This is a genomic window from Gulosibacter sp. 10, assembly GCF_900163695.1.
Classification (GTDB): Bacteria; Actinomycetota; Actinomycetes; order Actinomycetales; family Microbacteriaceae; genus Gulosibacter.
Genome location: NZ_FUIC01000054.1, coordinates 1 through 56177, shown reverse-complemented (window position 1 = coordinate 56177; position 56177 = coordinate 1). Strand labels below are relative to the sequence as shown.

Annotated in this window: 53 protein-coding genes and 2 tRNA genes; 27 read left to right on the top strand and 28 right to left on the bottom strand. The window is 71.2% G+C overall.

From position 1 onward, the window contains the following. Positions 1-79 precede the first annotated feature (79 nt). Positions 80-487: a large conductance mechanosensitive channel protein MscL gene (gene mscL, locus FM112_RS16565; RefSeq protein ID WP_087009561.1), complete on the top strand. Its 408-nt coding sequence runs from the start codon at positions 80-82 to the stop codon at positions 485-487. Between the two features lie 139 nt (positions 488-626). Here mscL and FM112_RS16560 read toward each other — a convergent pair whose 3' ends face one another. Genes FM112_RS16560 through FM112_RS16550 form a run of 3 tightly spaced genes read right to left on the bottom strand, consistent with a single transcriptional unit; the run spans position 627 to position 6526 of the window. Further along, a complete protein-coding gene (locus FM112_RS16560) occupies positions 627-1964 on the bottom strand; it encodes an MFS transporter (RefSeq protein ID WP_254910554.1) in 1338 nt (445 codons plus the stop codon). Next, the gene (locus FM112_RS16555) at positions 1961-2188 is read right to left on the bottom strand and encodes a hypothetical protein (protein ID WP_140400741.1); all 228 of its coding nucleotides are present in this window, start codon (positions 2186-2188) and stop codon (positions 1961-1963) included. The genes FM112_RS16560 and FM112_RS16555 overlap by 4 nt, the downstream gene beginning before the upstream one ends. A 60-nt stretch (positions 2189-2248) precedes the next feature. Continuing rightward, positions 2249-6526, bottom strand: coding sequence for an ATP-binding protein (locus FM112_RS16550; protein WP_087009559.1), 4278 nt, complete (start codon positions 6524-6526; stop codon positions 2249-2251). Positions 6527-6633: 107 nt separating this feature from the next. Between FM112_RS16550 and FM112_RS16545 the strand changes: the two genes are divergently transcribed. After that, positions 6634-6708: transfer RNA gene (locus FM112_RS16545), tRNA-Arg, on the top strand. 169 nt (positions 6709-6877) lie between these two features. Here FM112_RS16545 and FM112_RS16540 read toward each other — a convergent pair. Then, on the bottom strand, positions 6878-8296 hold the full coding sequence (locus FM112_RS16540) for an aldehyde dehydrogenase family protein (protein ID WP_087009558.1): 1419 nt from the start codon (positions 8294-8296) through the stop codon (positions 6878-6880). A 204-nt stretch (positions 8297-8500) separates the two neighbouring features. On the opposite strand from FM112_RS16540, the gene FM112_RS16535 reads away from it, so the two are divergent. Further along, positions 8501-9016 carry an SRPBCC family protein gene (locus FM112_RS16535; RefSeq protein ID WP_087009557.1) on the top strand — a complete coding sequence of 172 codons (516 nt, stop codon included), beginning with the start codon at positions 8501-8503 and terminating at the stop codon, positions 9014-9016. 100 nt (positions 9017-9116) lie between these two features. On the opposite strand, the gene FM112_RS16530 is transcribed toward FM112_RS16535, so the two are convergent. The 3 genes from FM112_RS16530 to FM112_RS16520 all read right to left on the bottom strand — a co-directional run bounded on the left by FM112_RS16530 (position 9117) and on the right by FM112_RS16520 (position 12146). After that, the gene (locus tag FM112_RS16530) at positions 9117-9620 is read right to left on the bottom strand and encodes an HNH endonuclease (protein WP_087009556.1); all 504 of its coding nucleotides are present in this window, start codon (positions 9618-9620) and stop codon (positions 9117-9119) included. Positions 9621-10040: 420 nt separating this feature from the next. Further along, on the bottom strand, positions 10041-11072 hold the full coding sequence (locus FM112_RS16525) for a C40 family peptidase (RefSeq protein ID WP_087009555.1): 1032 nt from the start codon (positions 11070-11072) through the stop codon (positions 10041-10043). 390 nt (positions 11073-11462) lie between these two features. Continuing rightward, a complete protein-coding gene (locus tag FM112_RS16520) occupies positions 11463-12146 on the bottom strand; it encodes a metal-dependent transcriptional regulator (protein ID WP_087009554.1) in 684 nt (227 codons plus the stop codon). A gap of 105 nt (positions 12147-12251) precedes the next feature. Between FM112_RS16520 and serC the strand changes: the two genes are divergently transcribed. After that, positions 12252-13361, top strand: coding sequence for a phosphoserine transaminase (gene serC / locus FM112_RS16515; RefSeq protein WP_087009553.1), 1110 nt, complete (start codon positions 12252-12254; stop codon positions 13359-13361). A 97-nt stretch (positions 13362-13458) separates the two neighbouring features. On the opposite strand, the gene FM112_RS16510 is transcribed toward serC, so the two are convergent. After that, the gene (locus FM112_RS16510; RefSeq protein WP_254910553.1) at positions 13459-14025 is read right to left on the bottom strand and encodes a DUF3027 domain-containing protein; all 567 of its coding nucleotides are present in this window, start codon (positions 14023-14025) and stop codon (positions 13459-13461) included. Beyond that, positions 14009-14392, bottom strand: a complete 384-nt coding sequence (locus FM112_RS16505; protein WP_087009552.1) for a cold-shock protein — start codon at positions 14390-14392, stop codon at positions 14009-14011. The genes FM112_RS16510 and FM112_RS16505 overlap by 17 nt, the downstream gene beginning before the upstream one ends. Positions 14393-14603: 211 nt before the next feature. Between FM112_RS16505 and FM112_RS16500 the strand changes: the two genes are divergently transcribed. From FM112_RS16500 to FM112_RS16475, 6 genes are all read left to right on the top strand, one after another. Next, positions 14604-14876, top strand: coding sequence for a hypothetical protein (locus tag FM112_RS16500; RefSeq protein ID WP_087009551.1), 273 nt, complete (start codon positions 14604-14606; stop codon positions 14874-14876). A 4-nt stretch (positions 14877-14880) separates the two neighbouring features. Further along, complete coding sequence (locus tag FM112_RS16495) at positions 14881-16587, top strand: helicase-associated domain-containing protein (RefSeq protein WP_087009550.1); 1707 nt, start codon at positions 14881-14883, stop codon at positions 16585-16587. Between the two features lie 101 nt (positions 16588-16688). Beyond that, positions 16689-18368, top strand: a complete 1680-nt coding sequence (locus FM112_RS16490; protein ID WP_087009549.1) for a DNA repair helicase XPB — start codon at positions 16689-16691, stop codon at positions 18366-18368. Further along, on the top strand, positions 18361-19062 hold the full coding sequence (locus FM112_RS16485) for a response regulator transcription factor (RefSeq protein ID WP_087009548.1): 702 nt from the start codon (positions 18361-18363) through the stop codon (positions 19060-19062). The genes FM112_RS16490 and FM112_RS16485 overlap by 8 nt, the downstream gene beginning before the upstream one ends. Before the next feature lie 6 nt (positions 19063-19068). Continuing rightward, positions 19069-20874 (top strand): cell wall metabolism sensor histidine kinase WalK, encoded by a 1806-nt coding sequence (locus tag FM112_RS16480; protein WP_087009547.1) that lies wholly within the window; start codon positions 19069-19071, stop codon positions 20872-20874. 91 nt (positions 20875-20965) lie between these two features. Then, the gene (locus FM112_RS16475) at positions 20966-21256 is read left to right on the top strand and encodes a WXG100 family type VII secretion target (RefSeq protein WP_087009546.1); all 291 of its coding nucleotides are present in this window, start codon (positions 20966-20968) and stop codon (positions 21254-21256) included. A gap of 96 nt (positions 21257-21352) precedes the next feature. Here FM112_RS16475 and groL read toward each other — a convergent pair whose 3' ends face one another. From groL to FM112_RS16460, 3 genes are all read right to left on the bottom strand, one after another. Continuing rightward, entirely contained in the window at positions 21353-22972 is a 1620-nt protein-coding gene (gene groL / locus FM112_RS16470) for a chaperonin GroEL (RefSeq protein ID WP_087009545.1), read from the bottom strand. Between the two features lie 190 nt (positions 22973-23162). After that, positions 23163-23741: a LytR C-terminal domain-containing protein gene (locus FM112_RS16465; RefSeq protein WP_087009544.1), complete on the bottom strand. Its 579-nt coding sequence runs from the start codon at positions 23739-23741 to the stop codon at positions 23163-23165. Between the two features lie 42 nt (positions 23742-23783). Beyond that, positions 23784-24146, bottom strand: coding sequence for a DUF3263 domain-containing protein (locus FM112_RS16460; RefSeq protein ID WP_087009543.1), 363 nt, complete (start codon positions 24144-24146; stop codon positions 23784-23786). Between the two features lie 129 nt (positions 24147-24275). On the opposite strand from FM112_RS16460, the gene msrB reads away from it, so the two are divergent. After that, positions 24276-24680, top strand: a complete 405-nt coding sequence (msrB, locus tag FM112_RS16455; protein WP_087009542.1) for a peptide-methionine (R)-S-oxide reductase MsrB — start codon at positions 24276-24278, stop codon at positions 24678-24680. 47 nt (positions 24681-24727) lie between these two features. Here msrB and FM112_RS16450 read toward each other — a convergent pair whose 3' ends face one another. Continuing rightward, complete coding sequence (locus FM112_RS16450; RefSeq protein WP_087009541.1) at positions 24728-25066, bottom strand: cupin; 339 nt, start codon at positions 25064-25066, stop codon at positions 24728-24730. A gap of 110 nt (positions 25067-25176) precedes the next feature. Further along, positions 25177-25749, bottom strand: a complete 573-nt coding sequence (locus FM112_RS16445; RefSeq protein ID WP_087009540.1) for a hypothetical protein — start codon at positions 25747-25749, stop codon at positions 25177-25179. A 117-nt stretch (positions 25750-25866) separates the two neighbouring features. Between FM112_RS16445 and FM112_RS16440 the strand changes: the two genes are divergently transcribed. Continuing rightward, positions 25867-26070 (top strand): hypothetical protein, encoded by a 204-nt coding sequence (locus FM112_RS16440; protein ID WP_087009539.1) that lies wholly within the window; start codon positions 25867-25869, stop codon positions 26068-26070. Here the strand turns inward: FM112_RS16440 and FM112_RS16435 are convergent. Further along, entirely contained in the window at positions 26057-26254 is a 198-nt protein-coding gene (locus tag FM112_RS16435; RefSeq protein WP_087009538.1) for a hypothetical protein, read from the bottom strand. The genes FM112_RS16440 and FM112_RS16435 overlap by 14 nt on opposite strands. A 191-nt stretch (positions 26255-26445) precedes the next feature. Here FM112_RS16435 and FM112_RS16430 point away from each other — a divergent pair, with 191 nt between their 5' ends. After that, positions 26446-27177: an endonuclease/exonuclease/phosphatase family protein gene (locus tag FM112_RS16430; protein WP_087009537.1), complete on the top strand. Its 732-nt coding sequence runs from the start codon at positions 26446-26448 to the stop codon at positions 27175-27177. Positions 27178-27228: 51 nt separating this feature from the next. Here FM112_RS16430 and panD read toward each other — a convergent pair whose 3' ends face one another. From panD to FM112_RS16395, 7 genes are all read right to left on the bottom strand, one after another. Further along, positions 27229-27642, bottom strand: coding sequence for an aspartate 1-decarboxylase (gene panD / locus FM112_RS16425; protein ID WP_087009536.1), 414 nt, complete (start codon positions 27640-27642; stop codon positions 27229-27231). A 75-nt stretch (positions 27643-27717) separates the two neighbouring features. After that, a tRNA-Thr gene (locus tag FM112_RS16420) sits at positions 27718-27793 on the bottom strand. A gap of 76 nt (positions 27794-27869) precedes the next feature. Further along, positions 27870-31277, bottom strand: coding sequence for an AAA family ATPase (locus FM112_RS16415; RefSeq protein WP_087009535.1), 3408 nt, complete (start codon positions 31275-31277; stop codon positions 27870-27872). A 90-nt stretch (positions 31278-31367) separates the two neighbouring features. Next, positions 31368-32330 (bottom strand): 23S rRNA (guanosine(2251)-2'-O)-methyltransferase RlmB, encoded by a 963-nt coding sequence (rlmB, locus tag FM112_RS16410; protein WP_087009534.1) that lies wholly within the window; start codon positions 32328-32330, stop codon positions 31368-31370. Further along, positions 32327-33727 carry a cysteine--tRNA ligase gene (gene cysS / locus FM112_RS16405; protein WP_087009533.1) on the bottom strand — a complete coding sequence of 467 codons (1401 nt, stop codon included), beginning with the start codon at positions 33725-33727 and terminating at the stop codon, positions 32327-32329. The genes rlmB and cysS overlap by 4 nt, the downstream gene beginning before the upstream one ends. Before the next feature lie 9 nt (positions 33728-33736). Then, the gene (gene ispD, locus FM112_RS16400) at positions 33737-35005 is read right to left on the bottom strand and encodes a 2-C-methyl-D-erythritol 4-phosphate cytidylyltransferase (protein WP_087009532.1); all 1269 of its coding nucleotides are present in this window, start codon (positions 35003-35005) and stop codon (positions 33737-33739) included. Positions 35006-35071: 66 nt separating this feature from the next. Further along, the gene (locus tag FM112_RS16395) at positions 35072-35554 is read right to left on the bottom strand and encodes a CarD family transcriptional regulator (RefSeq protein ID WP_087009531.1); all 483 of its coding nucleotides are present in this window, start codon (positions 35552-35554) and stop codon (positions 35072-35074) included. 263 nt (positions 35555-35817) lie between these two features. On the opposite strand from FM112_RS16395, the gene FM112_RS16390 reads away from it, so the two are divergent. Next, positions 35818-36462: a hypothetical protein gene (locus FM112_RS16390; RefSeq protein ID WP_140400740.1), complete on the top strand. Its 645-nt coding sequence runs from the start codon at positions 35818-35820 to the stop codon at positions 36460-36462. Positions 36463-36527: 65 nt separating this feature from the next. Here FM112_RS16390 and FM112_RS16385 read toward each other — a convergent pair whose 3' ends face one another. Together FM112_RS16385 and FM112_RS16380 are read right to left on the bottom strand one after the other, a co-directional pair. Beyond that, positions 36528-37211, bottom strand: a complete 684-nt coding sequence (locus FM112_RS16385) for a response regulator transcription factor (RefSeq protein WP_087009529.1) — start codon at positions 37209-37211, stop codon at positions 36528-36530. 58 nt (positions 37212-37269) lie between these two features. Continuing rightward, complete coding sequence (locus FM112_RS16380) at positions 37270-38454, bottom strand: cell wall metabolism sensor histidine kinase WalK (protein WP_087009528.1); 1185 nt, start codon at positions 38452-38454, stop codon at positions 37270-37272. Positions 38455-38623: 169 nt separating this feature from the next. Between FM112_RS16380 and phoU the strand changes: the two genes are divergently transcribed. Continuing rightward, positions 38624-39280 carry a phosphate signaling complex protein PhoU gene (gene phoU, locus FM112_RS16375; RefSeq protein ID WP_087009527.1) on the top strand — a complete coding sequence of 219 codons (657 nt, stop codon included), beginning with the start codon at positions 38624-38626 and terminating at the stop codon, positions 39278-39280. Between the two features lie 78 nt (positions 39281-39358). Here the strand turns inward: phoU and FM112_RS16370 are convergent, their stop codons facing one another. Next, positions 39359-40108 carry a phosphoglyceromutase gene (locus FM112_RS16370; protein ID WP_087009526.1) on the bottom strand — a complete coding sequence of 250 codons (750 nt, stop codon included), beginning with the start codon at positions 40106-40108 and terminating at the stop codon, positions 39359-39361. Between the two features lie 143 nt (positions 40109-40251). On the opposite strand from FM112_RS16370, the gene FM112_RS16365 reads away from it, so the two are divergent. Genes FM112_RS16365 through FM112_RS16350 form a run of 4 tightly spaced genes read left to right on the top strand, consistent with a single transcriptional unit; the run spans position 40252 to position 43816 of the window. Then, positions 40252-41214, top strand: a complete 963-nt coding sequence (locus FM112_RS16365) for an ABC transporter ATP-binding protein (protein WP_087009582.1) — start codon at positions 40252-40254, stop codon at positions 41212-41214. Continuing rightward, positions 41211-42035 (top strand): ABC transporter permease, encoded by an 825-nt coding sequence (locus tag FM112_RS16360; RefSeq protein ID WP_087009525.1) that lies wholly within the window; start codon positions 41211-41213, stop codon positions 42033-42035. Before FM112_RS16365 ends, FM112_RS16360 begins: the two co-directional genes overlap by 4 nt. A 36-nt stretch (positions 42036-42071) precedes the next feature. Further along, positions 42072-43199 (top strand): sensor histidine kinase, encoded by a 1128-nt coding sequence (locus FM112_RS16355; protein ID WP_087009524.1) that lies wholly within the window; start codon positions 42072-42074, stop codon positions 43197-43199. Next, complete coding sequence (locus FM112_RS16350) at positions 43196-43816, top strand: response regulator transcription factor (protein ID WP_087009523.1); 621 nt, start codon at positions 43196-43198, stop codon at positions 43814-43816. The genes FM112_RS16355 and FM112_RS16350 overlap by 4 nt, the downstream gene beginning before the upstream one ends. 7 nt (positions 43817-43823) lie before the next feature. Here the strand turns inward: FM112_RS16350 and FM112_RS16345 are convergent, their stop codons facing one another. The 3 genes from FM112_RS16345 to FM112_RS16335 all read right to left on the bottom strand — a co-directional run bounded on the left by FM112_RS16345 (position 43824) and on the right by FM112_RS16335 (position 46114). Then, the gene (locus tag FM112_RS16345) at positions 43824-44990 is read right to left on the bottom strand and encodes a folate-binding protein YgfZ (protein WP_087009522.1); all 1167 of its coding nucleotides are present in this window, start codon (positions 44988-44990) and stop codon (positions 43824-43826) included. Next, positions 44987-45625 (bottom strand): FABP family protein, encoded by a 639-nt coding sequence (locus FM112_RS16340; RefSeq protein WP_087009521.1) that lies wholly within the window; start codon positions 45623-45625, stop codon positions 44987-44989. The genes FM112_RS16345 and FM112_RS16340 overlap by 4 nt, the downstream gene beginning before the upstream one ends. A gap of 210 nt (positions 45626-45835) precedes the next feature. Beyond that, positions 45836-46114, bottom strand: a complete 279-nt coding sequence (locus FM112_RS16335) for a hypothetical protein (protein ID WP_140400739.1) — start codon at positions 46112-46114, stop codon at positions 45836-45838. 87 nt (positions 46115-46201) lie between these two features. Here FM112_RS16335 and mshD point away from each other — a divergent pair, with 87 nt between their 5' ends. The 8 genes from mshD to FM112_RS17025 all read left to right on the top strand — a co-directional run bounded on the left by mshD (position 46202) and on the right by FM112_RS17025 (position 55808). After that, positions 46202-47074, top strand: a complete 873-nt coding sequence (mshD, locus tag FM112_RS16330) for a mycothiol synthase (RefSeq protein WP_176386892.1) — start codon at positions 46202-46204, stop codon at positions 47072-47074. Positions 47075-47136: 62 nt separating this feature from the next. Then, complete coding sequence (locus FM112_RS16325) at positions 47137-49251, top strand: RNA degradosome polyphosphate kinase (protein ID WP_087009518.1); 2115 nt, start codon at positions 47137-47139, stop codon at positions 49249-49251. Between the two features lie 42 nt (positions 49252-49293). Next, positions 49294-50241, top strand: a complete 948-nt coding sequence (locus FM112_RS16320) for an NUDIX domain-containing protein (protein ID WP_087009517.1) — start codon at positions 49294-49296, stop codon at positions 50239-50241. Positions 50242-50447: 206 nt separating this feature from the next. Beyond that, positions 50448-51515 (top strand): phosphate ABC transporter substrate-binding protein PstS, encoded by a 1068-nt coding sequence (gene pstS / locus FM112_RS16315; RefSeq protein WP_369678182.1) that lies wholly within the window; start codon positions 50448-50450, stop codon positions 51513-51515. Positions 51516-51672: 157 nt separating this feature from the next. Continuing rightward, positions 51673-52641, top strand: coding sequence for a phosphate ABC transporter permease subunit PstC (gene pstC, locus FM112_RS16310; protein WP_087009515.1), 969 nt, complete (start codon positions 51673-51675; stop codon positions 52639-52641). A 12-nt stretch (positions 52642-52653) separates the two neighbouring features. After that, entirely contained in the window at positions 52654-53808 is a 1155-nt protein-coding gene (gene pstA / locus FM112_RS16305; RefSeq protein ID WP_087009514.1) for a phosphate ABC transporter permease PstA, read from the top strand. A gap of 33 nt (positions 53809-53841) precedes the next feature. Further along, positions 53842-54621: a phosphate ABC transporter ATP-binding protein PstB gene (gene pstB / locus FM112_RS16300; protein WP_087009513.1), complete on the top strand. Its 780-nt coding sequence runs from the start codon at positions 53842-53844 to the stop codon at positions 54619-54621. Positions 54622-55229: 608 nt separating this feature from the next. Then, on the top strand, positions 55230-55808 hold the full coding sequence (locus tag FM112_RS17025; protein WP_140400738.1) for a hypothetical protein: 579 nt from the start codon (positions 55230-55232) through the stop codon (positions 55806-55808). Positions 55809-56177 lie beyond the last annotated feature (369 nt).

Below are 56177 nucleotides of genomic sequence, written 5' to 3'. Positions count from 1 at the left end.
CGTGCACCATCACGAACTATGCTGTGGCACGGCATTCCGCGCATCCGCGGTGCCGCCCCGCCAGAACGAAGGAGAGGCCGTGAAGGGCTTTAAGGAATTCATCGCACGCGGCAACGTGATCGAGCTCGCGGTCGCCGTGATCATCGGCGCAGCGTTCACCGCGATCGTGAACGCGCTGGTCGACGGCATCTTCAACCCGATCATCGCGGCGATCTTCAACGCCGACGAGATCGCGGCCGCCACCTGGCAGATCGGCAGCGTCTCGCTCGGCATCGGCTCGGTCATCGCCGCCGCGATCAACTTCATCCTCATCGCGGCCGTCGTGTACTTCTGCATCGTGCTGCCGATGAACAAGCTCAACGAGCAGCTGTACGTGCGCAAGCACGGCCACAAGCCGGACGAGGAGGAGGCCACCGCCAGCGAGACCGACCTGCTCACCGAGATCCGGGATCTGCTCGCCGCCCAGCAGAAGGACGCGAGCAGGTAGCGTCCCGCGCTCGGAGCACCGGGCCCCGCATCCCCGTCGCCGCATCGGCCGGCGCGGCGGTGCGGGGCCCGACTCGTCCGCCCCGGCACCCGCAGCCGTCCGGGACGGGCCCGGGCGAGGCGCCGCCCCGGGGCCGGCGCTATTCCGCGCCGCGGTCGAGCGTGTCCGGCGCCCGCAGCCACGCGATCGCGGGGATGAGCAGCATCGCGCCGCCCACGACGAAGGCCCACTGGAACCCGGCGAGGTCGATGATCGCGCCGGCCACGACCGGGCCGAAGATCGAGCCGAGGTCCTGCGACATCTGGAAGGTCGCGAGCGCCCGGCCGCCGGAGCGCTCGCGCCCGATGATGTCGGCCATCGCCGCCTGCTGGGTGGGCGCGCAGAGCCCCGAGCCGGCACCGGCGATGATGCTCACGAGCAGGACGTACCAGAGCTCGGCGCCGAAGGCCATCGCGAACATCGCGGCCGAGGCGACGACGAGCCCCAGCAGGATGAGCGGCTTGCGGCCGAGGCGGTCGCTCGCGCGGCCGGACCACTGCAGCGCGATCACGTTGCCGATCGCGTTGACCGCGACGACCACGCCCGCGGCCCACGGCTCGCCATTCACGAGCTGGCCCACGAACAGCGGCACCACCGCCGCGCGCATGCCCATGTTCGACCAGCCGTTCGCGAAGCCGAACGCCAGCGACGCCCGGTAGGCGGGCAGACCGATCGCGTCCCGCACGAGCAGCGGCGGGAGCTTGCGCTTGAGCGCCTGCGCGTTCCCGCGGCCGCGGCCCCGGATGCCGAACATGATCGCGACGATCAGCGCCGCGACGACGAGCGCCGCCCCGTAGGCGATGAAGGGCACCTGATAGCCGGCCTGCCCGAGGAGGCCGCCGAACACCGGGCCGGAGATGTTGCCGATGAGGAACATCGCGCCCCACATCGACGAGACCCTCCCGCGCATCGAGGGCGGCGCGAACCGCACGACCATCGAGGACGAGGCGATCGTGAACATCGCCGAGCCGATGCCGCCGAGGCCGCGGAAGATCAGCAGCTGCAGGTAGTCGCCGGCGAACGCGGTCGCGAAGCTCGAGGCGGCGACCACCAGCAGGCCCAGCACGTACATGCTCCGCTCGCCGATGCGCTCCACCAGCGGGCCGGCGAAGGGCGCCGTGACGAGGCGCAGGAAGGCGAAGGCACTGACGACGATGCTGACGAGCGTGGCCCCGACGCCGAAGGACTCCGCGTACTGCGGCAGCACCGGCACGACGAGGCCGAACCCGACCGCCACGAAGAACGTGGCGCCCATGAGCATCCAGATCTCGGCCGGGATGCGCTCGGGCTCCCGCGCGGCCGGGGGCGCCGGCTCCGGCTGCACCGGCAGGGCGATCTGCCCGGTCTCGAGGCTCTCGAACTCGCGGCGCGTGCGCTCCCGGTCCGCCTGCTCGGACGGCTCCGCGGCATCCTCCGGCTCGCGGTCCTCGCGGCTCACCGCAGTCCCGCCGAGTGGGGCGGGATGTCGTCGCGCAGGCGCGCGTCGTTCGAGTCGCCGCGGGCGGCATCGGCGGCGCCGTCGCCCCACGCCCGGGGGTCGTCCTCGGCGGCGAGCGTGGGCTGCGCCGACGCCGGCCTCCCCGACGTCGCGGGGAACTGCTGCGGGGCGGGATCGACGCCCGGCTTGGGCTCGGTGCGCACACGACGCGGGTGACGTGCCATGACTTCTTCTACTCCTCCGAGGAGGGCCGGCTGCTGGTGTTCGGGGCGGATCGGCCGCCGCTAGGCGGAGGGCCGGTCCCGGGGCTCACCGGGGTCGTGCCGCTCGACGGCTCCGGCGTCGTCCTCGAACGAGTCCGAGACGTCGATCGACTCCGGGTCGGCCCGGTGCTCCGCGGCCGCCGGATCCGAGAACTCCTCGAATCCCGCCGGGCGATGCGGCACCGAGCTGGGGCCGGCCTCGAGCTCTCCGCGTGCCTGCACCGTATCAGCTCCGGACTCGATCTCGCCCGCCGCGGGCGCGGCCTCGGGCATCGGCACCTCGAGTGCGACGGCGATGCGCCGCGCGACGGATTCGGGGTTCGCGAAGAGCTCGAACGCGTGCACGCGCAGGTAGTACCAGCCGAGCCGCTTGAGCAGCTCGGGGCGCAGCCGGAGCGATTCGCGCAGCGTCGTGCCGTGCCCCTGCGGGCTCGGCCGGCCCTCGAGGTCGATCGCGATGGCGCGGTTGCCGTAGGAGGCGGCGAGCGGGATGCGTCCGCGGTAGTCGAGCGCCACCTGCATGCCGAACGCGCCGAGGCGCCGGGCGAGGTCGACGAGCATGGGCGTGCGCATCTCGTCGAGCGGGGCGGCGCCGCCGGGGCGCTCCGTGCGCTCGGCCAGCTCGGTGAGGATCTGCGCGAGGCCGATGGCCCCCGCCGACATCCGCCGGAGGTCGAGCTGATCGGCGCGCACGCACGTGACGATCACGAGCGAGCGGCGGGCGCGGGTCATCGCGATCGCGAGCGCCTTCTCCCCCAGCGGGGTGCCGAGGACGCCGAAGTCGGAGAGCACCCGGCCGTGCGGGGTGATGCCGAAGCCCAGCGAGAACACGACCCGGTCGCGCGACTGCGCGGCGGCGCCCTCGATCGTGGTCGAGACGAAGGGCTCGTTGCGCGGGCGGGTGAAGAACTCGGCGACGTCGGGGCGCTTCGAGACCGCCGACCACACCGCCTGCTCCACGCGCTGCGCGTGGGCGGCCGAGGCGCTGATCACCATGAGCGACTCGCGGGGGCGGCGCAGGGCGTGGTCGATGACGAGCTCGACCACGCGGGTGACCTCGGCGTCGGTGGCCTCGACGGATCCCGAGTTCGGGTCGGGCAGGCCGCTGCCGCCGACCACGTAGGAGTAGGTGAGCGAGGAGTGCCCGAGGAAGGCGCCGGCCCACGGCATGGACTCGAGGCGGCCGCCGTAGAAGCGCTCATTCACGAGCTCGGCGAGGTCCTCGCCGCCGGCGCGGTAGGAGCGCGTGAGCGCGACCCTGGGCAGGAAGCTCGCGAGCTGCGCGAAGGCGGAGTCGGCGTCGCGCCGCCGCAGCTCCTCCGGGTCGATGCCCTCGTACTGGTACTTCTGCTCGAGCATCGGCTGCACCGCCACCGCGAACGGCGAGGGGAACTGCGTGACCGGGTCGCCGAACGCGACCACCTGGTTCGCGCGCCGGATGGCGCCGATCGCCTCGGCCGTGGAGATGGCGGCGGCGTCGACGAGCAGCACGACGTCGAAGCGGATGCGGTCGTCGATGCGGGGCACGTCGTAGGGCGTCGCCACCCAGACCTGCGCGAGCGTGCGGGACAGCTGCTCGGCGCGGGTCATGAGCCGTGCCGAGGAGACGCCGGAGTTGCGCAGCAGCCCGCGGAGCGCCTCGGCCTCGTCGGGCTCGTCGACGAGCGCCACCTTCCAGGCCTGCGCGATCTGCCACGCGAGCTGGTCGGCGCTCGACCGGTTGTGCGCCTCGTCCACGACCCGGAAATCGCCCTCGAGGCGCGTGAGCACGCGGGTGTTCGCGTTGAGCAGGGCCTTCTCGCCCGCCAGCAGCTCCTCGAGCACCGACTGCCACCAGGCGAGCTCGAGCTCATCGGCCACGGCCTCGGCCTCGAGGTGCCGCTGCGCGAGGTCGTCGAGCAGCCCGCCGAGCCCCTCCGAGTAGAGCTGCTCGCTCAGCGCGAGGCGCTCCACCGCGTTGTCGAGCACCTCCGACTCGGCGGCGAACCCGTCGAGGCGCTCGTCGAGCTCGTCGAGCGGGGTCTCGGCGAGCGCGAGCTCCCCCACCTCGGTGAGGGCGTCGTCGACGGTGCGCATGAGCGCCGAGATCTCGCGCCACTGCGCGCGGGCCTGCTCGATGCCGATCGGCACGTTCGGCTGCGCCGAGTCCTGCACGTAGCGGTGCCAGAGGATGCGCTGGCGCTGGATGTGCTTGAAGGCCTCGTGCAGCTCCCCCACCTGCGCGCCCGGGCGCACGTACTCGCGGGCGAGGCTGCGCAGCTCGCGCCTGCGCGAGTGAGGCATGTCGCCGCCGTCGCGGCGGGGGCCGGTGGCCTCGATGAGGCTCGAGAGCTCGGCGTCGAAGACCTCGGGGGTGAAGCGGTCGAGGGTCTCGCGGATGTCGGCGAGCAGGCGCAGGTAGACGCCGAGCTCCGAGAAGGTCTCGGGCTCGCGGAGGTTCGTCTGCGCGACGATCGCGAGGCCCGCGTCCACCGCCTCGCGGGTGCGCCCGTCGGCGAGCCGCATCGCGATGCCGTGGATCTCGGCGACCTCCTCGGTGGAGGCGAACTGCACGGCGTACCACGGCGAGTCCTCGGGCCCGTAGCGGAACTGCCCGAGCTCGCCGAGCTCGCGCAGGCGGCCGGCCACCGCCTCCCGCTCGCGCCTGTCGGAGAGCTTGAGCAGCACCTCCCGGGGCAGCCGCGCGGTGGTCGAGGGCGGCACGTCGAGCAGCTCGAGCCGGCTCAGCGTCTCGAGCGCGTCGAGCGGCGAGACGCCGAACTCGGGGTTGGACCGGACGAGGGCGCTGCGGTAGTCGGCGAGCACGTGGCGCAGGCGCACGAGGGCGTCGTCGAGCTCGGCCGTGCTGGGGCGCTCGGCGCGCTCGTTGCGGTTGATGCCCGCGATGAGGTCCCGGCGGAGGGTGCGGGGCGTGACGGCGAGACCCTCGAGGCCGGCCTGCTTGAGCCGCGAGCGGATGGCCCGGCTCGAGGCCGCCCGGGGCGTGACCACGAGGACGCGGCGGTCGCGGTCGACGAGCTGGCCGATCGCGTTCACGACCGTCTGGGTGACGCCGGTGCCCGGCAGCGCCTCGACGACGAAGTTGGAGCCGCCGAGGATCGTGTCGACCACCCGCTCCTGCTCGGTGTCGGCGTCGAGCAGGAGGCGGTCGCTCGCGGGGTCGCGGCGGTCGGGGTTCGTGCTCGACTCGGTGTGCATCGAGGCGCCGAGCTGGTCGCGCGCCCCCGGGTTGCCGGCGAGGGCGTCGAGCACGGGATGCGAGAGGTGCTCGGCGTCGGCCACGAGCGCGCCGGAGAGGTCCGCGAAGGGCGCCACCGCGGCGCGCGCGGTGATCTCGAAGCCCGGCAGGACGGTGCCGAGCTCGCGGAGCCGGTCGAAGGCGTCCTCGGGGAAGAGCGTCGCGTCGGGCCCCGCGAGCGCCATGAGCTCGCTGGCCCGCAGCGTCACGCCGTCCTCGTAGAGGGCCCGCAGCAGGGTGCCGTTCGGCTGCAGGGCGCCGACGAGGCGGAGCTCGTAGTCGCGGCCCATGCGCCGGAGCGCGGCGGCGCGCAGGAAGATGGGCGCGTTGATGGCGCCGCGCTTCGAGCCCCAGGAGGCGAAGCCGATCGCGAGCTGGATGGCGTTGAGGCCTCGGCCCGCCTCGAGCTCGACCCCCTTCTGGGAGACGAGCAGCGCGGCGTCGAGCGCGTTTCGGAAGGCGAGCGGCTCGCGCAGCAGGCTCGAGAGCATGACCGGGCGGCGCGCGAGCAGCGGCGCGATGCCCGAGGGGTGGGCCGTGGAGAGGTCGATGTAGGTGCCGCGGCGCGCCCGGAAATCGCGCATCGGGGCGACCCCGCCGATCTCGGCGAGTTCGCGGCGCCAGCGCTCGTGCGCGGCCTCGATGGATTCGTGCAGCGTCGCGCGCGGAGGCTCGCCGACGACGGGCTGCGGGAGCTGGGCCGGCTCGGGGGCCGGGGCGGCGGGCTCGGGGCGGGAGCGCCGCGCCGACCGCGCGGCGTCGGGCCGCTGCGGCTTGGGGGCGGGCTCGCGGGCGGATGCGGGCTCGGGGGCGCGCTCCGCGGCCGCCTCGTCGCGAGGGGCGAAGGGCGAGGGCTCCGCCTCGGGGCGCACGGCGGCGCGCGCCGCCTTGACCTCGTTCAGCCAGCGCGAGGGATCCTCGCCGACGCCGACGCCGTCCTCGAGGTCGAGATCGGCGTCGCGGGCGATCTCCTCCGTGTCCTGCGTGCGGGCAGCGCTGGCGTCCCGACCTCGCTCGGCATCGGCCCGGTCATCGTTACGCCTACGGAAGAAGCCCCACACGCTATTCAACATAAGCGACGAGGAGCGCTGAGGCTCGCAGTCCGCAGGGAGTTTCATGCATCCCGGCGTGCATCTCGGGTTCCGATCAGCGGTAGTATGGCGTTTCCGCCTCCGTAGCTCAGTGGATAGAGCATCCCTCTCCTAAAGGGTGCGCGTGGGTTCGATTCCCGCCGGGGGCACCACTCCGAGGCCGCGCGGCGCGCCGTCGCGCGGCTCAGGCGCTCGGCAGCGCCAGCAGCACGGTCGTGCCGCGGCCCGGCGGCAAGCAGATGGACGCCGATCCGCCACCGCCCCCGGGCACGGAGAAGGGGCCTCCCGATCCGCGTCGGAAGGCCCCTCTCGTCGTCGCCGCTACTTGGTGATCGTGATCACGTGCGGCTGCGCGACGGCCTTGAGGCCCGCGTCGCCGAACTCGAGGCCGTAGCCCGAGGACTTCGCGCCGCCGAAGGGGATGCGCGGGTCGATGGCGCCGTGCTGGTTGATCCACGTGGTGCCGGCCTGGAGGCGCTTGGCCACCTCCACCGCGGCCTCGGGGTCGTTGCTCCAGACCGAGGAGCCGAGGCCCTCGTCGATGCCGTTCGCCCACTCGATGGCCTGGTCGAGGTCGCTGTACTTGACGATCGGCAGCACCGGGCCGAACTGCTCCTCGGCCACGAGCGGGTTGTCGTTGTCGATGTCGGTGACGATGGTCGTCGGGTAGAAGTAGCCGGGCTGGTCGGCCGCGGGGTCGCCGCCGAGGCGGATGTTCGCGCCGCCCTCCCTGGCCGCGTTCACCAGGCGCTCGACGACCTCGTACTGGCTCTTGTTCTGGAGGGGCCCGAGGAGGTTGTTCTCGTCGAGGCCGACGCCCATCGGCGTGCCCTTGGCGACCTCGAGGACGGCCTGCACGACCTCCTCGTACTGGTCCTCGTGCACGTAGAGGCGCTTGAGCGCGGCGCAGGTCTGGCCGGTGTTGATGAACGCGCCCCAGAAGATGTCGCCCGCGAGCTTCGAGACGTCGGTGCCCGGCAGCACGATGCCGGCGTCGTTGCCGCCGAGCTCGAGGGTCAGGCGGGCGACCGTGTCGGCCGCGTCGCGCGCGATGATCTTGCCCACCTCGGTCGAGCCGGTGAACATGATCTTGCCGATCTTGGGGCTGCGCGAGAGCTCCGCGCCGACCTTGCTGTTGGCCGGCACGACGATGAGGAGGTCCTCGGGGAGCGCCTCGTTCATGACCGCGGCGAGCGCGAGCACCGAGAGCGTGGTCGAGGAGGCGGGCTTGGAGACCACGGTGTTGCCCATGCGCAGCGAGGGGCCCCACTGCCAGATCGAGATGAGCATCGGCCAGTTCCAGGGGCTGATCGCGCCGACGACGCCGATCGGGTCGTAGTGCATCTCCGAGCGGACGTTCTCGTCGTCGACGATGACCTCGGGCTCGATCGGGAACGCGGCGTTCGCGCGCAGCCAGGCGGCGCAGCCGCCGACCTCGAAGCGGGCGTTCGGGCCGTTCAGCGGCTTGCCCTGCTCGCGCGAGAGCAGCTCGGCGAGGGGCTCGGCCGCGGCCTCGATGGCGTCGGCGGCCTTGTTGAGGAACTCGCTGCGCTCGGCGTGCGAGCGCTTGGCCCACCCGACCTGGGCGGCCTCGGCGCGGTCGATGGCGCCCTGCAGGTCCTCGGGGGTGGCGATCGGCGCGCGGCCGACGAGCTCACCGGTCGCGGGGTCGAAAATCTCGCGACCGCCGGATTCGGGCTGGATGGCGGCGAGCAGTTCGTCGACGGAGTTGAACGACATGGCAGTTGGCCCTTCTCTTCGTTGAGTGCGGTCGAGCGCAGGCGCGCAGCACCGCGGTATTCCAGTTCACCGTAGGCGGTGCCGAGGACCCCGGGCAAGCGATCCCGGCGCCGCGGCACCCACAGACAACCGCACGACATCCTGGGACAATTCGCGCTCCGCGGCGGGCCGTCTCCCCGCGGCGCGGCTCGTAGACTGGCTGGCATGTCGCAATCCCTCGAAGCCACCGCCACCGTCGCCCTGACCCCGCAGGAGGCCTTCGCGCTCGCGCACACGCTCGGCGCGGATCGCATCGCCTGGGACGGACACGTCGAGAAGCGGATGCTGCTGCGCGACGCCCGCCGGATCGAGCGGGGCGTGCAGGTGTTCGAGCGGGTCAGGGACGGGCGGCGCATGATCCTGGAGTACGACGTCTGGTACCCGGGCCAGGTGTCGAGCAACCGCATGGTGAAAGGGCCGTGGTGGCTCGCGGACTACGGCGAGGGTTGGCACTTCACCCCCGTGGACGGCGGCACGAGGGTCACCTGGAAGATCGCCTACCGGCACCGCTCCCCCGTGCTCGCCGAGCAGATGGCGGCGGCGATGCGCGTGCTGTTCCGGCACGAGCTCGACGCGCGGATGGCCGACTTCGCCGCCGCGGCCCTCGACTCGGGGCTGGTCCGCGACGCCCTCGCCGGCGAGCTCCCGCGCTTCGCGCGCCACCGGGACCGGGAGCGCTAGGCCGGGACCGCGCCGGCGCGCCCTGCCCCGGGGTCGCGTCCTGCCCGGGCCCGCGTCCCAGTCCCGCGTCCCGTGCCCGCGGGCCTCGCCGAGGGGCGGTTCAGGCCGCGACGGGCACGAGGTAGGGCGCCCACTCCTCCGCGTCGGTCCGCTCGGACCCGCGCATGATCCACCGGTGCGGCAGCGGCGGCAGGGGCCGTCGGCGCAGCGTCCAGCCCATCTCCTCGGGGGTGCGGTCGCCCTTGACGTTGTTGCAGCGGAGGCAGCACGCCACCAGGTTCTCCCACGAGTCGCGGCCGCCGCGGGAGCGCGGCTGGACGTGATCGATGGTGTTGGCGAACGCGTCGCAGTAGGCGCAGCGGTGGCTGTCGCGCCGCAGCACGCCCTTCCGCGAGACCGGCGCCTGCCGGGTCATGGGGATGCGCACGTACCGGTTGAGGAGGATCACCTGGGGTCGGGCGAAGTCCTCGCACATCGAGCGCAGCGGGCGGGTCTCGTCCGCTTCGAGCACCGATGCCTTGCCGCCCAGCACGAGCACGAGCGCCCGGCGGTCGGAGACGATCGAGATTGGTTCATAGCCGGCGTTCAGCACGAGCGTGCGCATACCGTTCCTTCCGTGTGGCCCCGTGGCTCGAGGCTTCGTGGGAATGCCCGGGGTCCGCCCCGGGTACGAAAAACGGCACCGCCGAGAGGCGGTGCCGTGAGCACGCACGCGAGGACGCAGCCATGTCCGCCGCGGATATCGCTATCGCATGGCGGAAATGGTGCTCGAACCCGCTGGAGCCGTCCGGGCAGGAGCGAACCACCCTGGCGGGGGTGTTCGCGGCTGCGCACATGATGGCTCCATCGATTCGCGCCGACCCGGCGGGCCGGACTCGCGTGCTGTCAGTGATAGTACAGGCCGTGGGACCCGTGGGAACAGGGCGGGGCGCGCCGGTCACGAGAAGTTCACGCGCCCGACACGTCCCGGAAAGCGCAGAACGCCCCGCGGTGGCGGGGCGTTCTACGTGTGCGCATCCTGGGATCAGATGCGGACGAAGTAGTAGCTCGAGCCGGCGTCGAGGCCGCCGATCTCGATGGAACGACCCCAGTTGGGCGAGTCGATCATCTGGCCGTTGCCGACGTAGATGCCGACGTGGTAGCCGCCGAAGATCACGAGGTCGCCGGGCTGCGGGTCGGACACCTGGGTGCCCGCTGCCGCCTGGCCGGTGACGCTGTGGGGAAGGCTCACGCCGTGCTGGGCGAAGACCCACTGCACGAAGCCGGAGCAGTCCCAGCCGGCCGGGGTGTTGCCGCCGAGCTGGTAGGTGCCGACGCCGATGTTCGCCCGCGCGGTCTCGACGACGTTCGCGCCGACCGAGGAGGCGGGGGCCGAGCTCGACGAGGACGAGCTGCTGCTCGAGCTCTCGCTGCTGCTGGAGGAGGTCTCCTCCGTCGTGGGCTCGGGCTCGGGCTCCGGCTCGGGCGTCTCGACGACGACCTCGGTGGCCGCGGTCTGCACGAGGCTCGAGTCGAAGGTCTCGACCGAGGTGCTCTCCGAGTCGACCTGGATCTCCTGCGGGGGCGCGGCGACGGCCGCCTCTTCCTCCGCGACCTCCTGCTCGGGGAGCTCGGTCTCGTCCTGAGTGGTCGCGTTGAGCAGGTTCGCCTGGTGATCGGCGGCCGCGATGTCGGCGTTCTGCCCGCCGACCGCAGTGAGACCGGCGGCGGCGATCGCGGTCACCGAGGCGGCGGCGGCGAAGCCGCCCGCGGCACGACGACGGCGCTGCGCGACGAGCGCGGCGGGACGCGCCGCCCGCACGGTGAGCGGACGCGCGTCGAAGGCTTCGGGAATCGCAACCGGCTGCTCTTCGGCGATCGGAGCGGTGATGCGCTCGACGATCTCGGTGGGCAGCACCGACACGAGCGCGTCCATGTCGTTCCGGGCGATCTCGCCCGTGTCGCGCGGCGAGACCGCGGTCTGGGCCGCGAGCGGGCGGACGCCGGTGCGGCGCTCGATCTCGCGAGCCTCACGACGGGTAAGCGGCGCGGTGCCGTTCAGCGTGGTTGTTTCCAAAATTCGACCCTCCCCATTGCCCGGCTCTCGCCGCCCGCCCCACGAAGTGCGTGGATGCACCTTGCCGAGGGGCGGGATTGCAATGCCCCGGCAAGACCTGAACACGGTTGTGTTCGCTGATACACACGAGCGTAACGAAAGATCTCGGAAATGTCACGTTCAGGTGACGAATTTCTCACGAATTGGTAACAGCGCCGATATTCAGCTGGATTCGTGCGGATCGCCCGGTGTTCCCGCCCCTGCGGAGCACGCCCTCGACGATGAGTGCGGCCGTTCTGCGGGGCCGTGAAGCAACCCGGTCAACTTTACACCACGCCGGGCGGCGACGGGAACGCCGCCGGGCGGGCGCACGGGCGGCATCCCCGCGGGCATCGCCCGGTCCGCGCCGCCCTAGCTCGCGACGTAGATGTGGCGGGCCGCGTCGGCGGGGATGATGACCCCCGCGTCGTTGCCCGCGAGCGAGACGATCAGCCGGGCGCCGCTGCGCTCGACCGTGACGCTCGCGCCCGGGAACACGCCGCCGCCGCGCAGCATCGAGAGCATCTCCCGATCCGCCTGCACCGGCTCGCCGAGCCGGCGCACCTCGAACGGCCCCGCCTCGTCCAGGACCTCGCTCAGCGGGCGCACGCCCTCCAGAAAGGGTTCGCTCGCATCCGCGAGCGCCACCTCCGAACTCGGGATGGGCGTTCCGTAGGGCGATGCGTCGGGGCGTCCGAGCAGCGCGAAGATGCGCTCCTCCGCCTCGTCGCTCATCACGTGCTCCCAGCGGCAGGCCTCTTCGTGCACGCTCGTGAGGTCGAGCCCGATGACGTCGGCGAGCAGCGCCTCCGCAATCCGGTGCTTGCGCATGACCCGCACCGCCTTCTCGCGTCCGATCTCGCTCAGCACGAGCCGGCGGTCCGACGCGACCTCGACGAGGCCATCGCGCTCCATTCTGGCGATGGTCTGCGACACGGTCGGGCCGGAATGGCCGAGGCGTTCGGAGATCCTGGCGCGCAGCGGAGTGATGCCCTCTTCCTCGAGGTCGAGAATGGTGCGCAGATACATCTCCGTCGTATCGATGAGATCGGTCACAACATCCCCTCCCCTGCTCCTTCTTCAACAAAACTCGTCATCGTGCTTGGACACACAGTGCAAGCCTACCGATGCTCAGCACCACAATCGCTCTAGGCTGGGCACATGACCGATATTCGCATCCCGGCAGACCTGCTTCCACTGGATGGAAGATTCGGGTCGGGCCCCTCTCGAGTCCGCCTGCAGCAGTTCGACGATCTCACGGATCGCGCCGTGACCGTAATCGGGACGTCCCACCGCCAGCCCGCCGTGAAGCGCCTCGTCGGCGCCATCCGCGAGGGCATCGCCGACCTCTACCGGCTGCCGGAGGGCTACGAGGTGCTGCTCGCCAACGGCGGCGCGAGCGCGTTCTGGGATGCGGCGGTCTTCGGCCTCGTGGAGCGGCGGGCCCAGACCGCCGTCTTCGGCGAGTTCGGCGGCAAGTTCGCGAAGGCCGCGCGCGCGCCGTGGCTCGAGGCCCCGGACGTGCGCGAGGCCGAGGCCGGGTCGGCGGCGCTGCTCGAGCCGGCGGAGGGCGTGGACGTCTACGCGACCCCGCACAACGAGACCTCGACCGGCGCGATGGTCCCCATCCGCCGCGTGGCCGACGACGGTGCGCTCACCGTGGTGGATGCGACCAGCGCCGCGGGCGGCGTGTCGGCGGACATCGCCGAGACCGACGTCTACTACTTCTCGCCGCAGAAGAACTTCGGCTCCGACGGCGGGCTCTGGCTCGCGATCGTCTCGCCGCGCGCCCTCGAGCGCATCGGGCGCATCGCGGCCTCAGACCGGTACATCCCCGAGTTCCTGAGCCTCGCGAACGCGGTCGACAACTCCCGCAAGGATCAGACCCTCAACACGCCGGCCGTGGCCTCGCTCTCGCTCCTCGAGTCGCAGGTGCGGTGGATGAACGAGCAGGGCGGGCTCGACTGGGTGGACGCGCGCACGGCGGAGTCCTCCCGCGGCCTGTACGAGTGGATCGACCGCCACGACTGGGCGGCGCCATTCGTCCGCGAGCCCGAGTACCGCTCGCAGGTGGTCGTCACGATCGACCTCGACGACGCGATCGACGGCGGCCGCATCACCGCCGTCCTGCGCGAGCACGGCATCGTGGACATCGAGCCCTACCGCAAGCTCGGCCGCAACCAGCTGCGCGTGGGCACGTTCGCATCGGTGGACCCGGCCGACGTGGCGAGCCTCGCGGACTGCATCGCCTACGTGGCGGAGCGCCTGTAGCCGCGGAACGCCGCGACGGCACGGGAAAGGCCGCCTCGACGCCCCCGCATGGGAGCGCCGAGGCGGCCTTCGTCGTCGCCTCGGCCGCGCGCGGAGGCTACTCCGCCTTGCCGCCCCGCCGCCGCGTGCGGGTCCGGGTGCGCTTGCGCGTCCGGATGCGCGGAGCCTCGGGCTCCGGGGCCTCGGCGCCGGCCTCCTCCTCGGAGACCGGGTTGCCCTGCTCGTCGTGCGTGGCGCGATAGGTCGCGAGGCGCTCGGCCCACGGCACCCAGCCCGGGGCCAGCAGCGCGCCCTCGGCGGGCAGCAGGCCGCACTCGAGCACGGTGGCCTGCTCGCCGTCGACGTTCGTCAGCGACACCGTCCACCACCAGTCGGGGTAGCCCGGCGCCTTCGACTCGAAGCGCAGCGAGTACACGCCGCCGCCCTCGTCGACGACCTCGTGGAAGGGCCCGACCTGCTCGAACTCGGCGATCTCGAACAGCGCGTTCCGGGCGAGCGCGATCGCGACCTCGAGCTCGGCCTCGTCCAGCTCGAGCGCGGCGTGCTCGGACTCGGCGCCTTCCCCGGCAGCCGCGGCATCCCCCGCGGCGGCTCCGGCCTCCTCCGGTCGCGACTCCGGGGCGTCCTGCTCCGGCTCGCGCTCCTCGTCACGCATCGAGCTCATCCGCCACTCGGCGGAGCATCGCCGCGATCTTCGCGCCGCTCGCGGACGGCGGGTACTGGCCGCGGCGCAGCTGGCCGCCCGCGCGGTCGAGCACCTTCACGAGGTCCTCGACGATCACGGCCATGTCCTCCGCCGGCTTGCGCTTCATCCGCACGACCGAGGACGGCGCGTCGACGACGCGCACGGAGAGCGCCTGCGCTCCCCTGCGGCCGTCGGCGATGCCGTACTCGAGCCGCGTGCCGGCGCGCAGCTGCGTCACCTCGGGCGGCAGCGCGGTGGCGTGGAGGAAGACCTCCTGCCCGTCGTCGCCCTGGATGAACCCGAATCCCTTATCGGTGTCATAGAACTTCACCTTGCCAGTAGGCATGGCACTACTCCTTGTGCGCTCCCGTCCGGGCGAGCGCGTCGTCTCTTGTCTTGCTTCGGAAGATCGTGCGGCGCCGCGGCGCCTCCAGGCACGGGGCGCCCGGCCGGGCTCCTCCCGTCCGCGGCCCCCTGCGTGCCTGCGCGCCGCCGCGCGCGATGCGTTCATCCTACCGCGCCGCCCATTCGCGCAACGGGTCGACTAAACTGGCCGGGTGAACACCGAAGCCAAGGCCGAACCCGCATACCCGCTCGTCGAGCGCATCCTCGCGTATCTCGCCACCGGCATCGCGATCCTCGCGTTCATCGGGCTGCTCACGGTGCTCCTCGCCCCGCTCTTCGGCGTCGACTACGCGACCAGCCACCTGTGGGTATGGAACGCCTCCATGTTCGTCGCCTACTGGGGCTTCCCGGTGGCCCTCATCCTCGTCGTCGCGCTGCTGCTGATCCGCGTCATCTCGAACCGTCGGGCCGGCCGCGAGCAGTAGCACCGTGCCGCCCGTTCCCGATTCCCTGCGCATCCTCGCGTCGCTCCGCTCGCTCGACGAGGACGGCTTCGCCCGGTTGCTCCGCGCGAGGCGGGTGCAGGCCCGGGGCATGGAGGACCTGCTCGACCTCGCGGAATGGCTCGAGTCGCCCGCCAACATCGCGAGCGCGCTCGAGCGCCTCGACTGGCCGACGCTCCGGGGGCTGCGCACCGGCGCGCCCGAGGCGCTCGCGCACGCGGCGGCCCTGCAGCTCGCCGTGGTCGAGGATCCCGAGGCGGGCACGGTCGCGCTGCTGCCCGAGGCCTCGCGGCAGCTGGACGCGCTGCTGCCCGAGCCGCCCGCCTGGGACGACGCGGAGCTCGCCGCCGAGGCGGCCGGGACGGAGGCCGCGCACGCCGCCACGCAGCTCGCCAACGACGCGCTCTGGCTCATCGCGGCCGAGTCGCGGGCCGTGCACCACGCCCGCGAGCGGCTGCGCCTCAGCGGCGTCGAGCTCCGCCGCATCGCCGCCGAGCTCGACCGCGATCCGCACATCGTGGACTCGACCTACCGCTGGCTCTTCGAGGCCGGGCTCATCGCGCCCTCGCAGGAGGTGTGGCGACTCACCGAGCGCGGCCACGGTTTCCTGATCCGCCCCGTCGCCGAGCGCTGGCGCGCGCTCGTCGAGACCTGGCTCGGGGAGCTGCGCCTCGACGGCGTGCGCGCCCTCGCGGAGTCCGCGGGCGTGCGGCTCGCGGCCGGCGCGCTCCCGGAGGCGGAGGGCGAGTCCGTGCTCGCGGATGCGGAGGCGCTCGGGATGCTCGACCGCGGCGCGCTCACGCCCCTCGGCGCACGGGCGCTGGACGACGATCTCGACGGCGCGGTCGGCATCCTCGCCGCCCACCTGCCCGCGCCGGTGGAGCAGGTCTACGTGCAGCCCGACCAGAGCATCCTGGCGCCGGGCCCCCTCGAGGGGGAGCTCGACCTGCGGCTGCGCCGCGTCGCCCGGCTCGAGAACCGCGCGATGGCCAGCGAGTACCGGCTGACCCCCGCCTCCGTCACCCGCGCGCTCAACGCCGGCATGACCGAGGACGAGATCCGCGCGCTGCTCGCCGAGGTCTCGCTCACCGGCATCCCCCAGCCCGTCGACTACCTGATCGGCAGCACCGCGGCGCAGCACGGCCGCGTGCGCGTCCGCGCGCACGACACCGGCTCGGGCATCTCGACCCGCGTCCGCGCCGAGAGCGAGGAGCTCCGCGACGCGATCGAGGTCGACACCGCGCTCGGCACGCTCGGGCTGCAGCGCGCGGGCGAGGAGCTCTCCACGCGGCTCCCGCCCCGGGTGGCGCTGGCCGCATTGCTCGACGCGCGCTACCCCGCGGTGCTCGAGGACGCCGAGCACCGCCTCGTGCCGGAGCCCTTCGAGGAGACCGCCGAGCCGCACGTCCCGCTGGCCACGCCCACGGCGATGCGCGCCGCGGCGGAGCTCGCCGGGCAGGCCGCCGAGGGCGACCACGCCGACGACCGCATCACGTGGCTGCAGCGGCGGCTCGAGCTCGCGCGCCGCAACAAGGCCGAGGTGCGGGTGCGCATCGACGTGCCCGGCAAGGAGGCCGTGACCCTCGCGCTGGTGCCCGTGGCCGTGAACACGCAGCGGCTGCGCGCCATCGACCTCGATGCCGATGTCGAGCGCACCGTCCCCACCCGCGCCATCCTCAGCATCGAGGAATAGCTCCCGCCCCATCCCACCCCGCCGAATCGTGGCCACGGCTGGTCGTTCTGCGGAGTCGTACCGACCAGCCGCGACCATAATCCGGAGTAGAATTGCCCCTTATGGCTGGCGGACCCCTCATCGTGCAAAGCGACCGAACCGTACTGCTCGAAGTCGCGCATCCCGACGCCGAGCAGGCCCGCCACGCGCTGGCCGTCTTCGCGGAGCTCGAGCGCGCGCCGGAGCACGTGCACACCTACCGCATCACGCGGCTGGGGCTGTGGAACGCGCGCGCGGCGGGGCACACCGCCGACGAGATGCTCGAGACCCTCGACGAGTACGCGAAGTTCCCCGTGCCGGACTCCGTGGCGATCGACCTCCGCGAGACCGTGAACCGCTACGGCCGGCTCGCGATCGAACGCGACGAGGAGGGCCTCGTGCTGCGCTCGGCCGACGAGGCCGTGATGCGCCAGGTCGCGAACCACAAGCAGATCAAGCCCATGCTCGCCTCCCCGACCGTCGACGGCTGGCGCATCGAGGACTGGGCGCGCGGCTCGCTGAAGCAGCAGCTTGTGAAGCTCGGCTGGCCCGCCGAGGACCTCGCGGGCTACACGCCGGGCACGCCGCACGAGATCGAGCTCGACGAGCGCGACTGGTCGCTGCGCGACTACCAGCGGGACGCGGTGGACAACTTCTTCGAGGGCGGCTCCGGCGTCGTGGTGCTCCCCTGCGGCGCGGGCAAGACGCTCGTGGGCGCCGGCGCGATGGCCGCGGCGGGGACGAGCACGCTCATCCTCGTCACGAACACCGTCTCGGCGCGCCAGTGGCGCTCCGAGCTGCTGCGGCGCACCTCCCTCACGGAGGAGGAGATCGGCGAGTACTCCGGGGAGTCCAAGGAGATCAAGCCGGTCACGATCGCGACCTACCAGATCCTCACCGCCCGCCGGAAGGGCAAGTACGCCCACCTCTCGCTGCTCAACGCGCTCGACTGGGGACTCATCGTCTACGACGAGGTGCACCTGCTCCCCGCGCCGGTGTTCAAGCTCACCGCCGACCTGCAGGCGCGCCGCCGCCTGGGGCTCACCGCGACGCTCGTGCGCGAGGACGGCCGCGAGGGCGATGTCTTCTCGCTCATCGGCCCCAAGCGATTCGACGCCCCCTGGAAGGAGATCGAGGCGCAGGGCTTCATCTCCCCCGCCGAGTGCTTCGAGATCCGCGTGGACCTGCCCTACGAGACGCGCATGGGCTACGCCTCCGCGAGCGACGAGGACCGCTACCGCATCGCCGCCACGGCCCCGATCAAGCTCGACGTGGTGCGCCGCCTCGTGGAGCGGCACGAGGGCGAGCGCATCCTCGTCATCGGCCAGTACCTCGACCAGATCGATGAGATCGCGGACCGGCTCGACGTGCCCAGGCTCACCGGCCAGACGCCCACCTCCGAGCGCGAGGAGCTCTACGAGGCCTTCCGCAACGGGGACGACCCGGTGCTCGTGGTCTCGAAGGTCGCGAACTTCTCGGTGGACCTCCCCGACGCCTCGGTCGCGATCCAGATCTCGGGCTCCTACGGCTCCCGCCAGGAGGAGGCGCAGCGCCTCGGCCGGCTCCTGCGCCCGTCCTCGAGCGGGGTCTCGGCCTCCTTCTACACGATCGTCTCGCGCGACACCGTGGACCAGGACTTCGCGCAGAACCGCCAGCGGTTCCTCGCGGAGCAGGGCTACGCCTACTCCATCCTCGACGCCGATTCCCTCGACACAACCAGAAATTCCTCAGCAGAGCAGGACGATACTGATTTCCATGACTGATGGTGGACCCAAGATCCTTGTTGTTGACGACGAGCCGAACATCCGCGAGCTGCTCTCCACGAGCCTGCGCTTCGCCGGGTTCATGGTTCGCACCGTCGGGAACGGCGCCGGCGCGATCGCCGCGGTGATCGACGAGGAGCCCGACCTGATCGTGCTGGACGTCATGCTTCCCGATATGTCCGGCTTCGGCGTGACCAAGCGCCTGCGCGCCTCCGGCTACGCCTCGCCCATCCTCTTCCTCACCGCGAAGGACACGACAGACGACAAGATCGAGGGTCTCAACGCGGGCGGCGACGACTACGTCACGAAGCCGTTCAGCCTCGACGAGATCGTCGCGCGCATCAAGGCCATCCTGCGCCGCACGATGCACAGCGAGGAGGAGGCCGTGATCCGCGTGGGCGAGCTCACGATGGATCAGGACACGCACGAGGTGTTCATCAACGACGAGCCCATCGACCTCAGCCCCACCGAGTTCAAGCTGCTGCGCTACCTCATGCTCAACCCCAACCGGGTGCTCTCGAAGGCGCAGATCCTCGACCACGTGTGGGAGTACGACTTCAACGGCGACGCCGGCATCGTCGAGTCCTACATCTCCTATCTGCGCCGCAAGCTGGACGCGCACACGAGCGAGTCGCTCATCCAGACCAAGCGCGGGTTCGGGTACATGCTCAAGCTTCCGGGTTCCAAGGCCTGACCCTTCGTGTCCAAGCGCCGGCTGCGCTGGAACCAGTTCTCGCTTCGGAACCAGCTGACGATCGTCAACGTGGTGCTGCTCGCCTTCTCGCTCATCGTGGCGGGCACCGGCACCACGCTGCTGTTGCGCCCCACGCTCGTGGGGCAGCTCGACGCCAACCTGCGCTCCATCGCCGCCGACCCGTCGCTCGTGATCGGCAGCGAGGCGAACAGCGGCCAGTTCACCTACGAGTACATCCGCACCGCGCCGCAGCCCTACTACGTCGCGGTACTCGACGACCAGGGCCGGCTGCTCGTCGACAACTGGATCGGGCGCCCGCGCTCGATCGCCCCGAACACGGATGAGCTCGGGCTCGGCCAGTCGGTGGACCCGGACGCCCCCACCTACCCGATCGAGGAGATCCGGGACGGGCTGGGCGCCCCGTGGCGCGTGGTGACGGTGCGCGAGGACCAGTACGCCGCCGATACCGTGTCGGGCACCCTCGTGGTGGCGATGCCGCTCTCGAGCGTGAACGCCACGATGGCGAGCTTCCTCGCGATCTTCTTCGGGTTCGGGCTCTCGGTGCTCATCTTCGCCGCGGCGCTCACCCGCCTGCTCGTCTCGGCGACGCTGCAGCCGCTGCGCAAGGTGGAGTCGACGGCCATGGCCTTCGCCGCCGGCGACTACGATCAGCGCCTGCCCGAGGCCACGCCCAACACCGAGGTCGGGCGCCTCTCGCGGGCGCTGAACACGATGCTGGGGCGCATCGACTCGGCCCTCGACGAGCGCGATCGGACCATCACCCAGATGCGCCGGTTCGTCGGCGACGCCTCGCACGAGCTGCGCACGCCGCTCGTGACCGTGCGCGGCTACGCGGAGCTCTACCGGATGGGGGCGCTCGACGACTCCGAGAAGGTGGACGGGGCGATGGATCGCATCGAGGGCGAGGCGAAGCGGATGGGCGGCCTCGTGGAGGACCTCCTGCAGCTCGCGCGCCTCGACGAGGACCGCGAGATGCCCAAGGACGTGATCGACCTCGAGCCCCTCGCCGAGGACTCAGCGATGGACACGAACGCGCAGGCGCCGAACCGGCGCGTGCGCGTGCTGCCGGTGCGCGTGGTGGAGACGGAGGACGACGAGTACGATCCCCGCGGCAGCGCCTTCGGGCGCCCCGGGGACTTCGACGTCGAGGAGGAGCCCGAGCTCCCGCCCGAGGATTCCGCTTCCGCCGAGGACGAGCCTGCGGCTGAGGAGCCCCGCAACCGCTTCCGCCTGGTGCGGGCGCTGGCACCGAAGTTCCCGCGCCTGCGCCGCGGCGGCAGGAACGGGGCCGCGGAGCCCGAGTCCGCCGCCGAGACGGAGATCGTGCCGCCCGCGGCCCCCGCACCGGTCGACGCCCCGGAGCCGCCCATCGAGGAGGACGAGGGCGAGATCCCCGCGATGATCTACGGCAACAGCGACAAGGTGCGCCAGGCCGTCCAGAACATCGTGGGCAATGCCCTGCGCTACACGCCGGACGGCACGCCGCTCGAGCTCGGCGTGGTCGTGGACGTGCCGCGCAAGCTCGCGACGATCGAGGTCATCGACCACGGCGACGGGGTCACCGAGGAGGAGCGGCAGAAGATCTTCCAGCGCTTCTGGCGCGCCGACAGCTCCCGCAACCGCGACACGGGCGGCACGGGCCTCGGGCTCGCGATCGTGTCGGCCATCATGCAGGCCCACGAGGGCTCGGTGGACGTCGTCGATACGCCGGGCGGCGGCGCGACGTTCCGGCTGCAGTTCCCGCTGCTCACCAGTCCGCCTGTGGATGAGCAGGGCTCCACAGCGCAGTAGCCCTCCGCCGCCCGCCGGCCTCCTTCCTGCCTAGGTTGGTGGCGTCGCCCGCGCTCAGGACGCGCGGGGGCTACCGGACAGGGAGAAGGACATGGCGCGTTTTACCGTCGATTCAGACCAGCTCAACGCCACGATGGCGGCCGCATACACCGAGATCCAGGCCGTGGAGACGCATACGAGCCAGCTCACGACCCAGCTGACCAGCATGGAGTCGGCCTGGCAGGGTCAGGCCTCGGTGCAGTTCCAGCACTGCGTGGAGAAGTGGCGCGGCACGCAGGCGCAGGTGGAGGCCGCGATCAGCGAGCTCAACAACGCGCTCGGCGCGGCGGCGAGCCACTACGGCACGACCGAGAACGACGTCATCCGGCTGTTCACGCTCTGAGCGGGGCCGGAGGCCGGGCGCCGGTGCGCGGCGCGGCGGGAATGCGAAAGCGGGCGGTACCCGGAGGTACCGCCCGCTTGTCGTTCGAGGTTCGGACTAGAAGTCCATGCCGCCCGTCGGGTCGGCTGCCGGTGCGGCGTTGGCCGGGGCCGGCTTGTCGGCGACGACCGCCTCGGTGGTGAGGAAGAGGCCGGCGATGGACGCGGCGTTCTGCAGCGCCGAGCGGGTGACCTTGACCGGGTCGAGGATGCCCGAGGTGACCATGTCGACGTACTCGCCGGTCGCGGCGTTGAGGCCGTGGCCGACCTCGAGGTTGCGGACGCGCTCGGCGACCACGCCCGCCTCGAGACCCGCGTTGAGCGCGATCTGCTTGAGCGGGGCGTCGAGGGCCCACTTCACGATCTTCGCGCCGGTCTGCTCGTCGCCCAGGAGCTCGAGCTTCGAGACGGCCTCGCCGGCCTGGGCGAGCGCGACGCCGCCACCGGCGACGATGCCCTCTTCCACGGCGGCCTTCGCGTTGCGCACGGCGTCCTCGATGCGGTGCTTGCGCTCCTTGAGCTCGACCTCGGTGGCCGCGCCCGCCTTGATGACGGCCACGCCGCCGGCGAGCTTGGCGAGGCGCTCCTGGAGCTTCTCGCGGTCGTAGTCCGAGTCGGTGTTCTGGATCTCGGCCTTGATCTGGGCGACGCGGCCCTCGATGACGTCGGCCTCGCCGGCGCCCTCGACGATGGTGGTCTCGTCCTTGGTGATGATGACCTTGCGCGCACGGCCGAGCATGTCGATGGTCGTGTTCTCGAGCTTGAGGCCGACCTCCTCCGAGATGACCTGGCCGCCGGTGAGGATCGCGATGTCCTGCAGCATGGCCTTGCGGCGGTCGCCGAAGCCGGGGGCCTTCACGGCGGCCGACTTGAAGATGCCGCGGATCTTGTTCACGACGAGGGTCGCGAGCGCTTCGCCGTCGACGTCCTCGGCGATGATGAGCAGCTGCTTGCCGGCCTGCATCACCTTGTCCACGACCGGAAGGAGGTCCTTCACGTTCGAGATCTTGCTGTTGACGATGAGGATGTAGGCGTCCTCGAAGACCGCCTCCTGGCGGTCCGCGTCGGTCACGAAGTACTGCGAGAGGTAGCCCTTGTCGAAGCGCATGCCCTCGGTGAGCTCGAGCGTGGTGCCGAACGTGTTCGACTCCTCGACGGTAACGACGCCCTCGCGGCCGACCTTGTCGATGGCCTCGGCGATGATCTCGCCGATCTGGGGGTCGGCTGCCGAGATCGAGGCGGTGGCGGCGATGTGCTCCTTGGTCTCGACCTCCTTGGCGGTGGCGAAGAGGTGCTCGGTGACAGCCTCCACGGCCTTGTCGATGCCGCGGCGGACCGAGATCGGGTCGGCGCCCGCGGCGACGTTGCGGAGGCCTTCCTTGACGAGGGCCTGCGCGAGGACGGTCGCGGTGGTCGTGCCGTCGCCGGCGACGTCGTCGGTCTTCTTGGCGACCTCCTTGACGAGCTCGGCGCCGATCTTCTCGTAGGCGTCCTCGAGCTCGATCTCCTTGGCGATGGAGACGCCGTCGTTGGTGATCGTGGGTGCGCCCCACTTCTTCTCGAGCACGACGTTACGGCCGCGCGGTCCAAGGGTGACCTTGACGGTGTCGGCAAGCGTGTTGAGACCACGCTCGAGACCGCGACGGGCCTCTTCATCAAAGGCGATCATCTTCGACATATATTCGTCGTCCTTTCGGGACGTAAGTGGTGGTTCAGCGGTTTAGCACTCGAGCGAATCGAGTGCCAAGGACCATGTTGGCACTCTCACCCCGAGAGTGCAAGCAAGCGCCCCGCGGTCCGCTGGTGGCGAACTCCCGTCCCGCTCGGGAGGGCGCATCGCCGCGACGCTCCCGGGCCGACGGCGCCGCCTATTCCACGAGACCCGAGCCGTCCTGGCCCACCACGACGACGATCTCGCCGGGCTGCGCGAGTTCGGGGTCGACGACGGCCTCGCCGAAGCCGAAGTCCTCCGCCAGCGCCATCGCCGCCGGCAGCTCGTCCTCGCTGCCCGCCGCGATCGTGGTCGTGGCGTTATCCGAGGAATCGGCGTCGGTCACGAGCACGACGTTCCACTCGTTGGCGTAGAGCACGTCGGATGCGGCGCCGGCCAGCCCGCCGATGCCCGCGCCGTTCAGCACCGTCACCGGCACCTCCGGGTCGTGCTCGGCGACGACCTCCTCCTCGGTGGGCGTCGGCTCGGGCTCGCCCGTGGCGGGCGGGGTGGTCTCGGTCTGCTCCTGCTGGTCCTCCATCGCCTGCGAGGTGAACTGCACCTGGCGGTCGATCATCCACATCACGCCGACGCCGATGCCGACCAGCAGCACGAAGGACACCGCGGCGATGAGCCACGAGGACAGCTTCGATGCACGGGTGCGCGGGGCCCGGTGCGCCCCGCGCCGCTTCAGGCTGGAGGGGAAGTCGTCGAAGCGATCTTTGGGGTACTTCACGAGGCAGATTCTTTCGTCGGACGTGGGGTGGGCTGGTGAATTCTAGGATGCACGGTATCGCCGATCCCTCTTCCGGTCACGGATGCGTCGCAGCCGCCCGATGAGGAGCGGGTTCTCGACCAGCGCGACCGGCGATTCTATGAGCGTACCGAGTATTTGGTAGTACCGGGTCGGCGAATAGCCGAAGTCGGCGCGGATCGCGTCCTCCTTCGCCCGCGAGTGGCGGGGATGGGCCTCCTCGAACTCGAGGATGCCCCGCTCGAGATCCGTGAGGGCGTCCGACTCCGTCGCGGCGCCGGCCCGCTCGGATTCGAGCGGGCCGTCCTCGGGTCGCGGGTCGGGCGGGGCACCCGCGCCCTCGGGTTCATGCGGGGCGTCGTCGGCGGCATGCGTCTGCTCGGCCATCCGTCTCCCCCAATCGTCCGCCGATGGAATTCCCCAGAATCTTAGGCGTTGTCTCTTGGGACAACGCAGACAGGGCCCCGGTCGGCGCGCATCCGGCGCGTAGACTTTCCGGGATCGAGAGGAGTCGTCATGACCTACGAAGTCGAGCGAACCGAGGACCAGTGGCGGCAGGCGCTCAATCCCGAGGAGTTCCAGGTGCTGCGCCGGGCCGGCACCGAGCGCCCTTTCACGGGCGCGCTGCTCGAAGAGGCGCGGCCGGGCATGTACTCCTGCCGGGCGTGCGGCAACGAGCTGTTCGCCGCCCAGACGAAGTTCGACGCGGGCTGCGGCTGGCCGAGCTTCTGGGAGCCGCTACGGCCGGAGGCGGTCGAGCACCGCGAGGACCGCTCGCTGGGGATGCGCCGCGTCGAGGTCCTGTGCGCGAAGTGCGGCTCGCACCTCGGGCATGTGTTCCCCGACGGCTACGGCACGCCCACGGGCGACCGCTACTGCATGAACTCCCTCAGCCTCGAGTTCACGCCCAACGCCGCCTGATCGCGGGGCGCCCGGCCCCGGGCGGGCTCGGCCCGGGCCGACTCGTCTCAGTCGGACTCGCGGTCGACGCCGGTGACGGTCGTCAGCAGGAAGGCCGCGTCCTCGAGCGCGAGTACCGAATGCCGCTGCGGCGTCAGCACCCGCAGCTCGTTCTCCCCGATCTCCTGCAGCTCGCCGTCCTCGGTCTCGACCCGGAGGCGCCCCACGAGCACCTGGATGCTGCCCGCCGGCGGCGAGTTGTGCTCGGGCAGGCGCCCGCCCTCGGGCAGCGCGAGGATCGTCTGCCGCAGCTCGTGATCGTGCGCGACGAGTTCGGCGCTGCGGCCGTGCTCGCTCTCGCGCGCGGCCTGCAGGTGCGAGTACGCGAGCTCGTTGAGATCCACCATGTCGTCCTCCCCCTTCGGAGTCTTCCCGCACCATCCTCGGCCATCCGCGTGGGCCCCGCCTGAACCGCGCAGCCCCGGGCGCCCCGGCCGCCGGCGGCAGCGGCGCCCGATCAGGCCGGGGCGTCGTGCGCCGAGTACAGGGGCTCGGCGGCGGCCGCGGGCAGCGCGATGACCGGCAGCGGCTCGCCGCGGTGCTTGTCGACCGCGAGGGTCACGTAGCCCTCCCCGTTCTCGACGTCGCGGTACACGCTGATGAGCACCCCGCCCTCGCGCACGGTGCTCTTCATCCAGCGCATGAAGCGGCCGGGATCCCCCGAGCCGAAGTCCTGCCGGATCTGCTCGACGGCGCCGGGGCCGGCCGCGACGCGGCTGTTGCCCGCGAGCTTGAGCCGATGCCCCGCGGCCGTGGTGATCCGGAACCGCCCCGCGAGCGCCGCGAAGCCGAAGAAGAACCCGAGCACGCCGGGCACCGCGAAGGCCGCCATGACCAGGTAACCGGGCCCCTGGCGCCGCCCGTCGCCCGCGTTCTCGCGGGCCCAGACCACGAGGGCGTCGAAGTTCAGCGCGGCCAGGATGATCGCGATGAGGCAGAACAGCGCGACGCCGCCGAGGACGGCCACCCGCGGGCGGTGGATGCTGAGTCGGAAGCGCGGGTCTCCCGCGAAGATCCTCTTGGTGGACATGGCTCGTCGCTGCTTTCTCGAATGCGGCGGGACCTGCCCGCCCGCGGAACGATGCAAGCGTAGTGCAGCGCGGGACGGGCCCAGAGCGACCGGGAGTCGAGCTTCGGCGGCGCCTGGATGCTCGGCAGGATCGCCAAGTGGTCGCCGGCCGCGATCGCCGATGCCTTCGAGCGCGACTCCCGCGAACTCGACGCGTCGGCGCTGGCCCGGGTGCTCGAGCGCGAGCCGCTCGACGCGATCGACCTCGACGCGCTGAACCCGGACCGCGACGACGCACGGGTGCGTCGGATCGCGGCCCGGACCGGCTTCACGCTTCGCTGAGCCCGCCGTCCCACGCGGGCAGCAGCGCGGGGTCCACGGTGCCGTGCAGGGCGCCGAGCGCGATGGGCTCGCGCAGCGTCGAGACGAAGGCGCGCAGCCGTACGAAGGCGCGCAGCCGTGCGAGCGCGTGGCGGGGACGTGCGACTGCGGGGCGCGGGGCGCGCCCGGGGCGGTGCTGGATCATGGCTCTCGGCCTCCTTCGGGGTTCCGTGCCCGCAGACTACGAGCGCCGCAGGGCCGGATGAACCCCCGCCGTCATCGGGCGTCAGACCGCGCAATATTCCGACACGGGGCGCCGAGCCGCCCGGACGGCCGGATCGACGGCCCGTCCGACTCACCCCGTTCTGCCAGCAACCGGGGCTAGGCTCGCCGGCGATGAGGCTTATCAGCTATAACTTGCGAAATCACAGCGCGGTGTCCGATCTCGAATCGATCGTCGCAATCCATGATCCCGATGCGCTCTGCATCCAGGAGGCGCACACGGCGCTCCTCCCCCGCAGCATCGCCGATCTCCGCCTCGTGCAGGCGACCGCGCAGAACCGGCTGGGACTCGCGATGTACCTGCGCCCAGAGCGGTTCCGGACCCGGGACCTGCGGGTCGTGGCGCTCAGGAAGTCGCTGCACGACCGCCTGATGAAGCCCGCGCACGAGCGGCTCATCGCGGTGCGCGCCTTCGACGCCAAGTATGAGCAGGAGGTCGTCCTCGCGTCGTTCCACGCGGCGCCGCTCACCGCGCTCAACTCGCTGCGGCGCCACCAGATCACCACCGCCTTCTCGGAGATGCACGACCTGGGCGAGGGACTGCCCGCCCTCATGGCCGGCGACTACAACTACCCGTTCTTCCAGCGCTCCCTGGCCGACCGCCTCCGCACGCAGGGATACACGCTGAGCAAGAGCGACCGCAGCACCTACTCGCGCTACCGCGTCCTGCGCGGGCACTACGACTTCGCGACCTCCAAGGGCTTCGAGGTGGAGGACGTCCGCACGCTCCCCCAGAGCAAGTCCGACCACCTCCCCATCCTCGTGCAGGCCTCGCTGGCGCCCGTCGCCGCGAAGGCCGAGCCCGTGCTCGTCGGCCCCGCGGCGCAGCCGATCCCGATGGTGTAGCGACGCGGCCGACCCCGAAGACATGGCGGCGCGGCCGCGATGGCGCAGCGCTCAGCCGCGGCGCGAGGAGCGCTGGTCCGTCGCGCCGGGGACGGGCTCGGCGGCATCGGCCCCGAGCGCGAGGATGCGGTTGTCCGCGTCCACGTGCACGACCCGCGGCGCGTATCCGTCGAGCTCCGCCTCCTCGGCCAGGAGGTAGGACATGATGATCACGAGGTCGCCGGGCTGCACGAGGTGCGCCGCGGCACCGTTGATGCAGATGCGGCCGTCCCCGGCCCCGCCCTCGATCACGTAGGTCTCGAGCCGCGCGCCGTTCGTGATGTCCACGATCTGCACCTGCTCGCCCTCGACGAATCCCGCCGCTCGGACCAGGTCGGCGTCGATCGTGACCGAGCCGACGTAGTGCAGGTCGGCCTGGGTGACGGTGGCCCGGTGGATCTTGCCGCCGAGTACGGTGCGGAGCATGCGGTCCCCTCTTCCGGTCTTCATCGACGCTTCCCGCGCGGGGACACGCACACGCGTCCCGGTACGGGAGAAGCCTGGAGCCGACTGCGGGGATCGAACCCGCGACCTTCTGTTTACAAGACAGATGCTCTGCCAGCTGAGCTAAGTCGGCACGGCATCCATCCTAGACGGATCCCGGCGCCGGCCTCGCCCTCGCGCACCGGCCGCCCGCCGAGAGCCCGGAACCGCTACGCGGGATCGGCCTCGAACCCGCGGATCACCGCATCGCGGATGCGCATCGCCTCGTCGCCGGTCGCGTCGTTCTCGACGAGCCATCGCTTGTGCGCCTTCTCCACCTCCTGCGCGAAGTTCCGGGCCCATCGGCCGTTCGAGCGCTCCGCCTCCGGCAGCGAGGCGTACCGCCCGGCCGCGATCCCCGCCAGCAGCGCCTCGTCGAAGCGCCAGACCCGGGCCAGCCTCACGACGACGATCCGCGCGACCTCCTCGGGCGTGTAGTCGGGGAACTCGATCCGCAGCGGGATCCTCGAGCGCAGCCCGGGGTTCGCGCCGAGGAACGCGTCCATCTCGTCCGTGTAGCCGGCGAAGATCGCGACGAACCGGTCGCGGTCGTTCTCGAGCCGGGTCATGAACGTCTCGATGGCCATCCGACCGAAATCGTTCGTCGTGCCCTCGACGTGCAGCTGATAGGCCTCGTCCACGAACAGCACGCCGCCCATCGCCTCGTCGATGGCCTTCGTCGTGTTCCGCTCGCTGTGCCCGATGAACGCGCCCACGAGATCGGAGCGGTCGACGACCTTCACCGTGGGCGTCGCGAGGATGCCGAGGTTGTAGAACAGCCTCGCGATGATGTCGGCCACCGTGGTCTTGCCGGTGCCGGGGTTGCCCGTGAAGACCATGTGGTAGGTGGGCCGTTCGAGGCCGGCGCCGAGCTGGGCCAGCCGCGCATTCGCCTCCGCCTCGCGCGTGAGATCGCGCACCCAGGACTTCACCGGCTCGAGCCCGACGAGGCCGTCCAGCTCCTGCAGCAGCTCCTCCGCGCTCTCGGCCTTCCGCGCGGTGTCGCCGCCCGCGGTCTCGGCGAGGTCGGCGGCGGTGATGGTCTGGGTGTCCTCGTCGTCGCCGTCGACGACCCGGCGCGCCATCTGCTTGACGAGCCGCTCGTTGAAATTGCGCACCCAGCGCCCGTTGCTGCGATCGTTGCTCCGGCGGTACTCCGCCATCACGGCCCGCCGGTACTCGTCCTCGTCGACGCGGTACTCCTCGTCGAGCAGCTGCCGGTAGCCGATCTCCGCGACTTCCTCGGCGCTGTAGTCCTCGAAGTCGAAGCGGTTGGGGATGCGCGACTGCAGGCCGGGGTTCATCTGCAGGAAGTCCTGCATCCGGTCGGTGTACCCGGCGAAGATCACCACGATCTCATCGCGGTTGTTCTCCATGAACGTGAGGATGGTGTCCACGGCCTCCTGCGCGAACTCGTTGTTCCGCTCCTGGTAGAGGGAGTACGCCTCGTCGATGAACAGCACCCCGCCGCGGGCGCGCTCGAGCACGGCCTGCGTGAGATTGGCGGATTCGCCGAGGTGCTCGGCGACGAGATCCCGGCGCTGCACCTCGACGAGCTTGTCCCTGGCCACCGCTCCCGCGCGGTAGAGGGCCTGCTGCAGCAGCCGCGCCACCGTGGTCTTGCCCGTGCCCGGGTTGCCGAGGAAGACGCTGTGCATGGTCAGGTCCGTGGTCTTGAGCCCCTGGCGCCGCCGGCGCTGGTTGAACTCCACCATCCTCGTGAACGATTCGATCTGCTCCTTGACCCTGGCGAGCCCGGTGAGCCGGCCGATCTCGGCAAGCGGATCCTCGGCCTCGCCCTCCGGGGACGCGTGATCGCCCGAGAACTCCGCCCCGGCCTCGGGAGCCGCCGATTCGGCGGCCTGGGCCTCTTCGCCGCCCCCGGGGCGGGCCCGGACCGGCTCGGGGGCCGCGCCCGTCTCATCCGCCGCGGGCTCCTCCTCCGCAAGCTCGTCCCCCGCGGGCTCCTCCTCCGCGCCGACGGGCTCGCCGGCGACCTCCACGTGGGCATCACCGTCGTCGACCACCCGGATGCCGCCGCCCTCGGGAGCCTCGACCCGGTCGACGATCACGGTGCTCGCCTCGGCGCCGAGCTCGAGGCCGGCGTCCTCGGTCGCGATGCGCTCGAACCGGGCCGTGCTGCCCCCGGCCGCGTAGACGGCGCGCTGTCCGGCCTCGTTGCCGTACAGGGTCAGGCCGTTCGTCGACTCGACGGTGCTGCCGCCGATCGCGCAGATCTGCACCGCGCTGCAGTCGTCGAGCGACGCCGCGGCGCCCTCGGTCGCCTGCAGCCAGCCGACGAGCGAACCCCTGGCCTCCAGCCGGGTCCCGGCGCCGATCAGCGTCACCACCCCCGAGATCGAGTCCGTGCCGCACACGACCTCGCTGTCGAGGAGCCGCACGGTGCTCGCCTCCGCGTAGATGGCCGGGTACTCCCCCGTCGGCTCGGTCTCGAGCACGACGTTCGTCAGCGTCGTGGTGGCGGATTCCGTCGCGTACAGCGCGTTCCGCCCCTCGGGCGGGCGGATGGTGAGGTTCGATATCGCGACCTCGCCTCCCGCCATGGGGGCGAGCGACCCGTGCAGCACCGTCGCCTCGACCCGGCCCCGCCCCGCGAGGTCCACCCCGATGCGGAGCAGGCCGTCGTGATCCTCGAGGAAGTACTCGCCCTCCTCCATCAGCACCGTGTCGCCCGGCGCGAGCGCGGGAGCCACCGCCTCCGCGAACCGACGGGCGTCGGCCGCGCGCCACGGGACCACCTTCGGGGCCCGCGGCGCCTCGGGCTCGGGCGGCGGAGCCGGGACGGCCCCGGTGTCGGTGACCGATCCCTCGGGCGCTCGGAGCGTGGATGCGCCGGTGCGGATCACCGTGAGCCGGCGCCCCTCCGGCCCGTCGATCGCGTCCAGCTGCAGGAAGCTGTCCTCGCAGAGCGCCTCGAACGGCCCCTCGTCCTGCCGCAGATGCTGGAGGACCGCGACCGATTCGTTCTGCAGCACGAGGCAGCGCCGGTCCGCGGCGGGGGCGAGTCGGGTCGTACCGGTGGCGGTGACCCTCGACCGGTCCGCGGCCATGATGGCGGCGCAGCGGACATCGGCGAGGTTCGCGGTCGCGCCCTCGAGCCGGAGCACCGGCATCGCCGTCCCGTCGGCCTCGACAGTCGCGCCCGCCTTCGCGAAGACGGCCGCCTCCCGCTCGTCGCCGGAGCGGACCGTGCAGCCCCGCAGCACGAGCGCCCCGCCCTCGTCGTAGATCGCGGGGTACTTGGCCGCCGGGTCGCCCTGGATCACGACGTTCCGGAGCTCCGCGCGCGCACCGTCGGCGAGCTGCAGCGCGTTGTCGAAATGCGGGGCCCGGAGCGTGAGGTCCTCGAGGCGCAGCGCTCCCCGCACCTCGATCCTCGTCTGCAGGACCGTCCGCTCCGGGTCGCCGCGACCCGCTATCCGGGCCGAGCCGACGTAGACCGGATCGACGACGTGCACGCCCTCGCCGAGCAGCACGGTATCGGCGCCCGTCGCCCGCTGCAGCGCTTCGAGGAGGGTGGGCCCCCGATGCCCCTGATTCACCCGGATGACTGCCACGAGTCCGCACGCTCCTCACCTGATCGCGAATGGCCCATATGCTAGCCGCCGTGCAGCAACCCGGGTGCAGCCGGGGACCGGATGAGGATGCTAGCCGGCGTCGGCCTCCGCGGCCGCGCGCAGGCGCGAGACCTCGTACATGGCGACCGAGGCCGCGATCCCCGCGTTGAGCGACTCCGTGGCCGAGGAGATCGGGATCGACACGATCGCGTCGCAGTGCTCGGTCACGAGCCGCGAGAGCCCCTTGCCCTCGGAGCCCACGACGATGAGCAGCGGCGAGGTCGCGAGCTGCAGGTCGGGCAGCTGCACGTCGCCGTCGCCGTCGAGGCCGACCACGAACACGCCCGCGTCCTTGAACGACTTCACGACGTTCGTGAGGTTGCCCGCGAGCGCGACGGGCAGCCGCGCGGCGGCGCCCGCCGAGGTCTTCCACGCCGAGGCCGTCATGCCCGCGGCCCGGCGCTGCGGCACGATGACGCCGTGCCCGCCGAACGCCGCCACCGAGCGCACGATGGCGCCGAGGTTGCGGGGGTCGGTGATGCCGTCGAGCGCCACGAACAGCGGCGTCTCCGCCTTCGAGACGGTGGTCTGGAGCAGGTCGATCGGGTCCGCGTACTCGTAGGGCGGCACCTTCAGCGCCACGCCCTGGTGCACGGCGTCGAAGGGCACCATGCGGTCGAGCTCCTGGCGGGTGACCTCGAGCATCGGGATATGGCGCTTGGCCGCGAGCTGGATGATCTCGCGCATCCGGTCGTCGAGCTCGAGGTTGGACGCGACGTAGACCGTGGTCGCGGGGATCTCGGCGCGCAGCGCCTCGAGCGCCGAGTTGCGGCCGGTGACGAGCTCGACGTCACTCGGCGCCGACTGGCGGCGCTGCTGCGGCCGGCGGGGCGCGTCCTTCGCCGTCCGCGCGGCCTGCGCGCGGCGGCGCTTGGCCCAGTGCCGATCCTCGGCCCGCGGGGTCGGCCCCTTGCCCTCGAGCGCCTTGCGCCCGTGGCCGCCGGTGCCCTTGGTGGGCCCCTTCTTCCGGCCAGTCGACTTCTTTCCACTCATTCGTTCACACTCCAGTGCGACCCCTGCGGGGTGTCTTCAATCGTGATTCCCGCGGCGGTCAACCCGTCGCGGATGCGGTCTGCGGCTGCCCAGTCGCGGGCGCCGCGGGCGGCGGCGCGCTGCTCGAGGAGCTCGCGGATCAGCGAGTCGAGCACCGGCTCGAGCTTCGAATCGCCCGTCCCGGCATCCGCCCATTCCTCCGCCAGGGGGTCGACGCCGAGAATGCCGAGCATACCCCGCACCGAGGCCGCGAGCTCGGCGACCAGCGCCCGGTCCCCCTCCTCGATGGCCTGATTGCCGGCGGTGACAGTGCCGTGCACGACCGCGAGCGCCTGGGGCACGGCGAAGTCGTCGCGCATCGCCTCCGCGTACGAGGCGGGCAGGGAGGCGGCCGGCTCGACGCCGCCGACGAGGCGCCCGGCCCGGTCGAGGAAGTGCTCGATGCGTTCGAAGCTCGACTGCGCCTCGGCGTAGGCCTCGTCGCTGAGCTCGATGGTCGAGCGGTAGTGGGCGCTGCCGAAGAGGTAGCGCACGACGATCGGGCGGCGCTCGGCGAGCAGGTCGGTGGCGGAGACGATGTTGCCGACGGACTTCGACATCTTCGTGCCGCCCAGCGAGACCAGGCCGTTGTGGATCCAGTGCCGCGCGAAGCCGTCCCCCGCGGCCCGGGACTGCGCCAGCTCGTTCTCGTGGTGCGGGAAGCGCAGGTCGCGGCCGCCGCCGTGGATGTCGAACTCGGCGCCGAGGTACTTCGTCGACATCGCCGAGCACTCGATGTGCCAGCCCGGGCGCCCGGGGCCCCAGGGCGAGTCCCACGCGGCGGAGTCGGGCTCGCCCTCCTTCCGGCCCTTCCACAGCGCGAAGTCCTGCGCCGACCGCTTGCCGCGCTCGGCGCCGTCCTCGGCCGCGACCATGTCGGCGGGCCGCTGGCGGGTCAGCTCGCCGTAATCGACCCAGGAGGCGGTGTCGAAGTACACGCCGTCCTCGGCCGCATAGGCGTGGCCGCGCTCGATGAGGCGGGCGATGATCGCCTGCATCTCGGGGATCGCGCCCGTGGCGCGCGGCTCGTAGGTCGGCGGCTGGATGCGCAGGGCCGCGTACGCCGCGGTGAACTCCCGCTCGACGCGGTACGCGAGCGCCCACCAGGGCTCGTGCTCGGTGGCGTTCGCGAGGGTCTTGTCGTCGATGTCGGTGACGTTGCGCACGAGCGTCACGCGGTAGCCCTCGTGGGCGAACCAGCGGCGGATCTGGTCGTAGACCAGCGCCGACCGGAGATGCCCGACGTGGGGCGCCGACTGCACCGTCGGCCCGCAGACGTACATCGAGACTTCGCCGTCGCGGAGCGGCGCGAAGTCGACGAGGGCCTGCTGTCGGGTGTCGTAGAGCTGCTGAGTCACCGTTCCATCCTAGAGCGGGCGGCCCTCCGGGAACGCCGGTGCGGCCGCGGGCACCTCGACGAGCGCCGTCGCGATCGCGAGGACGCCCTCATCGGCGTCGCCCGTGAAGCCGAGCCCGTCGGAGGTCGTGGCCGACACCGACACGGGCGCGCCGAGCGCCCCGCTCAGCACCGCCGAGGCCTCCGCCGCGCGGTCGCCGAAGCGCGGCCGCCGGCACACGACCTGCACGCTCGCGTTGCGGATGCGGCAGCCGTGCGCCTCGAGCAGCTCGCGGGTGGCCTCGAGGAACACCGCGCCCGCCGCGTCCGCGAACCGCGGGTCGTCGGTGCCGAACACCGAGCCGATGCTGCCGAGCCCGGCGGCGCCGAGGAGCGCATCCACGAGGGCATGGCTCGCGGCGTCGCCGTCGCTGTGCCCCGACAGCCCGCGCTCGCCGGGGAACTCGATGCCGGCGAGCCGGCAGGGCGACTCGTCGTCGAACGCGTGCACGTCGGTGCCCGTGCCCACCCGGAGCTCGCGCGCCCCGGCACCCGACGCGTCCCGTTCGGCGAGGATGCGCCCGGCCCGCTCCAGGTCCGCCGGCGAGGTGATCTTGAACGCGGCGTCCTCCCCGGGCACGACCTCGACCCGGCCGCCGGCCGCGGCGAAGATGCCGGCGTCGTCGGTGGCCTCCGCGGGGGCCCGGCGGTAGGCGTCGCGGAGCGCGTCCGAGGGGAAGCCCTGCGGGGTCTGCACCGCCCGCAGCGCCTCGCGATCCACGGTGCGTTCCACCAGCCCGGCCCCGTCCACGCGCTTGACGGTGTCGGTCACCGGCAGGCCGGGTACGACACCGCCGCCCGTGGCGCGCACCGCCCCGGCGACCGCGGCGAACAGGCCGCCGGAGGCGAACGGCCGCGCCGCGTCGTGCACGAGCAGCACGTCGCAGTCGGCGGGGAGCGCCTCGAGCCCCGCCCGCACGGAGGCGTGGCGGGATGCTCCGCCCGGCACCGCGGCCGCCGAGACGAGGCGCGACCCGAGCGGTGCCAGCGCCTCGGCGGCGAGCCGCTCGGCCTGGCGCGCGTACCCCTCTTCGGGAGGCACCACCACGGCCGCCGCCACGCGGCCGGGCAGGCCGAGCAGCCCCCGGAGCGCATGCGCGAGCATCGGCTCGCCGCCGAGCTCCGCGAAGGCCTTGGGCCGCCCGAGCCCCAGCCGGGTGCCCGAGCCGGCCGCCACGATCACGACGCCCGTGCAGGCGCCCTCCCCCCGCACTGGTGCGCTGTCATCCGAAGCCGCCATTTCCGCCATAGACGAAAGCATCCCACAGCCGGGAACGGCTGCGGGATGCTGACGGGATCGGCTCGGCTAGGAGGCGAGCACCTCGTCGAGGTGGACATTCGCCTGGTCCTCGTCGGTCTCCTCGGCGAGCGCGAGCTCGGAGACGAGCACCTGGCGCGCCTTCGAGAGCATGCGCTTCTCGCCCGCCGACAGGCCCTTGTCCTGGTCGCGGCGCCAGAGGTCGCGCACGACCTCCGAGACCTTGATGACGTCGCCCGAGGCGAGCTTCTCCATGTTGGACTTGTACCGGCGCGACCAGTTGGTGGGCTCCTCGGTGATCGGCGCGCGCAGCACGTCGAAGACCTCCTGCAGGCCCTGGTCGTCGATGACGTCGCGAACGCCGACCAGCTCGACGTTCTCGGCCGGGACCTCGATCGTCAGGTCGCCCTGAGCCACGTTGAGTCGCAGATACGTCCGCTCCTCGCCCTTGATCACCCGGACCTTGACCTCTTCGATCGTGGCCGCTCCGTGGTGCGGGTAAACGACGGTCTCTCCGACCTCAAGATTCATAGATTTTCTCCCTAATCACGCAGACTTTTTCATTTTAGCACGGACAGATGCTAGGATTCCGCGCCCTCCGACGGGGAGCTCGCGCGTGCGCGGATGCAGGGGGAATGCCCGCAATCGGCTAGGCTTGAGCAAGATTTGTTATTCGCGAATCTCTGTCAAGTGAGCATTTGCATCGTAACCAGGAGGCCCCTGCCGTGAAGTTCCGTGCCGTTGCCGCAGCCGCGCTCGCCGTCGCCCTCGGGGCAGGCCTGACGGGATGCAACATGATCAGCCCTCAGCGGACGAACATGGAGTACGACGCCAGCGACGGCGTCAGCGCCTCCCTCGGCAGCGGCGTGAGCGTGCAGAACGCGCTGCTCATCACCGATGACGAGGGCGCCGCCGCGAACCTCGTGTTCTCGGCCGTCAACCTCACGACCGACGACGTGGACCTCGCCGTGGACGTCGCGGGCGAGACCGTGTCCATCCCGCTCGCGTACACGCCCGGCGAGGGCTTGAACAAGATCGGCTTCGGCGAGGGCGGCCAGCAGCTCGTCGAGGGCGACTTCGTCTCGGGCACCACCGTCGAGGTGGCCTTCAGCGCCACCTACACCGACGCCGAGGGGGCGAGCCAGTCGTCGGAGGAGACGATCCTCGTGCCGGTCCTCGGCGCGGACGACCCGGAGCGGGTGCTCGAGGAGTACGCGCACCTCCTGCCCGTCATCCCCGTCGAGACGACCCCGGAGCCCACGACCGACTTCGAGGGTGGGCTCGAGGGCGATGCCGCCGCCGAAGGCGAGACCGGCGTTGAGGGCGACGCCTCGGCCGAGGGCGGCCCCGTCGAGGAGGAGTTCGTCGAGAACCCCGAGGAGGGCGGCGTCGACGGCACCGAGAACTTCGACGAGGGCGCCGAGCAGCCCGTCGAGTAGCACCGGCATTCGCGAATACGGCTGCGGCCCCGTCCCATCGGACGGGGCCGCAGCCGTATTCGCGGTCAGCCCTCGAAGCGATAGCCGAGGCCGCGCACCGTGACGAGCAGCTTGGGCGAGGAGGGCTCGACCTCGATGCGCGAGCGGATGCGCTTGATGTGCACGTCGAGCGTCTTCGTGTCGCCGTAGTAGTCCGGCCCCCACACCCGGTCGATGAGCTGCCCGCGGGTCAGCACGCGGCCGCTGTTGCGCATCAAGTACTCGAGCAGCTCGAACTCCTTGAGCGGCATCGGTGTGAGGCTGCCGCGCACGATCACCGTGTGACGGTCGACGTCCATGCGGATGTCGTTGACCTCCACGATGGCGTCGTCCTCGTCCTCCTCGGCGTGCTCGGCGCGGCGCAGCACCGCACGCACGCGCGCCAGCAGCTCGCGGGTGGAGTAGGGCTTCGTGACGTAGTCGTCGGCGCCGAGCTCGAGACCGACGATGATGTCGACCTCCGAGTCCTTCGCGGTCAGCATGATGATCGGCACGGAGGACGAGGTGCGGATGCGCTTGCACACCTCGGTGCCGGGCAGCCCGGGCAGCATGAGGTCGAGCAGGACGAGGTCCGCGCCGTCCCGCTCGAACTGCTCCACCGCGTCGTTGCCGTCCTCGGCCACCGCGGTCTCGTAGCCCTCGCGGTTCAGCAGATAGGCCAGCGGCTCGTGCAGCGATGCTTCGTCTTCGACGATAAGAATTCTGGTCACGGGTCCATTGTGCATACGTACGGCAAACGGATGGTGAACGAGGATCCGCGACCCGGGGCTAGGCCGCCTCCTCGCCGTTCGCGAGGGCGCGGGCGCGCTCGGGCGCGAACGTCCCCGCCGCCCCCTGGATCGCCGGGATCCGCACCGTGAAGGTGGAGCCCTCCCCCGGCTTCGACCACACGCGGATCTCGCCGCCGTGGTTCTCGACGATGTGCCGCACGATGCTCAGCCCGAGGCCCGTGCCGCCGGTATTGCGGGCCCGCGCCGCGTCGACGCGGTAGAAGCGCTCGAAGATGCGCTGCTGGTCGTCCTCGGGGATGCCGATGCCGTGATCCGCCACCGAGACCTCCACGACCCCGTCGACGAGCCGCGCGCCGATGCCGATCTGGGAGCCCTCGGGCGAGTAGGTCACCGCGTTCGTCAGCAGGTTCTGGATGCAGATGAGCAGGAACGCCGCATCGCCCCACACCTCGAGCCCCGCCCCGTGCTTGACCCGCACGTTGATGCGCTTCGCATCCACCAGCGTGTGCGTGAGGTCGACCGCCTGATCGACGACGTCGGCCATGTCGACCACCACGGCCTTCTCGAGCGTGTCCATGGCCTGCAGCCTGCTGAGGTCGAGCAGCTCGCCCGTGAGCCGGCCCAGGCGGTCGCCCTCGAGCAGCATCCGCCCCGCGAAGTAGCGCACCTGCTCGGGATCGTCGGCGGCCTCCTGCACGGCCTCCGCCAGCAGCGTGACCGCGCCGATCGGCGTCTTCAGCTCGTGCGAGACGTTCGCCACGAAGTCGCGCCGCACCGCCTCCACCCGCCTCGCCTCGGTAACGTCCGACGCGAGGATGAGCATGAACCGGGGCGCGAGGTGGCTCGCGCGCACCCGGTACTGCAGCTCCGCCCCGCCGAACGGCCCGCGCGGGATCGACAGCGTCGCCTCGACGGTCCGCTCGGTGCGCCACGCCTCGGCGGCGATCTCGAGCAGCGGCGGCGAGAGCCGCCCGTCGCGCGTCACGAGGCCGTTGTTCGCGGCCCCCTGGCTCGAGCGGATGACGTTGTGCGAGGGGTCCGAGACGAGGGCCGTCTGCGGCAGCGCCGACAGCACCTCCTCGACGTCCTCCGAGATATGCGGGTCGATCAACTGCGCCACGCGGCGGCGAGCACGTATGATGGCCACCGTAATCGAGGCGATCACCACCCCGACGACGATGCCCAGCAGCAGGGTCAGGTAGATCGCCACGGCCGTATTCATATCAGCAACTCTAGGCCCGACCGGGTGCGCGGATGAACGCCGCTTAACCCGCCGGTCACCAACGCTTCAGATTCCACGGGTAAGTTCCCGCACTGTCCGTTCCGAAGGAACCCGCCAGGCTGCAGCGTGCCTGTCCTGTCGTGCCCTGCCAACAACTCGAAGGAACCCAATGCGCGAAGTATTCCAGCGTGAGCTCGCCGACGTCCAGGCCGGCCTGATCGCCATCTCCAAGGACGTCCACTCCGCCATCGAACGCGCGACCGCGGCGTTCAACCAGTCGGACGTCTCCCTCGCGGACCAGGTGATCAGCGACGACCTGAAGATCGACGAGCACACGCTCCGCGTCGACGACCTGAGCGTCGAGATCCTCCTCATGCAGTCCCCCGTCGCCCGCGACCTCCGCTTCATCGTCGCCACGATGCGCATGACCGCGGCGCTCGAGCGCATGGGCGACCTCGCCGCGCACATCGCGCAGCTCGCCCGCATGCGCTACCCCGAGGCCGTGGCGCCCGCCGACCTGCGCGAGCCGTTCGCCCGCGTCGGCGCGCTCGACACCGCCCAGGCCGAGCGCGTGGTCCGCCTCTTCGAGACCGAGGACTCGAACCTGATCGACGAGATCATCGCCGCCGACGACGCCGTGGACGCCACCCACCGGGAGGTGCTCGACTACCTCACCAAACACGAGGAGACGGGCGACGTCTCCGTCGCGCAGGCCGTCGACTCGACCCTCGCGAACCGCTACTTCGAGCGCTTCTCCGACCACGCGGTCTCGATCGCGCGCCGGATGCGCTACATGCAGGAGGGCACCGAGGCGAAGGCCGACTAGCCGAAGGCCCGCAGCCGCGAAGGCGGCCCCATCCGATTCCCTCGGATGGGGCCGCCTTCGCGCCTGGGGCGGGCGCCGCTACTTGCCCTGGCTCGCGACCGCCGCGGCGCCGGCCTCGGCAGCCTCCGGGTCGAGGTACCTCGCGGGCTCGACGGGGGCGAGCGTCTCGGGGTCGAGCCGGTACACGAGCGGGATGCCGGTGGGGATGTTCAGCCCGGTGATCTCCTCGTCCGAGATGCCGTCGAGGTGCTTCACGAGGGCGCGGAGCGAGTTGCCGTGGGCCGCCACGAGCACCGTCTTACCCCCGTGCAGGTCGGGCACGATGTCCGACTCCCAGTACGGGAGCAGCCGCGCGAGGACGTCCTTGAGGCATTCGGTGCGGGGCAGCGCGTCGCCGAGATCCGCGTAGCGGGGGTCTCCGGCCTGCGACCACTCGTCGTCGTCCGCGAGCGGGGGCGGCGGCACGTCGTAGGAGCGGCGCCAGATCATGAACTGCTCCTCGCCGAACTCGTCGCGCACCTGGGCCTTGTCCTTGCCCTGCAGCGCGCCGTAGTGGCGCTCGTTGAGGCGCCAGTCGCGCTTGACATCGATCCAGGAGAGCCCGGCCTCGCGAAGCGCGATGTTCGCCGTCTCGATCGCGCGCGTGAGGCGCGAGGTGTAGAGGATGTCGGGCGCGAGGCCCGCCTCCCGGATGAGCTCCCCGGCCCGGACCGCTTCGCCGCGGCCCTTCTCGGTGAGGTTCACGTCGACCCAGCCGGTGAACAGGTTCTTCTCATTCCATTCGCTCTGGCCGTGGCGGACCAGGATGAGCGTCAGCGGTGCGTTCATGCCGTCGATCTTAACCGGAAGAACCTGCGCGCCCCGCGGGAGGCCGCCCCGCCGGACCCTCCCGCGCGCGGCCGCGGCCCCGGCTGCGGAAACCGTGACGTTTGATCGAGGCGACGGGCTCCCCCGCGCGGCAGGCTGAGAGCATGTCAGCACCAGCCGTCCACGCAGAGTCAGCCGCCGACGCCGCGCCCGCCGTCGACGTCGTGCAGCTCGAGAAGACCTTCAACGCCTCCTCCCCGAATCCGGTCCGCGCCGTCTCGGGCGTGGACCTGCGCATCGAGCGGGGCGAGATCGTCGCCCTGCTCGGCACCAACGGCGCGGGCAAGACCACGCTCCTCGACGTCGTGCTCGGCCTCACCGAGCCCACGAAGGGCCGCGTCGACCTCTTCGGCGGCGATCGCGCCGGCGCGATCGCCTCGGGGCGCATCGCCGCCGTGCTGCAGACCGGCGGCCTGCTCGGCGACCTCAGCGTCGGCGAGACCGTGCGGATGATCGCCGGCCTCTACCCCCACTCCCTCTCCCCCGGCGAGGCGATGGCCCGCGCCGGCATCGAGCAGCTCGCGAGGCGGCGGGTCTCGAAGTGCTCGGGCGGCGAGCAGCAGCGGCTCAAGTTCGCGCTCGCGCTCCTGCCCGAGCCGGATCTGCTCATCCTCGACGAGCCCACCGCCGGCATGGACGTGAACGCCCGCCGCGAGTTCTGGGCGACCATGCGCCGCGAGGCCGGCGAGGGGCGCACGATCGTCTTCGCCACGCACTACCTGCAGGAGGCCGACGACTTCGCCCAGCGCATCACGATGCTCCATCAGGGCAGGATCGTCGCCGACGGGCCGGTCGAGGAGATCCGCGAGCTCACCGGCCGCAAGCAGGTGAGCGTCACGTGGCCCGACGCGACGGACGAGGAGCTCGCGCGGATCCCCGACGCCGACGAGCTCGAGCGCAAGGCGGATCGCATCCGGTTCCAGACCGCGGACGCCGACGCCGCGGCGCGCTACCTGCTCGGCAGCACCCCGGCCCGCGATCTGCTCATCGGCAGCGCCGGCCTCGACAGCGTCTTCACCACCCTCACGAACGGCGATTCCGCCCGCACCGAAGGAGCACGAGCATGACCGCCACGACGACCCGGCCGGCGGCCCGACGCGTCGAAGGGCGCGCCGGCAGCCTCCTCAACCTCCGCTACACCGGGCTCGAGCTCGTCCGCAACCTGCGGATGTTCACGACCCTGTTCTTCATGATCGTGCTGCCCGCCACGATGTTCCTCATCTTCGGCGCGATGCAGGAGTTCTCCGACCTCGAGCTCGAGAGCGGCCGCGGCAACGTCGCGGCGCAGATCATGCTCTCCATGGCCGCCTACGGCGCGATCACGGCCACCGTCGGCACGGCGGGCGCCGCCGCGGTCGAGCTCCAGCAGGGCTGGGGCCGGCAGCTCGGGCTCACCCCGTTCCGCCGCGGCGGCTACGTGCTCTCCAAGACCATCGTCGCCCTCATCCTCGCCGTCCTGCCCATCCTCGCGGTATTCCTGCTCGGCATCCTCACGACGGCGCGCATGGATGCGTGGATCTGGCCCGTCGCCACGGGCCTCATCCTCCTCGGCAGCGTGGTCTTCGCCCTCTACGGGCTCGCGTTCGGCCTCGCCTTCCGCAGCGAGAGCGCCGTGGGCGCCGCCTCCGGGCTCATCGTGATCCTCATGTTCCTCGGCAACGCGTTCATGCCGCTGAGCGGATTCCTGCTCGACATGTCGGTGTTCACCCCCGTGTGGGGCGTGATGCAGCTCGCGCTGTGGCCGCTCAACGAGGGGGTCATGTACACGATGGACGCCGGCCCCGTGACCTACGCGCTGTGGCAGCCGCTGCTGAACATCCTCGTGTGGGCCGCGATCTTCGCGGTGCTGTGCCTGCTCGGGATGCGCCGGGGCACGAGCCGCCGTTGAGGCCGGTGCGCGGCACCGCTCGGTAGATTGATCGGCATGGACGTGGACGAGACGACGGCGATCGAACGGCGCCGCAAGGCGCGCGCCAGCACGACCCGCTACGCGGGCATCTGGACCGTGTTCCTGCTCATCCCGCTCTTCCTCATCCTCAACCTCTCGGAGGCGGGCCCCGTCTGGGACGCCATCGGGATCGCCGCGATCGTCGTGTTCGGGGTCGTGTACCTCGCGGCGTTCATCCCGCTGCAGCACTTCGACGAGAGCACCGGCGCGCTCGTGCCGAAGCTCGCGCCGCTGCGGCTCGCGGGCTCGACGGCCGTGCTGATCGGCATCGTCGCGTTCACGCTGCCCTCGCTGGGCGGCGGCGTCACCGCCTTCCTACCCTACTTCGTGGCGCTCGGCGCGTTCACGATGCCGCTGCGGCAGGGACTCGTGTGGGCGGCGTTCTGGTCGCTCGTGCCGTTCACGCTCGTGTGGTGGCTCAGCCCCGAGCCCGTGTGGGGCGAGGTGTTCGGGCCGCTGGCCTCGGTCATCTTCATCCTGGTGATCCGCTTCATCATGGAGTGGGGCGAGGTCGAGGACCGCGCGAGGCTCGAGCTCGCGGCGGTCCGCGAGCGCGAGGAGATCTCGCGCGACGTGCACGACATCCTCGGGCACACCCTCACCGTGGTCTCCCTCAAGACGCAGCTCGCCCGGCGCACCCTGCGCGAGCATCCCGACCGCGCCGAGGCCGAGCTCGACGAGGTGCTCGACCACGTGCAGCACGCGCTCGACGAGGTGCGCGCCACCGTCGGCCGCCTGCGCATCCCCGAGCTCTCGGCCCAGCTCGCGGGCGCCCGCACCGCGCTGCAGTCCAGCGGCATCCTGCTCAGCGTGAGCGGCAGCGCCGACCGGGTCGCGGGCGAGCACCGGGCGCTGTTCGCCTGGGCGGTGCGCGAGGCCACCACGAACGTCGTCCGGCACTCCGAGGCCTCCGAATGCCGCATCGAGCTCGAGCGCACGCGGGTGCGGATCGCCGACGACGGCGCGGGGATCGGCGCGCCCGAGGGCAACGGCCTCACCGGGCTGCGGCGGCGGGTCGAGGACGCGGGCGGCGCGCTCGAGCTCCGCCCGGCGGATCCCGCGGCCGAGCGGCCGGGAACCGTGCTGGAGGTGCGCTTCGCATGACCGGCCCCATCCGCATCCTCATCGCCGACGACCAGGACCTGGTGCGCGGCGCCCTCGCGGCGCTGCTCTCGCTCGAGGGCGACATCGAGGTGGTCGCCGAGACCGGCCGGGGCGACGAGGCCGCCCGCCTCGTGCTCGAGCATCCGGTGGACGTGGCGCTGCTCGACATCGAGATGCCCGGCCTCAACGGCATCGAGGCCGCCGCCGAGGTGCGCCGCGCCCGCCCCGACTGCCGCGTCCTCATCGTCACGACCTTCGGGCGGCCGGGCTATCTGCGGCACGCGATCGCCGCCGGCGCCACCGGGTTCGTGGTGAAGGACACGCCCGCCCCGCAGCTCGCGCAGGCGGTGCGCCGGGTGGCCCGGGGCGAGCGGGTGATCGACCCCGCGCTCGCCGCCGAGTCCATGGACGTCGGCGACAGCCCGCTCACCGGCCGCGAGACGGAGGTGCTGCGCGCCGCCGCCGACGGCGGCTCGGTGCGCGAGATCGCCCGCGCGCTGTTCCTCTCGGAGGGCACGGTACGCAACCACCTCTCGGCCGCGATCGGCAAGACCTGCGCGAAGAACCGCGCCGAGGCGGTGCGCATCGCGCGCGAGAACGGCTGGCTGCTGCGCTGACCGGCGGTCAGCGTCGGCGGAAGCCGCGCGGCACCTGCACGGTGCGGCCCGACTCGGGGCTCACGATCACCGTCTGCAGCGCGGCCAGGCGCACCGGCTCGCCCTCGACGGCGTCGGCGCCCTCCACCAGCGGGTTCTGCGAGGTCAGCGCCACGACGAGCTCCGCCTCCGGGTCCACGGTGCGCTTGAGCAGGGCCAGCGAGACGGGCCCGTCCTCGAAGTGGAGCGTGGAGCTCGTGACCCGGCCGACCGGGCGGCCCTCAGGGTCGCTCGCGAGGTGCACGAGCGCGCCCGGCTCGGGCAGGCGCCCGTCCGTGCCCTCCAGGTCGAGCATCGCGAGCCTGCGGGGCGGGTGCCCGAGGTTGTGCACCTTCGCCACGGTCTCCTGACCGCGGTAGCAGCCCTTGTTGAGGTGCACCGCGGAGCGCAGCAGGTCGAGCTCGTGCGGGATGGCCCGCTCGTCGACCTCGAAGGCCTGCCGCGGGCGCCAGGCCGCGATGCGCAGCGCCTCGAGGGCCATCGTGCCGGAGACCTCGAGCCCGCCGCCGCGGACGCGGGCGGCGAGCTCGTCCCGGCCCGCCGCGTCCACGAGGTGCAGCCGCAGCGGGAAGCCGTGGGAGGGATGCGACTCGGGCGCGGCGACCGCGTAGCTCACGGCGCCCTCGACGCCCTCGCACCACGGGTCGGACCACACGAGCGGCGTCCCGTTCGGCGCGGCCGCGCCGAGGTCGTGCTCGCCCAGGGTCGCGATCGCGAAGAGCTCGTCGCTGCGATCGGTCACCTTGACGCGCATCATGAAGCGCATCCTGTGGAACCACTCGGCGAGCTCGGCCCCGCGACCGGCCTCGGTGATGAGCCAGACCGAGGCGCCGTCCTCGAGCATCCCGAAGGCGTGCTCGATGCGGCCCTGGGGGCTCAGCAGCAGGTTCTCGGCGCTCCCGCCCGCCGCGAGGCCGGCCACGGCCTGCGTCGTGAGCGAGTCGATCCACGAGAGGCGGTCCTCGCCGCCGACCTCGACCACGTCCAGGTGCGAGCAGTCGACGACGGACTCGCCGCGCTGCAGGGTGCGCTGCTCGCCGAGCGGCGCGCCGCCGTAGTGCGCGGGCACGCCCGCGTCGGGCGCGGCGCCCGCCACCGCGGCGGGAAGCCGGAGGAACGGCGACTCGGCGGTCATCTCGCCGCCCCCTCCGCGTCCTCGGCGACCCTGTCGAGCTGCGCGGAGGCGTGCGTGCCGAGCTCCCCGCCGAGGGCGGCGATGTCCCAGGCCCAGAAGAGCCGGTTCTGCACGAGCCCGTACATGCGCGTCGCGGCGCGGTAGTCGCGGGCGCCGCTCGCGCGGAGCACGCCGTCGGTCGCGAGGTCGATCCGCGGACCGCGGATCATGCCGTAGTAGAGCTCGACCACGCCGGTGGGGTGCGCGATCGAGACCTCGAGGTCGAAGCCGTCCTCATCGTTGCGCAGCGCCTCGACGTCGTCGACGCCGCGGATGCTCGGCTCGACCGAGGGCGGCAGGAAGCCCGGGCCCACATCGCCGTCGTCCCGCGGGCGGGCCAGGCGCCAGAAGCCGGTCTCCGAGGTGAGCGGCGTGCCCTCGTCGTCCTCGCCCGCGTCCTCGTCGAGCAGATGGACGGTCGAGCGGTACTCGAGGTACGGCAGCTCGCCGCTGCGGAACTCGACGCGCTGCCGGAACGGGTGCTCGCGCACCTCGCCGTCCGTCTCGCGCTCGATCATGCCCCGCCCCTCCCAGGCGCCGATGAGCCAGGAAAGGGGGACGATCTCGTGCGGGAGACCTACCGGAATCTCGATCATCGGGGACCGAGGCTCAGCTCTGGCCCTTGAAGAGGCGGCGGAGCACCACGATGGAGATACCGGTGATCGCGACGACCGCGGCGCCGAGCAGGCCCATGAACAGGATCTCGAAGAACATTTCCATGGCTCTAGACTACGCCAGTCGCGACGCTCCCGGGGCCCCGCCCGGGCACCTCTGCGACGGCCCGGACGGCCGCCCCTGCGAGCGGCTCAGACGAGGATGACGGCGTGCGCGCCGAGAAGCAGGAACACCCCGGAGGCGATGGCGAGGACGATCGCCGCGCCGCTCAGGCTGAGCGCCATGCGGCGGATGTAGCCCTCCGGCTCGGCGCCCGCCAGCTGCACGAGGGCCGTGACGAACACGAGCATCACCATGGCGATGGGCACCCACGTGAGCTGGCGCTCGGGGCTCGCGAGCAGGCCGATCGCCACGGCCGCGACGAGGGCGGCGAGCCACACGCTCACGATGCCTGCACGTTCTCGGGTCACCCGTCCAGTATGCCCGAATCCGCCCTTGTAGGCTGGACGCACACCATCCGCCACGGGCGACGGATGCGACGGGAGGGACTCCGGAAGATGACTGTCAAGGCTGTGCACGGGGAGCTCGTTCGGCCCCGCTTCACCGAGTTCGCCGAGGCGGTGGCGCTCGCCGACGGCGCCGCGCCGTTCAACGAGGACACCACGCTCAACCTCGCCGATCGCACCGCCCACCTCATCGAGGCCGAGGGCGAGCTCCGCGCCCTGGCCCTCTCGCACGCGCTCGAGGACGGGACGATCGAGGCCGAGCTCGCGGTGCATCCGCAGTGGCGCGCGCAGGGGCTCGGCGCAGAGCTGCTCGGCGCGCTGCAGGACGCCGCCGCGGCGGCGGACGCCCCCGCCCTGCAGCTGTGGGCCCACGGCAACCACCCCGGCGGACGGCAGCTGGCCGGGGCCGCGGGCTTCGCCCTCGTCCGCACGCTCTACCAGCTCGAGCTGCCGCTGCCGGAGACGATCGAGGCGCCCGAGTTCCGCGAGGGCGAGCGCATCCGCCCCTTCGACCGCGAGCGCGACGGCGCCGCCTGGGTCGAGCTCAACGCGAAGGTCTTCGCCGACCATCCCGAGCAGGGGCGGCTGGGGCTCGACGACCTCGACGCGCGGATCGCCCAGGACTGGTTCGACGCCGCGGACTTCCTCGTCCTCGAGTCCGCCGGCGGCGAGATGCTCGGGTACAACTGGCTCAAGATCACGCCCGAGGAGGCCGAGATCTACGTGATCGGCGTCGCGGAGAAGGCCGCGGGCCGCGGCTACGGCACCGCGCTCATGCAGGCCGGGCTCGCGCGCATCCGCGAGCACGGCGCGGGCTGCGCGGTGCTCTACGTCGACGGGGAGAACGAGCGCGCGGTCGCGCTGTACCGGCGCCTCGGCTTCGTGGACCGCACCGTGGATGTGCAATACCGCCGCGCCCGTTAACCTCGCTGCTCTATCCACTGAAGTCGTCACGTTCCGACCCGCGTGACCGGAAGGAACCCGCCATGACCACCGATGTCCCAGTCCCCGTCAGCGAGCAGAGCCTCGACCGCTTCATCGACCGCGAGCTGAGCTGGCTCTCGTTCAACCAGCGCGTGCTCGAGCTGGGCGAGGCCTCCGACACCCCGCTGCTGGAGCGCACCAACTTCCTCGCGATCTTCCCCTCCAACCTCGACGAGTGGTTCATGGTGCGCGTCGCCGGCCTCAAGCGCCGCATCGACACCGGCCTCGACCAGCCCACCGCCGCGGGCCTGCCCGCGCGCGAGCTCCTCGCGCAGATCCGCACGAAGGCGAACGAGCTGCAGGTGCGCCACGCCCGCATGTTCGAGGAGGAGGTGCGCCCCGCGCTCGCCGGGGAGGGCATCCACATCCTCGGCTGGGACGACCTCGGCCCCGAGCAGCACGCGCGGCTCACCGAGCTGTTCGCCACGCAGATCTTCCCCGTGCTCATGCCGCTCGCGGTGGACCCGGCGCACCCCTTCCCCTACATCTCGGGGCTCTCGCTCAACCTCTCGGTGCGGGTGAAGAACCCCGACACCGGCCGCACCGAGTTCGCGCGCGTGAAGGTGCCGCCCATGCTGCCGCGCCTCTACCCCCTCGACGCGCCCGAGGGCGAGCACTGGTACATCCTGCTCGAGGACCTCATCGCCCAGCACCTCGGCTCGCTCTTCTCGGGCATGGAGGTGGTCGACCACCACGTCTTCCGCGTGACCCGCAACGAGGACATGCTCATCGAGGAGGACGAGACCGAGAACCTGCTGCAGGCGCTCGAGAAGGAGCTGCTGCGCCGCCGCTTCGGCCCGCCCATCCGCCTCGAGGCCTCGGACGACATGGACGACGAGACGCTCAACCTGCTCAAGGACGAGCTCGACATCACCGACGACGAGGTCACGGTGCTGCCGGGACCGCTCGACCTCACCGCGCTCTTCGGGCTCGGCAGGATCAACCGGCCCGACCTCAAGTACGCGCCGCAGATCCCGGTCACCGCGCCGGAGTTCCGCACCTCCGACTCGGACGAGAAGCCGGACGTCTTCCGCGCGATCGCCGAGCGGGACGTGCTCGTGCACCACCCCTACGAGTCGTTCTCCACGAGCGTGCAGGCCTTCATCGAGCAGGCCGCCGACGACCCGGACGTGGTGGCCATCAAGCAGACCCTCTACCGCACCTCGGGCGACTCGCCGATCATCGCGGCGCTCATCAAGGCCGCGGAGTCGGGCAAGCAGGTGCTCGCGCTGGTCGAGATCAAGGCGCGCTTCGACGAGCAGAACAACATCGTCTGGGCGCGCAAGCTCGAGAAGGCGGGCGTGCACGTGGTCTACGGGCTGGTCGGGCTCAAGACCCACTGCAAGCTGCTGCAGGTCATCCGGCACGAGGACTCCCAGCTGCGCATCTACAACCACATCGGCACCGGCAACTACAACCCCAAGACCTCGCGCATCTACGAGGACCTCGGGCTCTTCACGGTCGACGAGGAGGTGTCGGGCGACATCACGCGCCTGTTCAACCAGCTCTCCGGCTACGCCATCGAGCGCGACTTCAAGCGGCTGCTCGTCGCGCCGCTGCACCTGCGCAAGGGGCTCATCGACCTCATCGAGCAGGAGCGGCAGGCGGCGCTGCGCGGCGAGCCGAGCGGGGTGCGCATCAAGGTGAACTCGATGGTGGACGAGGAGATCATCGACACGCTCTACACCGCGAGCCAGGCGGGGGTGCCCGTGGACGTCCTCGTGCGCGGCATCTGCAGCGTGCGCCCGGGCGTGCCGGGCCTCAGCGAGACGATCCGGGTGCGCTCGGTGGTCGGCCGCAACCTCGAGCACTCGCGCATCTTCAGCTTCCACAACGGCGGCGACACGCGCGTGTACATCGGCTCGGCGGACATGATGCACCGCAACCTCGACCGCCGCATCGAGGCGCTCGTGCAGCTCACCGACCCCGAGCACATCTCGATCTGCACGAACCTGTTCGACCTCGGGATGTCGGACGAGGCCGCCACCTGGCACCTCCAGGCCGACGGCGAATGGGTCCGCCGCCACCTCGACGCCGAGGGGCGGCCGCTCGTCGACGTCCACGACGAGATGATGAAGCGCATCGCCCGTCGCCCGCGCCGGCACTCGCTGCGATAGCCGGCGGATCCGACCGCGGCCCCGACGGGAGATAATGGCAGGATGACCTCCCCCACCAAGACCGACGCGACCATCGTCTACGCCGCAGGAGCCCTCGTGTGGCGCGAGCGCAAGCACCGGATCGAGACGCTCGTGATCCACCGATCGGGCCACGGCGACTACTCGCTCCCCAAGGGGAAGGTGGACGCGGGCGAGACCCTGCCGGAGACGGCGGCACGGGAGATCTGGGAGGAGACCGGCCTGGAGGTCTCCCTGGGCGCGCCGCTCGGCACCATCGAGTACACGCTGCCGAGCGGCCGACCCAAGGAGGTCCACTACTGGACCTGCGAGGTGCCGAAGGCCGTCTGGAAGGCGTTCGAGTTCGAGCCGAACGACGAGGTGGACCGGGTCGAGTGGCTGCCGCTCGACGAGGCCGTGCAGACGCTCTCCTACGACCGCGATCGCGACCTCGTGCGCCGCTTCGCCGAGCGCGTCGAGGCGGGCGCCGCGCGCACCTTCCCGCTCGTCCTGCTGCGGCACGCGAAGGCCGTGCCCGGGCACTCCTGGTCGGGCGACGACGAGAGCCGCCCGCTCACGGCCCGCGGGCAGGCGCAGGCCGCGCAGATCGTGCCGCTCCTGCGGGCCTACGCGCCCGAGCGGATCGTCACGTCCACGGCGGTGCGCTGCCGGGCGACCGTCGCGCCGCTCGCGGATGCGCTGGCGGTCACCCCCGCGAGCGAGCGGCTGCTCTCGCAGTCCGTGGCCCCGCTCGACGGCGAACTGCGGTACGTGCTCGAAGAGGCGCTCGCCGACCGTGAGTCGACGCTCGTGTGCAGCCACTCCCCCGTGCTGCCAGAGCTCGCCCGCGCCCTCGCGCAGATCGTCGACGCCAAGCCGAAGAAGCTCTCCCGGAATGCGCTGCTGTCCACCGCCGAGGCGTCCGTGTTCCACCTCAGCGCGGGCGAGGATCTCGGCGTGGTCGCGGTCGAGACGCACGGCCCGATCATCTGATCGCGCGCCGCAGCGGGCCCCGACCGCCGCCACGGCCGGGGGCCGCTCGCGTCCGGCGCACGGAGCGTTAACCTCGCGTTCATCTGCTGCCCGCCGCTGCGTCACTCGCAGCCCATAGGTTCGCACGCGGATCGAATCGGATTCACAGCTACGTTTCTTATGGAGGAAACTCAATGAAGCTTTCGCGTGTTGGCACCTCGGTTGCCATGACCGCAATCGCAGCCCTCGCGCTCGTCGGCTGCTCCGGCGGCGGCGAGCCCGCGGCGACGACCAGCGTCGAGAGCCAGGGGCTCTCGGGCGAGCTCAACGCAACCGGCGCCTCCTCGCAGGAGCTCGCGCAGCTCAACGCGTGGACCACCGAGTACAAGAACCTCGTGGAGCCGGAGGTGACCGTCAACTACACGGCCACCGGTTCGGGCACGGGCCGCGACAACTTCGTGGCGGGCCAGTCCGACTTCATCGGCTCGGACCGCGCGTTCGACCTCGAGGAGATCGAGAGCAGCGAGTTCCCGCTCTGCGCCGAGGGCAGCGACCTCGTCGAGTTCCCCGCCTACATCTCGCCGATCGCCATCGCCTACAACCTCCCCTCGGTCGAGGAGCTCAACCTCGACGCCGAGGTGCTCGCGGGCATCTTCGCCGGCGAGATCACCACCTGGAACGACCCGGCCATCGCCGCGTTGAACGAGGGCGCAGAGCTGCCCGACACGGCCATCAACCCCGTGCACCGCGGCGACGCCTCGGGCACCACCGGCAACTTCCTCGGCTACCTCGAAGCCGCCGCCCCCGACGCCTGGACCCACGGCGCCGAGGACGAGTTCCCCGCCAGCCTCGGCGGCGAGGCCGCCCAGCAGACGGCGGGCGTCGCCCAGGCCGTCGGCGCGGGCGAGGGCGCGATCGGCTACCTCGACGCATCGGCCGCCGCCGACCTCCAGGTCGCCTCGATCAAGTCCGGCGAGGACTTCGTGGCGTACACCCCGGAGGCGGCCGCCGAGGTCGTCGCCGGCTCGCCCCTCGAAGGTGGCCGCGCCGACACCGACATCGCGTTCGAGCTCGACTACACCGGCGTCGAGGGCGGCTACCCGATCGTCCTCGTCTCCTACCTGATCGGCTGCGCCGAGTACGCCGACGCGGCGAAGGGCGAGCTCGTGAAGTCCTACTTCAGCTACGTCATCTCGCCCGAGGCGCAGGACGCCGCCGCGGAAGAGGCCGGCAGCGCCCCGATCTCGGACGAGATCCGCGAGCAGGCGCAGGCCGCGATCGACACGATCAAGTAGTCCGAGTTCCCGGAACTCCCCCTGCTCGTGACCCTCATCTGCCCGGTGCCGTGCGTTGTTCGGCGGCACCGGGCATCGCGCCGTTCAGGCGCCGACCTCCCCACGCCCCTCCAGCACCAACCGCATCCCGCATCCGTTCTTCAGGAAGGCTTGTCCGATGACGAGTACTGACCCCGCGGCAGCAGCACCGTCGACCGCGTCCAAGCGCTCCACGGTCCGCCGCGTCGGAGACGTCGTCTTCAAAACCATCTCCACCACCTCCGGCGCGATCATCCTCGCGATCCTGGCCGCGGTGTTCACGTTCCTGCTCATCCAGGGCGCACCTGCCGTGTTCTCGCCGACGGACCACGACAGCGGCAACGACAGCTTCCGCGCAGAGGCCGGCGGCTTCGGCGGCTACATCGGCCCGCTCGTCTTCGGCACCGTGTGGTCCTCGCTGCTCGCGATGCTCCTCGCGCTGCCGATCGGCATCTCCGTCGCGCTGTTCATCTCGCACTTCTCCTCGCGCAGGATGCGCGGCGCCTTCGGGTTCGTCGTCGACATGCTCGCCGCCGTGCCCTCGGTCGTCTTCGGCCTCTGGGGCATCCTGGTGTTCGCGCCCATCGCAGGGCCGCTCTACCAGTGGCTCGGCCAGTACCTGCAGTGGATCCCCCTCTTCTCCGGCACCCCGCTCGCCTCGGGCCGGAACATGATGACCGCCGTGATCGTGCTCGCGATCATGATCCTGCCGATCATCACCTCGCTCACCCGCGAGATCTTCCTGCAGACCCCGCGCCTGCACGAGGAGGCATCGCTGGCCCTCGGCGCGACCCGCTGGGAGATGGTGAACCAGGCCGTGTTCCCCTACGCGCGCTCGGGCATCTTCGCCTCCGCCATCCTCGCGCTCGGCCGCGCGCTCGGCGAGACGATGGCCGTCGCCATGGTGCTCTCGGCCTCGGGCATGGTCACCTTCGAGCTGCTCACCTCGCAGAACTCGCAGACGATCGCCGGCCAGATCGCGAACCAGTACCCGGAGGCCTCGGGCATGAACTCGGCGACGCTCATCGCGGGCGGCCTCGTGCTCTTCGCCATCACGCTCATCGTGAACTCCATCGGTCGTCTGATCATCGCCCGGACCAAGAAGTAGGCAGGCACAGCAATGACAACCACTACGCAGACCCCTTCGCCGGTCAAGGCCTCCGGTCGGGCGCCCCGCAGCAACCTCACCGCCGGCCAGCTGAAGACCTGGCACAACCTCGCCCTGCTCGTCGGCTCGTTCGTGCTCTCGGGCGTCCTCTTCCTCCTGATCTGGATGGCCGGCGAGGACCCGTTCTACGAGGTCGTCGAGCGCACCGGCAAGCTCACGGTCTACTTCAACTGGGGCGCCTGGCTCGCCCTGAGCGCCGTGCTCTACCTCGTGAGCGTGTGGGCCGTGGCCCGCGCCGTCGAGGGCCCCCGGCAGGCCACCAACCGCTTCGTGACGGGCCTGGTGACCAGCGCGTTCGTGATCGCGATGATCCCGCTGCTCTCGCTCATCCTCACGCTCGTGGTGAACGGCTTCGAGGGCATCACCTCCGCGGGCTTCTTCACGAACGACGCCGCCACGCGCGGCAGCCGCGGCGCCCTGCACGCGATCGTCGGCACGCTGCTCATCACCGCCACCACGACGATCATCGCCGTGCCGATCGGCATCTTCACCGCGATCTACCTCGTGGAGTACGGCAACGGCAACTGGCTCTCGAAGGCCCTGAACTTCTTCGTCGACGTCATGACGGGCATCCCCTCGATCGTCGCCGGTCTGTTCTCCTTCGCGCTGTTCATGCTCATCACCCAGTCCACGGGCGGCGACACCACCAAGGTGAACATGGGCTTCGCGGGCGCGATCGCCCTGCTCGTGCTGATGATCCCCACCGTGGTCCGCTCGGCCGAGGAGATGATCCGGCTCGTGCCGCACGACCTCCGCGAGGCCTCGTACGCCCTCGGCGTGCCGAAGTGGCGCACCATCGCGAAGATCGTGCTCCCGACCTGCCTCGCCGGCCTCGTGACCGGCGTGCTGCTGGCCATCGCCCGCGTGATCGGCGAGACCGCGCCCCTCATGGTCGCGGCCGGCATGTCGATCTACATGAACTGGAACCTCTTCTCGGGCGTGATGTCGGCGCTGCCGACCTTCGTGTTCCAGCAGTGGAAGTTCGGCACGGACGAGGGCGAGATGCTCGCCTGGGGCGGCGCGCTCGTGCTGCTGCTCATCGTCGTGCTCCTCAACGTCATCGGCCGCCTGGTCTCCCAATTCTTCTCCCCGAAGGGCGACCGCTAGGTCGTCGCGGGCAACACAGCAAAGGACAATTCAGTGGCGAAGCGCATTGAAATCAAGGACCTCGACATCTACTACGACAAGTTCAAGGCTGTCGAAGGCGTCGACATGGTCATCGAGCCGAAGTCGGTCACCGCGTTCATCGGCCCCTCGGGCTGCGGCAAGTCGACCGTGCTCCGCACCCTCAACCGCATGCACGAGGTCATCCCCAAGGCGTGGGTCGACGGCGAGGTGCTGCTCGACGGCGACAACCTGTACGGGCAGAACGTCGACCCGGTGCACGTGCGCCGGCAGGTGGGCATGGTCTTCCAGCGGGCCAACCCCTTCCCCACCATGTCGATCAAGGAGAACGTCCTCGCAGGCGTCAAGCTCAACAACAAGCGCATCGGCAACCGCGAGGCGGCCGAGCTCGTCGAGAAGTCGCTGCGCGGCGCCAACCTCTGGGAAGAGGTCAAGGACCGCCTCGACGCCCCCGGCGGCGGCCTCTCGGGCGGCCAGCAGCAGCGCCTCTGCATCGCCCGCGCGATCGCGGTGAAGCCGGACGTGCTCCTCATGGACGAGCCCTGCTCCGCGCTCGACCCGATCTCGACGCTCGCGATCGAGGACCTCATCCACGAGCTGAAGACCGAGTACACGATCGTGATCGTCACGCACAACATGCAGCAGGCGACCCGCGTCTCGGACCGCACCGGGTTCTTCAACATCGCCGGCACCGGCAAGCCCGGCAAGCTCATCGAGTTCGACGACACCCGCACGATCTTCGAGAACCCCGCCAACGAGCAGACCCAGGACTACGTGACCGGCCGCTTCGGCTGATCACGCGCCGCCTACCGCCCGGCCCCTCTTCTTCGGAGGGGTCGGGCGGTTTTGTGTTTTTTGAGGGCTCGGGCGGAGGTTGGTCTGGTCGCTCGCCCAGTCTGCTCTCCGGCCAGGTTATGGGCAGTTTCTTCGGGACACATAGCCCCGCCATCCACATATCCTCGCCCGCCCACCTATTCACCCCAATACCGCCACCCAGGAAGCGCCCTCCACCCAGACCCAAACACCCCCTTTGGGACGCATAGCCCCACCATCCACGCATCCTCGCCCGCTCCCCCCATTCGTCCCGATGCCGCCGTCCGGGGATGCTCCGCGTCCAGGTCAAGGCGCCCGTTTCGGGACGCATAGCTCCCTCATCCACGTATGCTCGACCGCTCTCCTCTCTGTCCCAGCACCGCCGCCCGGAGTGGCCCGAACACCTGCTTGGGACGCATGGCTCCGCAGTCCACATATGCTCGCCCGTTCCCCTATTCGTCCCAATCCCGTCGAGGGTCCTCGGCCGGCGTGCGAGCCCAAGCACCGACAATGCGCCAACGGCCTGTGGACAACTTCTTCGCACTTCTCGCCGCTCGGCTATGTTTGCGTCCAGACGAGGAGGAGGCAGGATGCGCAGGATTCGGTGGACGGCGGCGCTCGTCCTATCGCTGACGGGAGCCGGCTGGCTCAGCGGATGCACGGCATCCCAGGAGACCCCGCCGGATGCGTCGGGGCAGCTGTCGACGCCGGGGCCGACGGAGACCGCGGCCGACGAACCTGCTCCGGCTCTCAGCGATGAGGAAGCCCTGGAGATCGCGGTGGAGACGTTCGATGAGTTTAATGCTCTAGTCGGAGAATTAATTAGCTCGCAGGGCGCAAACTACGAAGACGTCCTCGCAATAACAACTGAGAATATGACTGAAGACAATGAGTCTTCCCTCGAGATCGCAACTTCTGGTCAATACACTACCGAAGGCACAATGCTAGTAGTAAAGAGCGAACTCGTTCAAAATACACCAGAGGCAATCGACGCTCTAGTTTGTGTGGATTACTCGGATGTCCGCACCTATGACGCCAACGGGGACCTTGTGAGCGCTGATCGAGCTGGCGTGGTTGAAGCAACAGAGATCAGAGCCGTCTTTCAAGACGGCACCTACAAAATTGACCGGAGAAAAAAGTGGGACGACTCGGACTTTTGCTTGGAATAGCCATTTTCGGGCTAATATCCCAAACCCAACCACTGCAAGTCACCTCCGTTTCGCCCACGAACTGTAGTGCAGGTAGTGATTGGTTCGGGGACTGCATCGATAACAACGGCTCGAGCGTCACGATCGAGGATTCCGTGCAGCACGAGGCTCCGAACGCGCCATCTGCGCCGGACAACGGTGGCGGTGCGGGCGGTGGCTCGGGTGATGGCGGAGGATCCGATGCGCCTGCCGGTCCCGGCGCAGGCATCTGCGACGACCTCATCGCCGGCGGCTCGACCAATCAAGACATCGACCGCTGCCTGGGCGGCATCCTCGGCTCTTCACGAACGAGGGTGTAGTCGAGGTCTGAAACCGCCGGCTTCGAGCAGA

Bases quoted from the DNA above. Each gene is read 5' to 3' on its own strand.
- FM112_RS16535 (WP_087009557.1), top strand. From the start codon at position 8,501: ATGTCGCAATCCCTCGAAGCCACCGCCACCGTCGCCCTGACCCCGCAG.
- FM112_RS16490 (WP_087009549.1), top strand. From the start codon at position 16,689: ATGGCTGGCGGACCCCTCATCGTGCAAAGCGACCGAACCGTACTGCTC.
- msrB (WP_087009542.1), top strand. From the start codon at position 24,276: ATGACCTACGAAGTCGAGCGAACCGAGGACCAGTGGCGGCAGGCGCTC.
- pstS (WP_369678182.1), top strand. From the start codon at position 50,448: ATGACCGCAATCGCAGCCCTCGCGCTCGTCGGCTGCTCCGGCGGCGGC.
- FM112_RS16555 (WP_140400741.1), bottom strand. From the start codon at position 2,188: ATGGCACGTCACCCGCGTCGTGTGCGCACCGAGCCCAAGCCGGGCGTC.
- pstA (WP_087009514.1), top strand. From the start codon at position 52,654: ATGACAACCACTACGCAGACCCCTTCGCCGGTCAAGGCCTCCGGTCGG.
- FM112_RS16360 (WP_087009525.1), top strand. From the start codon at position 41,211: ATGACCGCCACGACGACCCGGCCGGCGGCCCGACGCGTCGAAGGGCGC.
- FM112_RS16485 (WP_087009548.1), top strand. From the start codon at position 18,361: ATGACTGATGGTGGACCCAAGATCCTTGTTGTTGACGACGAGCCGAAC.
- rlmB (WP_087009534.1), bottom strand. From the start codon at position 32,330: ATGAGTGGAAAGAAGTCGACTGGCCGGAAGAAGGGGCCCACCAAGGGC.
- pstC (WP_087009515.1), top strand. From the start codon at position 51,673: ATGACGAGTACTGACCCCGCGGCAGCAGCACCGTCGACCGCGTCCAAG.
- FM112_RS16435 (WP_087009538.1), bottom strand. From the start codon at position 26,254: ATGATCCAGCACCGCCCCGGGCGCGCCCCGCGCCCCGCAGTCGCACGT.
- FM112_RS16395 (WP_087009531.1), bottom strand. From the start codon at position 35,554: ATGAATCTTGAGGTCGGAGAGACCGTCGTTTACCCGCACCACGGAGCG.
- FM112_RS16345 (WP_087009522.1), bottom strand. From the start codon at position 44,990: ATGACCGCCGAGTCGCCGTTCCTCCGGCTTCCCGCCGCGGTGGCGGGC.
- FM112_RS17025 (WP_140400738.1), top strand. From the start codon at position 55,230: ATGCGCAGGATTCGGTGGACGGCGGCGCTCGTCCTATCGCTGACGGGA.
- FM112_RS16510 (WP_254910553.1), bottom strand. From the start codon at position 14,025: ATGAGCTCGATGCGTGACGAGGAGCGCGAGCCGGAGCAGGACGCCCCG.
- FM112_RS16430 (WP_087009537.1), top strand. From the start codon at position 26,446: ATGAGGCTTATCAGCTATAACTTGCGAAATCACAGCGCGGTGTCCGAT.
- FM112_RS16505 (WP_087009552.1), bottom strand. From the start codon at position 14,392: ATGCCTACTGGCAAGGTGAAGTTCTATGACACCGATAAGGGATTCGGG.
- FM112_RS16350 (WP_087009523.1), top strand. From the start codon at position 43,196: ATGACCGGCCCCATCCGCATCCTCATCGCCGACGACCAGGACCTGGTG.
- mshD (WP_176386892.1), top strand. From the start codon at position 46,202: ATGACTGTCAAGGCTGTGCACGGGGAGCTCGTTCGGCCCCGCTTCACC.
- FM112_RS16540 (WP_087009558.1), bottom strand. From the start codon at position 8,296: ATGTCGTTCAACTCCGTCGACGAACTGCTCGCCGCCATCCAGCCCGAA.
- FM112_RS16380 (WP_087009528.1), bottom strand. From the start codon at position 38,454: ATGAATACGGCCGTGGCGATCTACCTGACCCTGCTGCTGGGCATCGTC.
- FM112_RS16440 (WP_087009539.1), top strand. From the start codon at position 25,867: ATGCTCGGCAGGATCGCCAAGTGGTCGCCGGCCGCGATCGCCGATGCC.
- FM112_RS16390 (WP_140400740.1), top strand. From the start codon at position 35,818: ATGATCAGCCCTCAGCGGACGAACATGGAGTACGACGCCAGCGACGGC.
- FM112_RS16370 (WP_087009526.1), bottom strand. From the start codon at position 40,108: ATGAACGCACCGCTGACGCTCATCCTGGTCCGCCACGGCCAGAGCGAA.
- FM112_RS16475 (WP_087009546.1), top strand. From the start codon at position 20,966: ATGGCGCGTTTTACCGTCGATTCAGACCAGCTCAACGCCACGATGGCG.
- FM112_RS16460 (WP_087009543.1), bottom strand. From the start codon at position 24,146: ATGGCCGAGCAGACGCATGCCGCCGACGACGCCCCGCATGAACCCGAG.
- phoU (WP_087009527.1), top strand. From the start codon at position 38,624: ATGCGCGAAGTATTCCAGCGTGAGCTCGCCGACGTCCAGGCCGGCCTG.
- groL (WP_087009545.1), bottom strand. From the start codon at position 22,972: ATGTCGAAGATGATCGCCTTTGATGAAGAGGCCCGTCGCGGTCTCGAG.
- FM112_RS16340 (WP_087009521.1), bottom strand. From the start codon at position 45,625: ATGATCGAGATTCCGGTAGGTCTCCCGCACGAGATCGTCCCCCTTTCC.
- FM112_RS16320 (WP_087009517.1), top strand. From the start codon at position 49,294: ATGACCTCCCCCACCAAGACCGACGCGACCATCGTCTACGCCGCAGGA.
- FM112_RS16450 (WP_087009541.1), bottom strand. From the start codon at position 25,066: ATGGTGGATCTCAACGAGCTCGCGTACTCGCACCTGCAGGCCGCGCGC.
- FM112_RS16325 (WP_087009518.1), top strand. From the start codon at position 47,137: ATGACCACCGATGTCCCAGTCCCCGTCAGCGAGCAGAGCCTCGACCGC.
- FM112_RS16355 (WP_087009524.1), top strand. From the start codon at position 42,072: ATGGACGTGGACGAGACGACGGCGATCGAACGGCGCCGCAAGGCGCGC.
- ispD (WP_087009532.1), bottom strand. From the start codon at position 35,005: ATGGCGGCTTCGGATGACAGCGCACCAGTGCGGGGGGAGGGCGCCTGC.
- FM112_RS16365 (WP_087009582.1), top strand. From the start codon at position 40,252: ATGTCAGCACCAGCCGTCCACGCAGAGTCAGCCGCCGACGCCGCGCCC.
- FM112_RS16445 (WP_087009540.1), bottom strand. From the start codon at position 25,749: ATGTCCACCAAGAGGATCTTCGCGGGAGACCCGCGCTTCCGACTCAGC.
- FM112_RS16530 (WP_087009556.1), bottom strand. From the start codon at position 9,620: ATGCGCACGCTCGTGCTGAACGCCGGCTATGAACCAATCTCGATCGTC.
- panD (WP_087009536.1), bottom strand. From the start codon at position 27,642: ATGCTCCGCACCGTACTCGGCGGCAAGATCCACCGGGCCACCGTCACC.
- serC (WP_087009553.1), top strand. From the start codon at position 12,252: ATGACCGATATTCGCATCCCGGCAGACCTGCTTCCACTGGATGGAAGA.